Annotated in this window: 54 protein-coding genes, 1 tRNA gene and 1 pseudogene (1 of these 56 cut by a window edge); 27 read left to right on the forward strand and 29 right to left on the reverse strand. The window is 69.1% G+C overall.

What is annotated here, in order from left to right; translation table 11 throughout:
• Window positions 1-258: 258 nt before the first annotated feature.
• Window positions 259-1,755, reverse strand: a complete 1,497-nt coding sequence (locus MKK67_RS02570; protein ID WP_243962085.1) for a CoA-acylating methylmalonate-semialdehyde dehydrogenase — start codon at window positions 1,753-1,755, stop codon at window positions 259-261.
• 119 nt (window positions 1,756-1,874) lie between these two features.
• Between MKK67_RS02570 and MKK67_RS02575 the strand changes: the two genes are divergently transcribed.
• Window positions 1,875-2,786: a LysR family transcriptional regulator gene (locus MKK67_RS02575; protein ID WP_243962086.1), complete on the forward strand. Its 912-nt coding sequence runs from the start codon at window positions 1,875-1,877 to the stop codon at window positions 2,784-2,786.
• Between the two features lie 87 nt (window positions 2,787-2,873).
• A complete protein-coding gene (locus MKK67_RS02580; protein ID WP_243962087.1) occupies window positions 2,874-4,037 on the forward strand; it encodes an iron-containing alcohol dehydrogenase in 1,164 nt (387 codons plus the stop codon).
• A 143-nt stretch (window positions 4,038-4,180) separates the two neighbouring features.
• On the opposite strand, the gene MKK67_RS02585 is transcribed toward MKK67_RS02580, so the two are convergent.
• Window positions 4,181-5,395 (reverse strand): ABC transporter substrate-binding protein, encoded by a 1,215-nt coding sequence (locus MKK67_RS02585; RefSeq protein ID WP_409568180.1) that lies wholly within the window; start codon window positions 5,393-5,395, stop codon window positions 4,181-4,183.
• Between the two features lie 296 nt (window positions 5,396-5,691).
• Here MKK67_RS02585 and cpaB point away from each other — a divergent pair, with 296 nt between their 5' ends.
• The 7 genes from cpaB (at window position 5,692) to MKK67_RS02620 (ending at window position 13,623) form a co-directional block, all read left to right on the forward strand.
• Window positions 5,692-6,504, forward strand: a complete 813-nt coding sequence (cpaB, locus tag MKK67_RS02590) for a Flp pilus assembly protein CpaB (RefSeq protein WP_243962089.1) — start codon at window positions 5,692-5,694, stop codon at window positions 6,502-6,504.
• A 5-nt stretch (window positions 6,505-6,509) separates the two neighbouring features.
• Window positions 6,510-8,054, forward strand: coding sequence for a type II and III secretion system protein family protein (locus tag MKK67_RS02595; protein WP_243962138.1), 1,545 nt, complete (start codon window positions 6,510-6,512; stop codon window positions 8,052-8,054).
• A 23-nt stretch (window positions 8,055-8,077) separates the two neighbouring features.
• A complete protein-coding gene (locus MKK67_RS02600) occupies window positions 8,078-8,821 on the forward strand; it encodes a CpaD family pilus assembly protein (RefSeq protein WP_243962090.1) in 744 nt (247 codons plus the stop codon).
• A gap of 68 nt (window positions 8,822-8,889) precedes the next feature.
• The gene (locus MKK67_RS02605; protein ID WP_243962091.1) at window positions 8,890-10,134 is read left to right on the forward strand and encodes a CpaE family protein; all 1,245 of its coding nucleotides are present in this window, start codon (window positions 8,890-8,892) and stop codon (window positions 10,132-10,134) included.
• A gap of 54 nt (window positions 10,135-10,188) precedes the next feature.
• Window positions 10,189-11,637 (forward strand): CpaF family protein, encoded by a 1,449-nt coding sequence (locus tag MKK67_RS02610; RefSeq protein WP_243962092.1) that lies wholly within the window; start codon window positions 10,189-10,191, stop codon window positions 11,635-11,637.
• 2 nt (window positions 11,638-11,639) lie between these two features.
• A complete protein-coding gene (locus MKK67_RS02615; RefSeq protein WP_243962093.1) occupies window positions 11,640-12,617 on the forward strand; it encodes a type II secretion system F family protein in 978 nt (325 codons plus the stop codon).
• A 25-nt stretch (window positions 12,618-12,642) separates the two neighbouring features.
• Window positions 12,643-13,623 (forward strand): type II secretion system F family protein, encoded by a 981-nt coding sequence (locus MKK67_RS02620; RefSeq protein ID WP_243962094.1) that lies wholly within the window; start codon window positions 12,643-12,645, stop codon window positions 13,621-13,623.
• Window positions 13,624-13,626: 3 nt separating this feature from the next.
• Here MKK67_RS02620 and MKK67_RS02625 read toward each other — a convergent pair whose 3' ends face one another.
• Window positions 13,627-13,860 carry a GcrA family cell cycle regulator gene (locus MKK67_RS02625; RefSeq protein ID WP_147856381.1) on the reverse strand — a complete coding sequence of 78 codons (234 nt, stop codon included), beginning with the start codon at window positions 13,858-13,860 and terminating at the stop codon, window positions 13,627-13,629.
• A gap of 405 nt (window positions 13,861-14,265) precedes the next feature.
• Between MKK67_RS02625 and sseA the strand changes: the two genes are divergently transcribed.
• Entirely contained in the window at window positions 14,266-15,111 is an 846-nt protein-coding gene (gene sseA, locus MKK67_RS02630) for a 3-mercaptopyruvate sulfurtransferase (protein WP_243962095.1), read from the forward strand.
• A 114-nt stretch (window positions 15,112-15,225) separates the two neighbouring features.
• Here sseA and MKK67_RS02635 read toward each other — a convergent pair whose 3' ends face one another.
• From MKK67_RS02635 to MKK67_RS02650, 4 genes are read right to left on the reverse strand one after another with little or no spacing between them, the layout of a single operon-like run.
• Window positions 15,226-16,050, reverse strand: a complete 825-nt coding sequence (locus MKK67_RS02635; RefSeq protein WP_243962096.1) for an FTR1 family protein — start codon at window positions 16,048-16,050, stop codon at window positions 15,226-15,228.
• Window positions 16,051-16,079: 29 nt separating this feature from the next.
• The gene (locus MKK67_RS02640; protein ID WP_243962097.1) at window positions 16,080-17,495 is read right to left on the reverse strand and encodes a 4Fe-4S binding protein; all 1,416 of its coding nucleotides are present in this window, start codon (window positions 17,493-17,495) and stop codon (window positions 16,080-16,082) included.
• A gap of 13 nt (window positions 17,496-17,508) precedes the next feature.
• Window positions 17,509-17,856 carry a cupredoxin domain-containing protein gene (locus MKK67_RS02645; protein ID WP_243962098.1) on the reverse strand — a complete coding sequence of 116 codons (348 nt, stop codon included), beginning with the start codon at window positions 17,854-17,856 and terminating at the stop codon, window positions 17,509-17,511.
• A gap of 15 nt (window positions 17,857-17,871) precedes the next feature.
• On the reverse strand, window positions 17,872-18,435 hold the full coding sequence (locus MKK67_RS02650) for an iron transporter (RefSeq protein WP_243962099.1): 564 nt from the start codon (window positions 18,433-18,435) through the stop codon (window positions 17,872-17,874).
• Window positions 18,436-18,847: 412 nt separating this feature from the next.
• Here MKK67_RS02650 and MKK67_RS02655 point away from each other — a divergent pair, with 412 nt between their 5' ends.
• Window positions 18,848-20,914, forward strand: a complete 2,067-nt coding sequence (locus MKK67_RS02655) for a carbohydrate porin (RefSeq protein ID WP_243962100.1) — start codon at window positions 18,848-18,850, stop codon at window positions 20,912-20,914.
• Window positions 20,915-20,955: 41 nt separating this feature from the next.
• Here MKK67_RS02655 and MKK67_RS02660 read toward each other — a convergent pair whose 3' ends face one another.
• Genes MKK67_RS02660 through lipB form a run of 3 tightly spaced genes read right to left on the reverse strand, consistent with a single transcriptional unit; the run spans window position 20,956 to window position 22,547 of the window.
• Window positions 20,956-21,294, reverse strand: a complete 339-nt coding sequence (locus tag MKK67_RS02660; protein ID WP_243962101.1) for a DUF6883 domain-containing protein — start codon at window positions 21,292-21,294, stop codon at window positions 20,956-20,958.
• Entirely contained in the window at window positions 21,291-21,761 is a 471-nt protein-coding gene (locus tag MKK67_RS02665) for a DUF4926 domain-containing protein (protein ID WP_243962102.1), read from the reverse strand. Before MKK67_RS02665 ends, MKK67_RS02660 begins: the two co-directional genes overlap by 4 nt.
• A 54-nt stretch (window positions 21,762-21,815) precedes the next feature.
• Window positions 21,816-22,547, reverse strand: a complete 732-nt coding sequence (lipB, locus tag MKK67_RS02670) for a lipoyl(octanoyl) transferase LipB (RefSeq protein WP_243962103.1) — start codon at window positions 22,545-22,547, stop codon at window positions 21,816-21,818.
• 103 nt (window positions 22,548-22,650) lie between these two features.
• Here lipB and MKK67_RS02675 point away from each other — a divergent pair, with 103 nt between their 5' ends.
• Together MKK67_RS02675 and MKK67_RS02680 are read left to right on the forward strand one after the other, a co-directional pair.
• Window positions 22,651-22,956, forward strand: coding sequence for a FliM/FliN family flagellar motor switch protein (locus MKK67_RS02675; protein ID WP_243962104.1), 306 nt, complete (start codon window positions 22,651-22,653; stop codon window positions 22,954-22,956).
• 122 nt (window positions 22,957-23,078) lie between these two features.
• Window positions 23,079-23,163 (forward strand) — tRNA-Leu (locus MKK67_RS02680).
• Window positions 23,164-23,283: 120 nt separating this feature from the next.
• Here the strand turns inward: MKK67_RS02680 and MKK67_RS02685 are convergent.
• Window positions 23,284-23,502 carry a DUF6429 family protein gene (locus tag MKK67_RS02685; RefSeq protein WP_243962105.1) on the reverse strand — a complete coding sequence of 73 codons (219 nt, stop codon included), beginning with the start codon at window positions 23,500-23,502 and terminating at the stop codon, window positions 23,284-23,286.
• Between the two features lie 255 nt (window positions 23,503-23,757).
• Here MKK67_RS02685 and MKK67_RS02690 point away from each other — a divergent pair.
• Window positions 23,758-25,704, forward strand: a pseudogene (locus MKK67_RS02690) (OPT family oligopeptide transporter).
• 64 nt (window positions 25,705-25,768) lie between these two features.
• On the opposite strand, the gene MKK67_RS02695 reads toward MKK67_RS02690, so the two are convergent.
• Together MKK67_RS02695 and MKK67_RS02700 are read right to left on the reverse strand one after the other, a co-directional pair.
• Window positions 25,769-26,155: a PIN domain-containing protein gene (locus tag MKK67_RS02695; protein ID WP_243962106.1), complete on the reverse strand. Its 387-nt coding sequence runs from the start codon at window positions 26,153-26,155 to the stop codon at window positions 25,769-25,771.
• Window positions 26,152-26,412: an AbrB/MazE/SpoVT family DNA-binding domain-containing protein gene (locus tag MKK67_RS02700; protein WP_243962107.1), complete on the reverse strand. Its 261-nt coding sequence runs from the start codon at window positions 26,410-26,412 to the stop codon at window positions 26,152-26,154. The genes MKK67_RS02695 and MKK67_RS02700 overlap by 4 nt, the downstream gene beginning before the upstream one ends.
• A 378-nt stretch (window positions 26,413-26,790) precedes the next feature.
• Between MKK67_RS02700 and MKK67_RS02705 the strand changes: the two genes are divergently transcribed.
• From MKK67_RS02705 to MKK67_RS02725, 5 genes are all read left to right on the forward strand, one after another.
• Window positions 26,791-28,341 (forward strand): DEAD/DEAH box helicase, encoded by a 1,551-nt coding sequence (locus tag MKK67_RS02705; protein WP_243962108.1) that lies wholly within the window; start codon window positions 26,791-26,793, stop codon window positions 28,339-28,341.
• A 236-nt stretch (window positions 28,342-28,577) separates the two neighbouring features.
• Window positions 28,578-28,763 (forward strand): YegP family protein, encoded by a 186-nt coding sequence (locus MKK67_RS02710; RefSeq protein WP_243962109.1) that lies wholly within the window; start codon window positions 28,578-28,580, stop codon window positions 28,761-28,763.
• A gap of 241 nt (window positions 28,764-29,004) precedes the next feature.
• The gene (locus tag MKK67_RS02715) at window positions 29,005-29,274 is read left to right on the forward strand and encodes a hypothetical protein (protein WP_092036095.1); all 270 of its coding nucleotides are present in this window, start codon (window positions 29,005-29,007) and stop codon (window positions 29,272-29,274) included.
• A gap of 149 nt (window positions 29,275-29,423) precedes the next feature.
• Window positions 29,424-29,561 (forward strand): hypothetical protein, encoded by a 138-nt coding sequence (locus tag MKK67_RS02720; protein WP_243962110.1) that lies wholly within the window; start codon window positions 29,424-29,426, stop codon window positions 29,559-29,561.
• A 28-nt stretch (window positions 29,562-29,589) separates the two neighbouring features.
• On the forward strand, window positions 29,590-30,042 hold the full coding sequence (locus tag MKK67_RS02725) for an acyl-CoA thioesterase (RefSeq protein ID WP_243962139.1): 453 nt from the start codon (window positions 29,590-29,592) through the stop codon (window positions 30,040-30,042).
• A 6-nt stretch (window positions 30,043-30,048) separates the two neighbouring features.
• On the opposite strand, the gene MKK67_RS02730 is transcribed toward MKK67_RS02725, so the two are convergent.
• Window positions 30,049-30,585, reverse strand: coding sequence for a superoxide dismutase family protein (locus tag MKK67_RS02730; protein WP_243962111.1), 537 nt, complete (start codon window positions 30,583-30,585; stop codon window positions 30,049-30,051).
• A gap of 110 nt (window positions 30,586-30,695) precedes the next feature.
• On the opposite strand from MKK67_RS02730, the gene MKK67_RS02735 reads away from it, so the two are divergent.
• The 5 genes from MKK67_RS02735 to MKK67_RS02755 all read left to right on the forward strand — a co-directional run bounded on the left by MKK67_RS02735 (window position 30,696) and on the right by MKK67_RS02755 (window position 36,002).
• Complete coding sequence (locus MKK67_RS02735) at window positions 30,696-31,478, forward strand: TlyA family RNA methyltransferase (RefSeq protein ID WP_243962112.1); 783 nt, start codon at window positions 30,696-30,698, stop codon at window positions 31,476-31,478.
• Entirely contained in the window at window positions 31,475-32,713 is a 1,239-nt protein-coding gene (locus MKK67_RS02740; RefSeq protein ID WP_243962113.1) for a class I SAM-dependent RNA methyltransferase, read from the forward strand. The genes MKK67_RS02735 and MKK67_RS02740 overlap by 4 nt, the downstream gene beginning before the upstream one ends.
• A 66-nt stretch (window positions 32,714-32,779) precedes the next feature.
• On the forward strand, window positions 32,780-33,052 hold the full coding sequence (locus tag MKK67_RS02745) for a hypothetical protein (RefSeq protein ID WP_243962114.1): 273 nt from the start codon (window positions 32,780-32,782) through the stop codon (window positions 33,050-33,052).
• A 164-nt stretch (window positions 33,053-33,216) separates the two neighbouring features.
• A complete protein-coding gene (locus tag MKK67_RS02750; protein WP_243962115.1) occupies window positions 33,217-34,221 on the forward strand; it encodes a magnesium transporter CorA family protein in 1,005 nt (334 codons plus the stop codon).
• Between the two features lie 95 nt (window positions 34,222-34,316).
• On the forward strand, window positions 34,317-36,002 hold the full coding sequence (locus MKK67_RS02755) for a methyl-accepting chemotaxis protein (RefSeq protein ID WP_243962116.1): 1,686 nt from the start codon (window positions 34,317-34,319) through the stop codon (window positions 36,000-36,002).
• 277 nt (window positions 36,003-36,279) lie between these two features.
• Here MKK67_RS02755 and MKK67_RS02760 read toward each other — a convergent pair whose 3' ends face one another.
• From MKK67_RS02760 to MKK67_RS02785, 6 genes are all read right to left on the reverse strand, one after another.
• Window positions 36,280-37,968, reverse strand: coding sequence for a B12-binding domain-containing radical SAM protein (locus MKK67_RS02760; protein WP_243962117.1), 1,689 nt, complete (start codon window positions 37,966-37,968; stop codon window positions 36,280-36,282).
• Between the two features lie 135 nt (window positions 37,969-38,103).
• Entirely contained in the window at window positions 38,104-38,910 is an 807-nt protein-coding gene (locus MKK67_RS02765) for an SDR family NAD(P)-dependent oxidoreductase (RefSeq protein ID WP_243962140.1), read from the reverse strand.
• A gap of 35 nt (window positions 38,911-38,945) precedes the next feature.
• A complete protein-coding gene (locus tag MKK67_RS02770) occupies window positions 38,946-39,710 on the reverse strand; it encodes an enoyl-CoA hydratase-related protein (RefSeq protein ID WP_243962118.1) in 765 nt (254 codons plus the stop codon).
• A gap of 29 nt (window positions 39,711-39,739) precedes the next feature.
• Complete coding sequence (locus MKK67_RS02775; RefSeq protein WP_243962119.1) at window positions 39,740-40,090, reverse strand: hypothetical protein; 351 nt, start codon at window positions 40,088-40,090, stop codon at window positions 39,740-39,742.
• On the reverse strand, window positions 40,087-40,611 hold the full coding sequence (locus tag MKK67_RS02780) for a hypothetical protein (protein ID WP_243962120.1): 525 nt from the start codon (window positions 40,609-40,611) through the stop codon (window positions 40,087-40,089). The genes MKK67_RS02775 and MKK67_RS02780 overlap by 4 nt, the downstream gene beginning before the upstream one ends.
• 44 nt (window positions 40,612-40,655) lie before the next feature.
• Window positions 40,656-42,395, reverse strand: coding sequence for an acyl-CoA dehydrogenase (locus tag MKK67_RS02785; RefSeq protein WP_243962121.1), 1,740 nt, complete (start codon window positions 42,393-42,395; stop codon window positions 40,656-40,658).
• Window positions 42,396-42,532: 137 nt separating this feature from the next.
• Here MKK67_RS02785 and MKK67_RS02790 point away from each other — a divergent pair, with 137 nt between their 5' ends.
• A complete protein-coding gene (locus MKK67_RS02790) occupies window positions 42,533-43,531 on the forward strand; it encodes an L-threonylcarbamoyladenylate synthase (RefSeq protein ID WP_243962122.1) in 999 nt (332 codons plus the stop codon).
• Between the two features lie 141 nt (window positions 43,532-43,672).
• On the opposite strand, the gene wrbA is transcribed toward MKK67_RS02790, so the two are convergent.
• The gene (gene wrbA, locus MKK67_RS02795) at window positions 43,673-44,269 is read right to left on the reverse strand and encodes an NAD(P)H:quinone oxidoreductase (protein WP_243962123.1); all 597 of its coding nucleotides are present in this window, start codon (window positions 44,267-44,269) and stop codon (window positions 43,673-43,675) included.
• A gap of 142 nt (window positions 44,270-44,411) precedes the next feature.
• On the opposite strand from wrbA, the gene MKK67_RS02800 reads away from it, so the two are divergent.
• Window positions 44,412-45,281 carry a LysR family transcriptional regulator gene (locus tag MKK67_RS02800; RefSeq protein ID WP_243962124.1) on the forward strand — a complete coding sequence of 290 codons (870 nt, stop codon included), beginning with the start codon at window positions 44,412-44,414 and terminating at the stop codon, window positions 45,279-45,281.
• Between the two features lie 5 nt (window positions 45,282-45,286).
• On the opposite strand, the gene greA is transcribed toward MKK67_RS02800, so the two are convergent.
• The 6 genes from greA to MKK67_RS02830 form a co-directional block, all read right to left on the reverse strand.
• Window positions 45,287-45,763 carry a transcription elongation factor GreA gene (greA, locus tag MKK67_RS02805; protein ID WP_243962125.1) on the reverse strand — a complete coding sequence of 159 codons (477 nt, stop codon included), beginning with the start codon at window positions 45,761-45,763 and terminating at the stop codon, window positions 45,287-45,289.
• A gap of 46 nt (window positions 45,764-45,809) precedes the next feature.
• A complete protein-coding gene (locus tag MKK67_RS02810; protein ID WP_243962126.1) occupies window positions 45,810-46,796 on the reverse strand; it encodes an MDR family oxidoreductase in 987 nt (328 codons plus the stop codon).
• Window positions 46,797-46,859: 63 nt separating this feature from the next.
• Window positions 46,860-47,450 carry a hypothetical protein gene (locus tag MKK67_RS02815; RefSeq protein ID WP_243962127.1) on the reverse strand — a complete coding sequence of 197 codons (591 nt, stop codon included), beginning with the start codon at window positions 47,448-47,450 and terminating at the stop codon, window positions 46,860-46,862.
• A gap of 425 nt (window positions 47,451-47,875) precedes the next feature.
• Window positions 47,876-48,976 carry a cell wall hydrolase gene (locus MKK67_RS02820; protein WP_243962141.1) on the reverse strand — a complete coding sequence of 367 codons (1,101 nt, stop codon included), beginning with the start codon at window positions 48,974-48,976 and terminating at the stop codon, window positions 47,876-47,878.
• A 227-nt stretch (window positions 48,977-49,203) separates the two neighbouring features.
• Entirely contained in the window at window positions 49,204-49,914 is a 711-nt protein-coding gene (locus MKK67_RS02825) for an MOSC domain-containing protein (protein ID WP_243962128.1), read from the reverse strand.
• A complete protein-coding gene (locus MKK67_RS02830) occupies window positions 49,911-50,609 on the reverse strand; it encodes a glutamine amidotransferase (protein WP_243962129.1) in 699 nt (232 codons plus the stop codon). The genes MKK67_RS02825 and MKK67_RS02830 overlap by 4 nt, the downstream gene beginning before the upstream one ends.
• Window positions 50,610-50,728: 119 nt before the next feature.
• On the opposite strand from MKK67_RS02830, the gene MKK67_RS02835 reads away from it, so the two are divergent.
• Window positions 50,729-51,262 carry a helix-turn-helix domain-containing protein gene (locus tag MKK67_RS02835; protein WP_243962130.1) on the forward strand — a complete coding sequence of 178 codons (534 nt, stop codon included), beginning with the start codon at window positions 50,729-50,731 and terminating at the stop codon, window positions 51,260-51,262.
• A 234-nt stretch (window positions 51,263-51,496) separates the two neighbouring features.
• On the opposite strand, the gene rpoC is transcribed toward MKK67_RS02835, so the two are convergent.
• Both rpoC and rpoB read right to left on the reverse strand, forming a co-directional pair.
• Window positions 51,497-55,705 (reverse strand): DNA-directed RNA polymerase subunit beta', encoded by a 4,209-nt coding sequence (rpoC, locus tag MKK67_RS02840; protein WP_243962131.1) that lies wholly within the window; start codon window positions 55,703-55,705, stop codon window positions 51,497-51,499.
• 173 nt (window positions 55,706-55,878) lie between these two features.
• On the reverse strand, window positions 55,879-56,053 hold the 3' end of the coding sequence (gene rpoB / locus MKK67_RS02845) for a DNA-directed RNA polymerase subunit beta (protein ID WP_243962132.1). The gene runs 3,950 nt beyond the window's last position; only the last 175 of its 4,125 coding nucleotides appear in the window; the start codon falls outside the window, past its right edge — the gene reads right to left on this strand; it ends in the stop codon at window positions 55,879-55,881.

Genomic DNA, 56,053 nt, shown 5'->3' on the forward strand with positions numbered 1-56,053 from the left:
AGCGCCATCTCGCGGATCGCAGTCCGGTCCTCATCGAGCCCGAAACTCATGGGCATCACTCCAATAGGTCAGAACGGACGCTTCCCTCCCCCCTCTGCGGGGGAGGGTGGCCCCTGCGTCAGCAGGGGTCGGGAGAGGGGAGCGACGTTTCCGGAAAGGTCGCGACGGGCGCGAGATCCTGCACCGTCGCGCTACCCCTCTCCCGCCGCGCCTCCGCGCGGCACCCTACCCCGCAGAGGGGGGAGGGTTGAAATGCCCCTACCGCATCGTCGGAATGGAGAACTCCGCCCCGCTCTTGATGCCGCTCGGCCAGCGCTGCGTGACCGTCTTGGTCTTGGTGTAGAAGCGGATCGAGTCCGGCCCGTGCTGGTTCAGGTCGCCGAAGCCGGAGCGCTTCCAGCCGCCGAAGGTGTGGTAGGCGATCGGGACCGGGATCGGCACGTTGACGCCGACCATGCCGACATTCACCCGGGCGGTGAAGTCGCGCGCCGCGTCGCCGTCCTGGGTGAAGATCGCCACCCCGTTGCCGTACTGGTGGGTCGAGGGCAGCACCAGAGCCTCCTCGTAGTTCTGGGCCCGCACCACCGAGAGGACGGGGCCAAAAATCTCTTCCTTGTAGATGGTCATGTCGGGGGTCACGCGGTCGAACAGCGAGCCGCCCATGTAGAAGCCGTTTTCGTAGCCCTGGAGCTTGAAGCCGCGGCCGTCGACGGCGAGATGCGCGCCCTCGGCGACGCCCTGGTCGATGTAGCCCGCGACCTTCCGGACTGCCTCGGCGGTGACCATCGGGCCGTAATCGGCCGAACCGTCATGGGACGGGCCGATCTTGAGCGACTCGACCCGCGGGATCAGCTTTTCCATCAGCCGGTCGGCGGTGGCCTCGCCCACCGGCACCGCCACCGAGATCGCCATGCAGCGCTCGCCGGCCGAGCCGTAGCCGGCGCCGATCAGCGCATCGACCGCCTGGCCCATATCGGCGTCGGGCATGATGATCATGTGGTTCTTGGCGCCACCGAAGCACTGGGCGCGCTTGCCCGTCTGGGCGGAGCGCACGTAGATGTACTCGGCGATCTGCGAGGAGCCGACGAAGCCCACCGCCTTGATGTCCTCGTCGTCGAGGATCGCGTCGACCGCTTCCTTGTCGCCGTTGACGACGTTCAGGATGCCCGGCGGCAGGCCGGCCTCCAGGAAGATCTCGGCGATGCGCAGCGGCACGCTCGGGTCACGCTCGGACGGCTTCAGGATGAAAGCGTTGCCGCAGGCGATGGCCGGAGCACATTTCCACAGCGGGATCATGGCCGGGAAGTTGAACGGCGTGATGCCGGCGACGACTCCCAGCGGCTGGCGCAGGGAATAGACGTCGATGCCGGGGCCGGCGCCCTCGGTGTACTCGCCCTTGAGTAGGTGCGGGATGCCGCAGGCGAACTCGACCACCTCGACACCGCGCTGGATGTCGCCCTTGGCGTCCGGCACGGTCTTACCGTGCTCGGAGGCCAGCAACTCGGCCAAGCTGTCCATCTCGCCGCGGATGAGCTCGAGGAAGCGCATCATCACCCGGGCGCGCTTCTGCGGATTGGTGGCAGCCCAGGCCGGCTGGGCCACCGCGGCGTTCTCGATGGCGGCGCGCATCTCGGCCTTGCTGGCGAGCGCGACCTGAGCCTGGACCTCGCCGGTCGAGGGGTGGAACACGTCGGCGAATCGCCCGCTCTCGCCGCCGACAATGCGGCCGCCGATAAAGTGCCCGATCGTGCGCATGAGCGCCTCCCTGTTGTCGTTTTTCGATTTGGTTTGGTGCAGCCTAACAGGATCGCTTGAACGATAAAGCCGGATGCGCTTACAGCGGCCGTGCATCGATGCACAGCGGGTTTGCGGTCATGAGCCGGACGGGGCGCAACTGGGACGATCTGCGCTTCTTCCTGGCGGTGGCCCGCACCGGCACCCTGAGCGCCGCCGCGGGGCGCACCGGCACCGAGCACACCACGGTCGGGCGGCGGATCCGCGCCTTGGAAGACGGGCTCGGCGCCCGGCTGTTCCACCGGAGCAACCTCGGCTACGCGCTCACCGAGGACGGCGCCCACCTGCTGAGTGTGGCCGAGGCCATGGAGAGCGCCTTCCTGTCGGCCAAGACCGCCACCGAGGCGGGGGCCCAGTCCGTGTCCGGCACGGTGCGGATCGGCGCCCCGGACGGGTTCGGCAGCGTGTTCCTGGCCTCGCGGATGCACCGGTTGACCGAGCGCCATCCCGGACTGGAGGTCGAGATCATGGCGACCGCCCGGATCTTCAGCCTGTCGAAGCGCGAGGCCGACATCGTCATCGGCCTGTCGACCCCGCAGCAGGCCCGGGTGGTGGCGCGCCGGCTCACCGATTACCGGCTGTTCGTCTACGGGGCCGAATCCTACCTCGCCGCGGCGCCCCCGATCGCCGCCGTCTCGGATCTCACGGCGCATCCCTTCGTCGGCTATATCGAGGACATGCTGTTCGCGCGCGAGCTGAACTATCTCGGCGCCCTGGAGCCCGCCGTGACCGCGCGGCTGCGCTCGACCAACCTGCTGGCCCAGGTCCACGCGACGCTGAACGGCGCCGGCCTGTGCATCCTGCCCGCCTTCATCGCGGCGGCCCATCCCGGGCTGGCGCCGGTCCTGCCCGGGGCGGTGTCGCTGACGCGCTCGTTCCACATGCACATCCATGAGGACCACCGGAAGGCCGCCCATATCCGGGCGGTGGCGGGCTTCATCGCCGGGGAGGTCGAGGCGGCCGGCGCGCTGTTCGCCGGGCCGTCCGTGTAAGCGGCGGCGGTTTCGCGGCGGGGCCCCAAGTCTTAAGATCGCGCGTTCCGGCAGGCCCGAACTGGCCCTGAACCAAGGATCAAGACAATGGTCGCCTCGATCGCCCTGCCCCGGCTGATGCGCATCGGCGCCGGCGCCTCGCGGCTGCTGCCGGAGGTTCTGGGCCAGCTCGGCCTGTCGCGCCCCTTCGTGGTCACCGACCCGTATCTGGTCAGCAGCGGCCGCACCGACACGCTGCTCGAACGCCTGACCAGCGCCGGCGCCCGTGCGACGATCTTTTCCGAGACCGTGCCGGACCCGACCGTGGCCTCCGTGGAGGCGGCGCTCGCCGCGCTCCAGGCCGGCGATTTCGACTGCGTGGTCGGCTTCGGCGGCGGCAGCCCCATGGACACCGCCAAGGCGGTCGCCGTGCTGGCCCGCCACGGCGGCCACATGCGCGACTACAAGGCGCCCCGCCAGCAGGACGAGCCGGGCCTGCCGATCGTGGCGATCCCCACCACCGCGGGCACCGGCTCGGAGGCGACCCGGTTCACCATCGTCACCGACGAGGCCTCGGACGAGAAGATGCTCTGCATCGGGCTGGCCTACCTCCCGGTGGCGGCCTTGGTCGATTACGAATTGACCCTGACCAAGCCGAAGCGCCTCACCGCCGATACCGGCATCGATGCGCTCACCCACGCCATCGAGGCCTATGTCTCGCGCAAATCCAACCTGTTCTCGGACGGGCTCGCCCTCCAGGCGATGCACCTGATCGCCCCGAACCTGCGCCGGGTCTGGACCGATCCCAGCGACCGGGCGGCGCGCGAGGCGATGATGCTGGGTGCGACCCAGGCCGGCATCGCGTTCTCGAATTCATCGGTGGCGCTGGTCCATGGCATGAGCCGGCCGATCGGCGCGCATTTCCACGTGGCCCACGGGCTCTCGAACGCGATGCTGCTGCCCGCGGTCACCGCCTTCTCGGCCCCGGCAGCTATCGGCCGCTACGCCGCCTGCGCCCGAGCCATGGGCATCCCCGGCGTCGACGGCGACGACCGGGCCGCCGTGACGGCCCTGGTGGCGGAGCTCGAAGCCCTCAACGACGACCTCGATGTGCCCGGCCCTCGGGAATACGGGATCGACCCGGCCCGCTGGGAGGCCCTGATCCCGACCATGGCCGCCCAGGCGCTGGCCTCCGGCTCCCCCGCCAACAACCCGATCGAGCCGAGTGCGGAGGAGATTCAGGCGCTGTATCGGCGGGTCTGGGCGGCGTGAGATCCCGGGCGACCGGGCGATAACCGGTGGCACACCGTCTTTGCGAGCGGAGCGAAGCAATCCAGCAGCGCGACGACCATTCATGTCGCGCTACCCTAGGTCGCTTCGCTGCGCTCGCGATGACGGAGTGACCTCGACCGGACCTACTTCGCCGTCAGCGGGCAGCCGCTCTCCGCCGGCGTGGCATAAGCTTCCTTGCCCGGGATGGTCGCGAGCTGCCGGTAGAGGTCCCACGGGCCCTTCGACTCGGCCGGCTTCTTGACCTCGAACAGGTACATGTCGTGCACCATGCGGCCGTTCGGCTGGACGATGCCGCCATGGGCGAAGACGTCGTCCACCGGCAGCGCCTTGAGCTTGGCGTTGACCGCCTCGGTCTCGTCGGTGCCCGCCGCCTTCACGGCCTTCAGGTAGGACAGGACCGCCGAGTAGGTGCCGGCCTGGATCATGTTCGGCATCCGGCCGGTGCGCTTCTTATAGCGCTCTCCGAAGGCCCGGGTCTCGTCGTTGGCGTCCCAGTACCAGCCCTCGGTCAGCGTCAGGCCCTGCGCGACCTTGAGGCCGAGCCCCTCAACCTCCGAGAGGGTGAACAGCAGGGCCGCGAGCTTCTGGCCGCCCTCGACGATGCCGTACTCGGCAGCCTGCTTGATCGCGTTGGAGGTATCCAGCCCGGCATTGGCGAGCCCGATCACCTTGGCCTTCGAGCCCTGCGCCTGCAGCAGGAACGAGGAGAAGTCCTGGTTCGAGAGCGGGTGGCGGACGCTGCCCAGCACCTTGCCGTTGTTGGCCAGGACGACCCGGCTGGTGTCGGCCTCGAGCGCCGAGCCGAAGGCATAGTCGGCGGTGAGGAAGAACCAGGTGTCGCCGCCGGCCCGGGTCAGCGCGCCGCCGGTGCCGACCGCCAGCGCCCGCGTGTCGTAGGCCCAATGATAGCCGTAGGGCGTGCAGGCCTTGCCGGTGAGGTCGCTGGAGGCCGCCCCGGTGGTGATCGTGATCTTCTTCTTCTCGCGGGACAGGCCCTGGACGGCCAGAGCCACCGACGAGGTGGTCAATTCCATGATCGCGTCGACGCCGTCGCGGTCGTACCATTGCCGGGCGATGCCCGAGGCGATGTCAGGCTTGTTCTGATGGTCGGCCGCGAGGATCTCGATCGGCACGCCGTCGACCTTGCCGCCGAAATCCTCCACCGCCATCCGGGCGGCCTCCACGGAGCCCTGGCCGCCGAACTGGGCGTAGAGGCCGGATTGGTCGTTGAGCACGCCGATGCGCACGGCGTTGCCGGAGAAGGCACCGGCCGCGGGCCCCTGGGCTGCTGCCGGGCCGGAGCCCAGAACCGCGCCCGCCAGGGCGGTGGCCAGCACTGTGCCGCCAAATGTCCTGATCATGTCACTCCCCGGCATGTTTTGCCCGGATGATCCGAGCACCCGATTCTGACGCGGGTTCGAGATCAGACTATTGCACCGGCGCAAACCGCGCCACGGCCGCGATTGAACAGGGATTGAGAGATCGCGCGGGTTGTGACGCCCCCGGCGACCGCCCCGTTTCCGGACCGTATCCAGCCGCCGAGGTTATAATACCTTAACCATAATTACACGAATGGCCGCGCAGGGTCCGGTGATGAACGGCAATTCGGCCGTTCCCGGTGCGTGGCGATGCGATGAATTCAGCCCGTCTCGTCGTCCTCGGCATCGCCCTCGCAGCGGGCAGTGGAGCGGCGTTCCTGATGAGCGGCGGCGACCCGCCTCCGCCGCCGCCGGCCCCGAAGGCCGAGCTGCCGCCGCCTCCGATGACCGAGGTGCTGGTGGCCGCCGCCGACATGCCGATGGGCCAGGTCCTGCGCGCCGCGGACCTGCGCTGGCAGCCCTGGCCGGACGGCGCCATGACGGCCGGCTACATCAGCCGCAAGGACAACGCGAAGGCGCTGGACGAGACGGTCGGCGCCTCCGTGCGCTCGGGCTTCCTCGCGGGCGAACCGATCCGGGCGCAGAAGCTGGTCCGGCCCGAGAGCGGGTTCATGGCCGCGATCCTGCCCGCCGGGATGCGCGCGGTCGCCATCGTCACCGACAGCCGCGGCACCAACTCCGCCGGCGGCTTCATCCTGCCCAACGACCGCATCGACGTGATCCGCACCTTCCGTGACGATGCCAACTCGCGCGCCAACAGCAGCGAGGTCCAGCTCTCCCAGACGATCCTGACCGATATCCGCGTCCTGGCGATCGGTCAGCTGATCCAGGAGAAGAACGGCACCAACGTCGTCACCGGCGAGACCGCCACGCTCGCCGTCACCCCCGCGCAGGCGGAGACCCTGACCCTCGCCCAGAAGGTCGGTTCCCTGTCGCTGTCGCTGCGCAGCCTCGCGGATGCGGGCCGGCCGGTCGAGGCCCAGCCGATCGATGCCGCGATGGCGCAGACGCCCGAACCCGGATTGACCGTCGTGCGCTTCGGCGTGGCGCGGCAGCAGACGCCGTGATCCCCATGATTGCCCTGCCGATTCCCCTCCGTCCGGCGCGCGTCCTCGCGCTGCTCGCCCTGGTGGCCGCGGGACCCGCCTGCGCGCAGGAGCGCCCGATCCTCGGCCCCGCTCCGGTGCTGACGGTGGGCTCCGCAGAGGCCGCCTCGTCCCGCCGGGTCGAATTGACCGCGGGCCGCTCGGTGATCGTCGACCTGCCGCGGGACGCCAAGGAGGTGTTCGTCGCCAACCCGGCCGTGGCCAACGCCGTCGTCCGCTCGACCCGAAAAGTGTTCGTGATCGGCATGGCCGACGGCGCGACCTCGATCTTCATCATGGATGCCGAGGGCCGCCAGATCGCCGCCCTCGACGTGACCGTGGCCCGGGACCTCAACCTCGGGACGCTGCGCGAACTGCTCGGCCAGAGCATCCCGGGTGGCCGCTTCGACGTGCGCTCGTCGGGCGCCTCGGTGCTGCTCTCGGGCTCGGTGAATTCCTCGTCGGACGCCCAGCAGGCGATCGACATCGCCAACGCCTTCGTCGGCCTGGGGGGCGGCGCGACCGCCACGAGCGCGCCGAGCGGCGGCGTCTCGGCCGGCGCGCGGGGCGCGGTGATCAACAACCTCACGATCCGCAACAAGGACCAGGTGATGCTCCGCGTCACCGTGGTCGAAGTGTCCCGCAACGTGCTGAAGCAGTTCGGGATCAACATGACCGGCAATTGGTCGGCGCTGAACCCGGTGAGCACGGTTACAGACGCGGCGACCGGCCTCGTGACCTCGCCGGCTCTCAACAACACCCTGCCCTTCCCGATCACCGGCGGCAGCACACCCTCGGGCAACCAGCTCCAGGCCTCCATCAAGGGAGCCGGCTTCTCGCTGCAGGCGACGCTGAAGGCTTTCGAACAGGCGGGCGTCTCGCGCATCCTGGCCGAGCCGACGCTGACCGCGATCTCCGGGGAGGCCGCGAAGTTTCTGGCCGGCGGCGAATTCCCGGTGCCGTCCTCGGCCTCCTGCGTGGTCGGCGGTGTCTGCACGCCCGGCATCACCTTCAAGCCCTACGGCGTCTCGCTCTCCTTCACGCCCGTTGTTCTGGCCGACAACCGGATCTCGATCCGCGTGGCCACGGACGTGACCGAGATCGATCCGCAGCAGAGCTTCAACTACACGGTCGGCAACAACACGGTAGCCGTGCCCGGCACCCGGGTCCGCCGCTCCGAGACCACCGTCGAGCTGCCCTCCGGCGGCGTGATGATGACCGCCGGCCTGATCCAGCAGGTGAACAAGCAGGCGATCTCCGGCCTGCCCGGCTTGATCAACCTGCCGATCCTCGGCGCGCTGTTCCGGTCCCGGGACTACCAGCGCATGGAGACCGAGCTGATGATCATGTGCACCCCCTACATCGCCCGGGCGATGGAGCCCAAGCAGGTGACCCGGCCCGACGACAACTTCGTCGACGCCACCGACGGACAGGCGGTGCTGCTCGGTCAGGTCAACCGCCTCTACGGCAAGGTCGGCGCCGCCCCGCTCGGGCGCAGCTATCGCGGCCGCGTCGGCTTCATCGTCGAGTAGCGCCCGCTTCCAGGATCGGATCCATGACCCGACTTCACCCGCCCGCCCCGTTGCGCCGCCCGTCCCGGCTCGCGGCCGCCTGCGCCCTGGGCCTGCTGGCCGCGGGCTGCAAGAGCGAGCCCGCCACCACCGGGGGGATCGACCTGTCGGATTACCGCGCGCGGCACCCGATCGTGCTGGCTGACGGCACCCGCAGCCTCGACGTGTTCGCCACCGGGCCGGGCCACCTCGACCCGCGTCAGGCCGGCGACATCGACGCGTTCATGCTGGAATACCGCCGCTACGGCCGCGGCGGCATCCTGGTGGAAGTGCCCCAGGGCCTGCCGCCGGCCCAGGCCGATTCCGTCGCACGCACGGCCTCGGCCTTGCTCCGGCGCGGCACCGAGGACGGCGTCGGCGCCCGCGAGATCTTCCAGTCGCCCTATCCGGTCGCGGCACCGGGCTTGGCCGCGCCGATCCGGCTGAGCTTCCAGCGCATGCAGGCCAAGGTCGCCGACCAGTGCGGGCTGTGGCCCCAGGACCTCGGCACCTCGAACTTCGCTGCCGATTACGGCAACCGGCCGAGCTGGAATCTCGGCTGCGCCACCCAGGCGACTCTGGCCGCCCAGGTGGCCGACCCGATCGACTTGGTGCGCGGCCGACCCGAGGGCCGGATCGACACGGTCAAGCGCGTCCGGGACATCGGCCAGTTGAGGGATGGCAAGGATCCGTCAACCACATGGCGGCAAGATGGGACGAACGCCGTCAAGTCCCAGGTCAGCAACTAGGACCGGCGGTGCAACCTCCCACGCCGTCACCGAAGCCGCGCCTCGACCACGAACCCGAAAGTGCCGTCATGGCGGACCCGTCCGAGACATCCGAGCGCACGATCGCCCCGGTGCCCCGGATCACGATCCAGGCGTTCTGCGAGACCGGCGAGACCGCCGCGATGATCGAGGGCGCTTCCCTCGACCGGCGCATGCAGAAGGCGCAGATCAAGGTCCGGATGGGCGGCGGCGCCGCGGCGATCGAGGCCTACCGCCACGCGCCGACGCCGAACGTCATCGTCATCGAGACGCAGGGCGTCCGCTCGAAGCCGGTCGAATGCCTGGATGCCCTGGCCGAGGTCTGCGACGAGGGCACCCGCGTCCTGGTGATCGGCCACGTCAATGACGTGACCCTCTACCGCCAGCTGATCCAGCGCGGCGTGTCCGACTACCTGATGGCGCCGGTCGAGCCGCTGACCTTGATCGCGGCGATCTCCGACCTGTTCACGGCGCCCGGCGTCAAGCCGGTGGGCCGCACCGTGGCGGTCTACGGGGTCAAGGGCGGCATCGGCGCCTCGACGGTGGCGCACAACTTCGCCTGGTCGATCGCCCGCAACCAGGGCGTCCAGACGGTGATCGCCGATCTCGACATCGCCTTCGGCACCGCCTCGCTCAACTTCAACCAGGACCCGCCGCAGGGCATCGCCGAAGCGGTGTTCGCCCCAGAGCGCCTGGATTCGGCCCTGGTCGAGCGGCTGCTGTCGAAGTGCAGCGACAATCTCAGCCTGCTCTCGGCGCCGGCGAGCCTCGACCGGACCATCGACCTGTCGGAGCCGGCCTTCGATGCCCTGATCGAGTACCTGCGGGCGAGCGTGCCCTGCGTGGTCCTCGACATCCCGCACCAGTGGAGCGCGTGGTCGAAGCGCGTGCTGACGGCGGCCGACGAGATCCTGATCGTCGCCGGTCCCGACCTCGCCTGCCTGCGCAACGCCAAGAACCTGCTCGGGGCGCTCAAGCACGGCCGCCCGAACGACCAGCCGCCCCGGATCCTGCTCAACGGCGTCGGCATGGCCAAGCGGCCGGAGATCGGGGCAGCCGAGTTCGCCAAGGCGCTCGACGCGCCGATCGCCGCCACGATCCCGTTCGAGCCGACCCTGTTCGGCACCGCCGCCAACAACGGCCAGATGATCGCCGAGATCCAGGCCGGCTCGAAGGTGGCGGAGCTGTTCAACGACCTCGCCGCGGTCACCCTCGGGCGGCCGGAGACGCGGCGCAGCCGGTCGAGCCTGCTGGAGCCGCTGCTCGCCAAGCTCGCCGGCCGCAAGGCCTCGTGATGCGCAACACCTTCGCCGGGACGATGCCTGATGCAGGCGCCTTGGATCTGACCCATGTTCGGTAGGCGACAATCCGGAGCCGCCCCGACGGCGCCCGTGCCGGTCCCGCAGATGCGGGCCGCGGTTCCGGCCGCGCCGGTGCTGCGCGACGCCGCCCCGGCGCCCAAGCCGGCGCCACCGCCGCCGGCCGCCCCGGTGGCGGTCGAGAACCTGCGCTCCGAGGATTACTACCGGACCAAGAGCCTGATCTTCGGCGCCCTGATCGAGGCGATCGACCTCACGCAGCTCTCGCGCCTCGACGCCGAGACCGCCCGGGAGGAGATCCGCGACATCGTCACGGAGATCATCGGGCTCAAGAACATCGTCCTGTCGATCGCCGAGCAGGAGGAGCTGCTCGACGACATCTGCAACGACGTACTCGGCTACGGCCCGCTGGAGCCGCTGCTCGCTCGCGACGACATCGCCGACATCATGGTCAACGGCGCCAACCGGACCTTCATCGAGGTCAGCGGCAAGATCCAGCTGACCAATGTCCGGTTCCGCGACAACCAGCAGCTGATGAACATCTGCCAGCGCATCGTCAGCCAGGTCGGGCGGCGCGTGGACGACGCCTCGCCGATCTGCGACGCGCGCCTGCCGGACGGCTCCCGCGTCAACGTGATCGCGCCGCCGCTGTCCATCGACGGGCCGGCGCTGACGATCCGTAAGTTCAAGAAGGACAAGCTCACCCTCGAGCAGCTCGTGCGCTTCGGGGCGATCTCCCCGGAGGGCGCCGAGGTCCTGAAGATCATCGGCCAGTCGCGCTGCAACGTCGTCATCTCGGGCGGCACGGGCTCGGGCAAGACCACGCTGCTCAACTGCCTGACCGCCTTCATCGAGCACGACGAGCGGGTCATCACCTGCGAGGACGCGGCCGAGCTGCAGCTCCAGCAGCCGCACGTCGTCCGCCTGGAGACGCGCCCCCCGAACATGGAGGGCCAGGGTCAGGTCACCATGCGCGACCTGGTCAAGAACTGCCTGCGCATGCGGCCCGAGCGGATCATCGTCGGCGAGGTCCGCGGACCCGAGGCGTTCGACCTGCTCCAGGCGATGAACACCGGCCATGACGGCTCGATGGGCACGCTCCACGCCAACAGCCCGCGCGAATGCCTGTCGCGTATCGAGTCGATGATCTCGATGGGCGGCTTCACGCTGCCGTCCAAGACCCTGCGCGAGATGATCTGCGGATCCATCGACGTGGTGATCCAGGCCATGCGCCTGCGCGACGGCTCCCGGCGCATCACCCACATCACCGAGGTGCTGGGGATGGAGGGCGACGTCATCACCACGCAGGACGTGTTCCTCTACGACATTGTCGGCGAGGATCCGAACGGCAAGCTGATCGGGCGCCACCGGTCGACCGGCATCGGCCGGCCGAAATTCTGGGAGCGCGCCCGCTATTACGGGCTGGATCGCCGGCTCGGCGAGGCGCTCGACGCCGCCGAAGTCGTCGACGGGACGTAACCATGGCGGATTCGTCCCAGCTGCCGATCGCCGCCGGCCTGATCGGCATCGCCGTGGCGGCCGTGGCCTATGTCGCGGTGCTGCCGCTGCTCGGCGGGCAGCGGCGAGCGAGCAAGCGCCTGAAATCGATCGGCGTCTCGGCTTCCGGGGCGGCGGTGCGCGGCGTTGCGGTCAACCGGCGCGAGCAGGTCGCCAAGACGCTGAGCGAGATCGAGGCGAAGGCGAAGAACGCCAACAAGGCCACGCTGGAGCTGAAGCTCGCCCGCGCCGGCTTGAGCTGGACGAAGCGGACCTACTACACGGTCTCGGCCGGCTGCGGCACCGTCCTCGCCCTGCTGCTGTTCATGATCACCGACAGTCCGGTGGCCGCGGCAGGCGCCGCCTTCGCGGGCGGCTTCGGCATGCCCGCCTTGATGCTGCGGCGCCTGCGTCTCCGGCGCATCGCCAAGTTCAACAAGGAATTGCCCAACGCCGTCGACGTGGTGGTGCGCGGCATCCGCACCGGCATCCCGGTGGGCGACTGCTTCCGCATGGTCTCGCGCGAGGCCGAGGAGCCGGTGCGCAGCGAGTTCCGGACGGTGATCGAGACCCAGGCGATGGGCCTCTCGCTCGGCGAGGCGGTCTCGCGCCTGTTCGAGCGGGTGCCGACCGCCGAGGTAAACTTCTTCGCGATCGTGATCAACATCCAGCAGCAATCGGGCGGCAACCTGTCAGAGGCGCTGAACAACCTCTCGGTGGTGTTGCGCGACCGGGCCAAGATGCGCGGCAAGGTCCAGGCGATGAGCATGGAGGCCAAGGCCTCAGCCTCGATCATCGCGTGCCTGCCCTTCGGCGTGGCCGGTATCACCACGCTGACCAGCCCGGACTACATCTCGCTGCTCTGGACGACGGATATCGGCACGATCGCGCTGGTGGGGGCGGCGATCTGGATGTCGATCGGCGTCTTCACGATCAAGAAGATGATCGCCTTCGACTTCTGAGCCTGATCGGATTCGGACCCGTGCCATGATCGACGCCATCGCGGAGAAGCTGTTCGATCCCCGGTTCATGGGCACGCTGCTGACCGCCATCGCGGCGGCCGCGACCGCCTTCGCGGTGGCGCAGCCCTTCTTCGAGACGGACAAACTCGGCAAGCGGATGAAGCTCGTCAGCGACGAGCGCGAACAGATCCGGCGGCGGGAGCGCCAGACGGACCGGACCCGGCCGAACGACCGGGCGGCGCTGCGCGTGGCGCCCAAGGCCTACATGAAATCGATCGTGGACCGGTACCAGCTGAACCGCTGGCTCGGAACCGACACGGCCAAGCGCAAGCTGATGATGGCGGGCTATCGCGGCCAAGGCGCGGAGACCACGTTCCTGTTCTTCCGCCTGGTCGTCCCGGTGTCCTCCGTGATCGCGGCGGTCTTCTACCTGTTCGTGCTGGAGGCGATCGATGCCTCCTACCTGGTGCGGATCGGGATGGTGATCGGCGCGGCCTATGGGGGCATCAAGGCGCCCGAGCTGTTCCTGGTCAATGGCGCCAAGAAGCGGCAGGCCGAGATCCGCAGGGCCTGGCCGGACGCCCTCGACCTGACGCTGATCTGCGTCGAATCCGGCATGGCGATCGAGCACGCGTTCCGGAAGGTCAGCACCGAGATCGCGACTTCCTCGGTGGTGCTGGCCGAGGAACTCGCCCTGATGACGGCGGAGATGTCGTTCCTGCCCGACCGGCGGCAGGCCTACGAGAACCTGTCGCTGCGGACCGGGCTGGAGCCGGTGAAGTCGGTGGCGACCGCACTGATCCAGGCCGAGCGCTACGGCACACCGGTGGGTCAGGCGCTCCGGGTTCTGAGCCAGGAGAGCCGCGACCAGCGCATGAACGAGGCGGAAAAGAAGGCGGCCAGCCTGCCGCCCAAGCTGACCGTGCCGATGATCCTGTTCTTCCTGCCGGTGCTGTTCGTCGTCATCATCACGCCGGCGGTCATCCAGATCATGCGGACGCAGTGAGGCTCAGCGGATGCGGCCGGGACGAGTCGGCTCGAACACGATGCGGCGGTGGAACGCGCACCAGCTCTTGCCGTCGGAGACCGGCGCGCCGCAGCAGACCGCACGGTCGTTCGGCTCGCCGATGATGTACTTGCACACGAAGGCGCCGGACTGCGCGAAGGGCACACGCAGATCCGCCGAAGGCTCCTGGACGCCCTCGGCATCGCCGATCTGAGACATGCGGACGAGTTGATTCATGGGGTGATCGGCTCAATAAGCAGGCTGCACGGTCGGCGCGGGCGCCTCGGCAGAGGGGGAGGATTGAACGCTCCTCCTTCAGGCGGCGGCCCCGTCTCGCGTGTCCGGGACTTGCGTCTCGCGGAGCGGCATCGGGGGCGACCCGCCCGAGCCGGCCTCGACGGCTGGCGCGGTGAGCGTCATCGTATCGTCGTAACTGGGGTTACAACGATTGAAAACAAGACCAGCGTGCATTCGCTGCATCGGACCACGGTGCCGGGTGCGTAGCTCGCCGCAAGGCCGCGCTGCGGCTGCGGCTTTTTCCGGGTCCTGACGAAACGGCCCGACCGCGAAGTCTCAGGGTCGCAACCGGCCGCGGCCTGTGGTTTGGTGGGCGCTCGCGCGAACAGAGCCGGATAGCGGATTATGGCCCACCCGCCCCTCGTGACCCCCGAATGGCTGCATGACCGCCTCGAGGCCCCCGACATCGTGGTGCTCGACGCCTCGTGGTACCTGCCGGCCGCCGGCCGCGACGCCGCGGCCGAATTCCAGGCCGCCCATATCCCCGGGGCTTTGCGCTTCGATCTCGACGCCATGAGCGACACCGAGTCGAGCCTTCCGCACATGCTGCCGCGCTCCGACGTGTTCGCCTCGCGGATGCGGGCGCTGGGCATCGGCGACGGCACGCAGATCGTCGTCTATGACGGCCAGGGCCTGTTCTCGGCCCCGCGGGTCTGGTGGATGCTCAAGACCTTCGGGGTCCGGGACGCGCTGGTGCTGGATGGCGGCCTGCCCGCCTGGATCGCGGCGGGCTATCCCACCGAGGACGGCGACCCGGCTCCCCGCGAGCGGCGCCACTTCACCGCCCGGCTCGATCACGGCGCCGTGGCGGACGCCAACGACGTCGCCCGGGCCCTGGAGACCGGCTCGGCTCAGGTGGTCGACGCCCGCTCGGCCACCCGCTTCCGCGGCGAGGAGCCGGAGCCGCGGCCGGGCGTGCGGCCGGGGCACATGCCGGGGGCGCACAACCTGCACTACGCGTCCCTCCAGCGCGACGGCCGCCTGAAGAGCCCGGAGGAGTTGGAGAAGGTGTTCGCGGAGGCCGGTATCGATCCCGACCGGCCGGTCGTGACCACCTGCGGCTCCGGCGTCACCGCGGCGATCATCGCCCTGGCGCTGGAGACCATGGGCCAGCCGGCCCGCAGCCTCTACGACGGCTCTTGGTCCGAATGGGGCGCCGATACGGCGCGCCCGGTCGCGACGGGCGCCTAATCGCGGTTTCAGAAGGTCGAGACCTTTTGCGGGTCGAGGGCAGAGCCCTGGTCCATCATCAGGGCTCTGCCCTGACGACCCGCCAAAGGGCTGAGCCCTTTGGAAACCTCTGATTCAGGCGGTGCGCACCGTCCGGCGCTTGTCGGCGGAACTCCACTGCATCAGCCCGACCATCACGGCGATGGTGCCGACATAGACCAGCCCCTGCAGGGCGGTGGGCCGGTCGGTGTAGCCGACGAGGGCGTGCAGCACCCGACCCGGCCAGGAATTCTCCGCAATCACCGCGGAGCTGTTCCACAGGGTCTGGCCGAGGACGTCCACCACACCGGCATTGGCCAGGAACTGCGCGGCCTGCGAGGCGAGCCCAGCGGCAAGGAAGATGATCAGCACGCTGGTGATCGAGAACACGTAGCGGCTCGGGATCGCGGCGAGGCCGAAATAGGTCACCGCCGAGAGGAGGATGCCCGCCCCGATGCCCGCGAACGCGCCGAACTGGATGTCCGCGCCCGAGGTGCCGGAGGCGACGAGCCCGTAGAGGAACAGCACCAGCTCGGCCCCCTCGCGCAGGATCGCGGCGCCGACCACGATCGAGAGCGCGGCGGCCTCGCGCTCGCCCGAGCGCACCGCCTCGCCGGCCGCGCGCAATTCACCGGCGAGCTCCTTGCCGTGCTTGCTCATCCAGGTGTTGTGCCAGATCAGCAGCAGCACCGCGACGATCAGCACCGCGGCGTTCAGGATGTCCTGGCCGCTGCCCTCGAAGGCGTCGGAGATTTTTTCGGCGAACAGCGCCACAAGGCCGGCCCCGACGAGACCGCCGGCCACGCCGAGCAGCACCCAGCGCATGCGGCCCGGGATGCCGCGTGTGGCCGCGAGCACGATCGAGATGATCAGGCCCGCCTCGATGACTTCGCGGAAGGCGATGATGAAGGCGCCGATCATGGCGTTTCCTCAGTTGAACGCGGACCGCGCTACCAGACCCAGAACAGGAGCACCCAGTTGGCGACCGAAAGGGTCACCGCGGAGGCGATGCAGGCGGTCGCCCCGGCCCGCCGGAGACCACCCGCCGCGAGGCCGGCGACGCGCCAGGCGAGCCACACGCTCCACAGGCCGGAGCCGATCAGCATGGCCGCGCGGAGCTCCGACACGTACGGGATGACGATGCCGTCGCCGCGCAGGAACGTGACGGTCAACGCCGAGAGACCCAGGAAGACGCCGCAGCCCGCCACCGGGATCAGCGTCTGCGTCAGGTGGTGGAAGCGCTCGCGCGACCAGCCGCCGAGCGCCAGGGTCGCGAGCGCGACGATCCCCGACAGGGCGAGCCCGAGGATCACGGTCGCGGCGCCGATGTAGGCCAGCAGCAACCCGCCGTCGAGCAGGGTCATCACGTCGCTGCGGTCGGGATAATTCGTCAGGATGAACCAGGGCGCCGACATCTCCAGCGGCCAGGTGGTCCCGCGCTCGATCAGCCAGGTGGCGATCCCTTGCTTCGCCTCGACGAACCAGGGGCTCGACGACCACTGGAACGCGCCCACCGCCAGGGCCAGCATGCCGAACAGGATCAGCACGGTCTGTTCCAGGCTCGGCTCCTCGCCGGAGACGTGGACGATCTCGTGGTTGGGCGAGCGCAGGGCGAGGCGCACCGCACCGCGATGGCCGCTGCAGCGCCCGCACATGTGGCAGGAACCGGCCCCGCGCATCGCCTTGACCGGCACCAGGGGCGCGCAGTTGAAATACTCGGTGCCCTGCACGGGCTTGGGCGAGGCGGCCCAGGCGGCGCGGTCGACCTGAAAACTGATCGGCGCGAGCTTCGAGAGCACCGCGAACACGCCGTTGACCGGGCAGAGATAGCGGCACCAGACCCGCTTGTTGCGCCCGTAGAGCAGGCCGACGATGATCGCCGCGACGGTCGAGCCGCCGAGCACGGCGAGCACCGGCTTCGGGTAGCCGTAGACGCTGGTCATCTGGCCGTAGACGGTGGTGCCGGCGAACGCCAGGAACGGCCAGCCCTGCCAGGTGATCCAGCGCGGCACGGCGTAGCCGCGGCTCCAGCGGCTGGCGAACTCGCTGAGCGCGCCCTCGGGACAGAGCACCCCGCACCAGGCACGCCCGACCAGCACCATGCTCAGGAGCACGAACGGCCACCAGATGCCCCAGAACGCGAATTGCGCGGCGAGCGTCAGGTTGGTCCAGATATGGGCGGTGTTGTCGGGCAGCGGCAGCAGCGCCGGCACGATCACCAGCACGCCGTAGACCCCGACGATCACCCACTGGACGGCGCGGATCAGCCAGCCGTGCAGCCGCAGCCAGTCGCCGAAGCGGGCGAGCCGCTCGTCGATCAGGTCCCGGCGCGAAGGTGCGTCGGCGAGGAGGGCTGGGGCCGCCACCGTCAGGATGCGCTCATTTGGCCACCAGGGTAGCCTTCGCCTCGGGATGGAAATCGTCGAACACTTGGTATGTGCCGGGATCGAGGGTCCGGAACACGATCGCCGAGGTCGAGCCCGCGGCCAGCGCCTTCTCGCGCTTGAGTTCCGTGCTCTCGAACTCGACCGGCGACTGGCCGGTATTCGAGATTTCCAGCTTGAAGCGCGTGTTGGCCGGCACCTCGATGGTCGCCGGCAGGATCACGCCGTCGCGCATCTCGACCTTGATGACCGGCATGTCGTCCGCGCGCGCGGCCGCCGCCCCCCAGGAGGCGGCGAGGAGCGCGGCGGTGACGAGACGGAAAGGGCGCGACGAGCGTGGCACGAAAATCCCTGCGGTTCAGTAGGCGCCCTTCTTGCCGACTCCGGCGAAGGTGAAGTCCTGGGTCACGTCGAAGGGCTCGAACCAGGGGCCGACCCCCGTCTCCTTGTCGACGTGGCGGCCGAAATGGCTGTCCTTGCCGGGGGGCGCCACCGTGACCTTCAGGCGGTAGCGGCCGGGACCGAACAGCTTGACGTTGTCGCCGTAATGCGGACCGTCATTGGCGACCATCGGCATCAGCGCACCCGAGACCTTCTGGTCCGTGGGCTTGTCGCCGTCGAGCTTCACCGCCTCGAAGCGGATCTCGAGGGCCGGCACCCAATCCCCCTCGGCAAAGCCGTTCCGGTTGTCCTTGGCGGCCCGGATATCCGTCTCGAGATGCAGGTCCGACTGCGCGGCGTCGCGCATCATGCCGGGCGGGTCCATCTCGATCGGCTGGAGGTACACGGCGGCGACTTCGAGGCCGTTCTTGGTCACGTGCGGACCGATCGGCACCTCCTTGGCCGAGACGGTCCCCGCCGTCGCGAGGAGGGCACACGCAGCCAGGCCGCGGAGAATCGGGGTAAAAGTCGAAGCGCGCATGGTTCGGCACATAACGCCCCTGCCAGAAGTTTCAAAGAGGCAAACCGCCGCAAATCAAATCATAATAATTCTAATCTACTACCATTACAGGGCCCGCGAATGGTAGTTCTTGGCCTTTACCTGAGCGTGTGGCGGGTTCTGGTGCAAGCGCAGAAGTTATTCCGCTCGCTGTGGCCGCACGTATCTTGACCGCCGAAAGGATGTGGGGATCGTCATGCCGTTGCCATGCGCGGCCCCCAACGATGCCGTGCGGGACGGAAAAACGGTGCGGTCTGTGTTCGAGACGGTCCGAGACGGCTTGCGCGCCCGCAAAGCGCATCATAGCAAGTGCTATATCTTGTCTGCGAGTCCCATGCCGTCCCGTTCCGTGCCCCTCTTCCGTGTCGCCGCCGCCATCCTGGCAGGGCCCCTGATGGCGTCCCTTCCCGCATCGGCAGCCGATCCGGCCGCGCGTCGTCCTGCCGGGGACGTCCCCGCCTACACCGACTGGTCGGGCGGCTACATCGGTCTCCAGGGCAGCGCGGGCGGATCCTACGGAGCCTATAATTTCGGGCCGACGACGATCGGCGGCCGCACGGTCCCGGCGTTCAAGAGCGGCGATTCCACGGGCCGCAGCGACCAGGGCCGCAACGCCACCACGGCGGTCGGGGGCGTGTTCGGCGGCTGGAACTGGCAGACCGGCCCCTGGGTCTACGGGGTCGAGGGCAGCTTCGACGTGGCGAACCTGAAGCGGCCGGTGCCCTCGACCATAACCGGCTTCGGCTACGAGGATGCCGACCAGACCTTCAACATCGTGCGCGCCAAGACCGACCTGTACGGCACCCTTCGAGCCCGGATCGGCTACAGCTTCGACCGCTACCTGGTCTACGGGAGCTTCGGGCTCGCAGGCGCCAACGCGCACTTCCTGGCAGACTATCCGGATTTCGACGCGGGCGGCCAGAATACGGCGCGGCGCGAACTCGGCTATCTCGGATTCACCCTGGGCGCGGGCATCCAGTACGCCATCAGCGACTCGCTCGCGCTCGGGATCGATTACCGCTACATCGATCTCGGCGGCAGCCGGCGCTTCTCCCTGGGCAGCGTGCCGGGCGACGAGGGCGGCCCGGTCACGTCCCGGGCGAGCTTCACCTCGAACCAGCTGTTCGCGCGGCTGATGTGGTTCCCGGGCGGCCTGAAGGTGCCGGCCGGTCCCGACGAGACCGCCCCGCACGATCCCGACAACGGCGACACCGGGCGGTTCTCGCTGCACGGCCAGACCACGCTGATCGCCCAGGGCGTGCCGGGCTTTCGCTCACCCTACGAGGGAGCCCAGAGCCTGATCCCGCACCAGGCCCGCCAGACCACCACGGCGACGATCTTCCTCGGGCTCAAGCTCACCGACAGCACCGAGCTGTATTACAATCCCGAGTTCAGCCAGGGCTTCGGCCTGTCGCGGACCTTGGGCGTCGCGGGCTTCGTCAACGGCGAGGCGCAGAAGGCCGGCGCGCCGTTCCCGAAGCTGCGCTCGAACCGCTACTACGTGAAGCAGACGATCGGGCTCGGCGGCGAGACCGTGGAGGTGCCGGACGGCCCGAACCAGGTCGCGACGCGGTACGACGCGGAGCGGATCACCCTGATCGCCGGGAAGTTCGCGCTGGGCGACTTCTTCGACGGCAACGTCTACGCGCACGATCCGCGGGTCGATTTCTTCAACTGGTCGCTCTGGGGTGCCTCGGCCTGGGACTTCCCGGCCAACCTCCCGGGCTTCACCCAGGGTGTCTACGCCGAGTACAACCGGCCGGACTTCGCGATCCGCGCCGCCTACACGCAGGTGCCCAAGGAGCCGTCGAGCGACGTGCTCGACCCGCGGGTGTTCCGCCGCGCCGGGCTGAACGCCGAGTTCGAGGAGCGCCACGTGCTCCCGTGGCTGGAGCAGCCCGGCAAGGTCCGCATCGGGCTGTTCTCGAATGTCGGGGTCTCGGCCAACAACCGGGAGGTCGTCACCCTCACGCAGCTCGGCCTGTTCGACAACGGCAGCGATGCCGCCCTCGCCACCCGCAAGCCGCGCCGCAAGACCGGTGGCTACATCAACCTCGAGCAGGCGCTGACGCCCGAGCTCGGCCTGTTCGCCCGGGCCAGCCTGAACGACGGGCGCACGGAGAACATCTCCTTCACCGACATCGACCAGAGCTTCTCCGGCGGCCTGTCGCTGAAGGGCAAGGCCTGGGACCGGCCGGACGACACGATCGGCATCGGCACGGCGATGAACCGGCTCTCGCCCTCGCACCGCGCCGCCTTCGCGGCGGGCTTCTACGGCCTGCTGATCGGCGACGGGCGGCTCAACTACGGCAGCGAGCGGGCGCTGGAGACCTACTACGCCCTGAACCTCACGAAGTTCGTGACCCTGACCTTCGACTACCAGTTCGTGGACAACCCCGGCTACAACCGCGATCGTGGGCCGGCGCACTTCTTCGCGTCGCGGCTGCACGCGGATTTCTGACCAAGCTTAGCGGTCCACCGGTGGAATTCCGAGTTGCCGCGTCAGCGGCCATCATCGGGATAGGCTGTGACGAGGCGGGCACCGGTCTCGCCCGGCGGAACGATCCACACCGTCAGGATGCAGGGATCACGGCCATCCGGCGTCCGGACACGGCAGCGGACGGTGTATTTGACACCCCAGCGGTTGTGCTCGGTATCCGCGACGGGATTGTGGTCCGGATGGGCGACGAAGGCCGCCGTAATGACGTCCGGGCGGTCGAGCGAGAAGCCGAAGGCCTGAAAGAACGCCGCCTTGGAACCACCCACGGGATGATCCGGCCGAAGCAGGTAGTCGGTGAGCTTGGCCGGCGGGACGATGCGAGGCGGAATGGTGGCGGTCACGCCTCCGGAATCCGGGACAAGCTCGGCGCCGGAACCGTGGCCACGGCGTGGAAGGGCTCGATGAACTCCACTTCGTAGGCTTCGCCGTCGCCGTGGACGAACACGACGGCGCCGCGGGCGCCTTCCGGCAGGCTGCGTCCGTCCTTCAGGGCCAAGTCGTCGGATAGTGTGACCATGCTGTGTTCCGGGATGGCCGCGGACACGTCGGAGCCGAGCATCCGCCGCAGATTTCCGACGAAGACCTCGGAGAACACGCCCTCATCGATAGCCTTGCGCAGAAGCCGCAGAAGGTCGTCCTCCGGCAGATCCAGGGGCCGTGCCTGAAAGCGGCCGTCCTTCCACCAGGAGAAGCGGATCTCATCGGCGCCGGTGGCCCTGATCCTCAGACGCTCGATGCGCGCACCGCCTTCGTCGGCGCTGGCGATCTCATCCGCGTATCTCGTCGAGCGCATTGGCCGCCCCTCCATCACCGTACGATATACGATAGCCACGCCGGACGCGTCGTCCGGGACGCGGCGCGCTTACGACTCCGCCTCGATCACCGTCGCCCCAAAAATCTCTTCGAACGCCGCCCGCAGCTGCATATCGACCTCCACCAGGCTCACCGGCAGGCCGAGATCGACCAAGCTCGTCACCCCGTGCTCGCGCACGCCGCAGGGCACGATGCCGGCGAAATGCGACAGGTCCGGCTCGACGTTCAGGCTGATCCCGTGGAAGCTGACCCAGCGGCGCACCCGGATGCCGATGGCCGCGATCTTGTCCTCCACCCCGGGCCCCTTCTCCGGGCGGCGAACCCAGACGCCGACCCGGTCCTCCCGGCGCTCGGCCCGGACGTTGAAGGCCGCCAGCGTCTCGATCAGCCAGCCTTCCAGGCTCGCCACGTAGGCGCGCAGGTCCCGGCTGCGCCGGTCGAGGTCGAGCATCACGTAGGCGACCCGCTGGCCCGGGCCGTGGTAGGTGTACTGGCCGCCCCGCCCCGTGGCGTGGACTGGGAATCGATCGGGCGCCACGAGGTCCTCGGGCTTGGCCGAGGTGCCGGCGGTGTAGAGCGGCGGGTGCTCGAGCAGCCAGACGCATTCGGCCGCCGTGCCCCGCGCGATCTGCTCCACCCGCGCCTCCATCCAGGCGACTGCGTCCGCGTAGCCTACGGGCGCGTCGCTCACGCGCCAGGACACCGGCCCCGCGACCGGATCCGAGCCGGGCCGCTTCGGAAAGGCGTGCGGCGAGACCGTGAGGCGGGCTGCGTTTACCAAGGGTTCACTATCCTGCGTCGATGGTCGAAGCCTTCAACATCCGCGGCCGGCGGTGGCAAGTTTTTGATGCTCCGGGTCGGCTGCGAGACGGGATGGGCAGGCGGTGGCGGTCTTCGAGACCCTGAAGGTCGATCTGACGGTGGTGCTCGGCCGAGCCCGGATGCCGCTGCACATGCTGCTGCGCATGGGCCGCGGCGCCGTGATCGAGCTGGAAGCCAGCGACAGCGACATGGTCGAGATCCTGGCCAACGACCACCCGATCGCCCGCGGCCAGATCGTCGTGACCGGCGACCGGATCTCGGTCGAGGTCACGGAGCTGATCCGCAAGGCGGCAGCGATCATCGAGCCCGGCACCACCATCGGCGACAGCGCGACGCCGTTCCTGGATGATAGCTACGCTTCTGTTTGAGCGGAGCGCTTGTCGGCGGCGGATCGATCTGTTATCCGCTGCGCCGCCCGAGATGACGGCGACCCGAGGGATTCCCCGGAGGTCGCAGCGTTCGGGCGAACGGGCGTATCTTCGCGTCCGATGCGGCCATGGCGGAATTGGTAGACGCGCTAGCTTGAGGTGCTAGTCCCGCGAGGGGTGGAGGTTCGAGTCCTCTTGGCCGCACCACACGTTTGTTGTGGTGCTTTCCCTCTGAAAGCTGATCGGTCGGCACCAGGCCGAGATCACGGCTTCGGGTCCTGCTTTTCTCCTGACACACGTGTTTGCAGCGCCGCTGAACCGCGGCGCTCAAGCCTTGCGCGTGAACAGCGCCTCGGATTGGCGCAAGCCTTCCTCGGTCAGCACCACGGATTTGGCCCGGCCGACCGGATCGTCGATCAGCCCCTTCGCGTGCAGGCGGCCGAGGGTCGCCCAGTCGAACCCTTTCCAGGCCCGACATTCGTTGTGGAGCGTCAGCCACAGAAGGGCGAGCACCGCCTCGTCAATGCGCTCTTCGTCGATCTGCATGCCCTGAGATTAGCACACCGTGCCCGCGCAGCCCAAGGTCCGGCTGGATAGCGACGGCATGAGATATCCACGTTTTTAGAAACGGCACCTTCAGCACAGTATAGATTTTTAATCTGTCAGCATATCTCAATAAAATTGGCTTAATTCCCTCTAAATTTATGTATACCGGTCCGAAAAATCCGCTTCTTCGGCTGGTTGTCTTCCGCAGTCGACGACCGATAAACTCGAAGGATTCGATCTCGGAGCCCGATTCGCATGACCAGCGGTGCCAATCCAGCCGAACTGACTTGGCGCGGCATCCTGCTCGGCGGCGTGCTGACCCTGCTGTTCACCGCCGCCAATGTCTATCTCGGCCTCAAGGTCGGGCTCACCTTCGCGACATCGATCCCGGCGGCGGTCATCTCCATGGCTGTGCTGCGCCACCTCCCCGGCGCCACGGTGCTGGAGAACAACATCGTCCAGACCGTCGCCTCGGCGGCGGGCACGCTCTCGTGCATCATCTTCGTGCTGCCGGGGCTGGTCATGATCGGCTGGTGACACGGCTTTCCCTGGCTCACCACCGCGGGGATCACCGTGACCGGCGGGATCCTGGGCGTGATGTTCTCGGTGCCCCTGCGCCGCGCCCTCGTGGTTGATTCGGACCTGCCCTATCCCGAGGGACGCGCCGCCGCCGAGGTGCTGGCGCTCGGCACCCAGGGCGCCACCGGCGCGGCGGACAGCGCGCTGGGCCTGCGCATCCTGGTCTGGAACAGCCTGGCCTCGGCCGGCTTCGCGGCCCTGGCGCAGACCCGGCTGGTGCTCGACAGCGCAGCGATCTGGTTCCGGGTCGGTGCCGGCGCCACCGGGATCGGCGGCAACCTGTCTTTCGCGCTGCTCGGCGTCGGCCATCTCGTCGGCCTGTCGGTGGGGGCCGCGATGGCGCTCGGACTGGTGATCGGCTGGGCCGTGCTGGTCCCGGTCCTGACCGCGCAGCATCCGATGCCGGACGTGTCCGTCGAGGCCTGGGTCGGCGCGGCGTTCCGCCAGGAGGTCCGGTTCTTCGGCGCCGGCGTGATGGGTGTCGCGGCGATCTGGACCCTGATCCGGATCGCCGGCCCGGTGCTGGGCGGCATCCGCTCGGCCCTGGCCGCCGGCCGGGCGCGTCAGGCCGGCGCGACGCTGGCCCTCGAAGAGCGCGACCTGCCGATCGCGGTCGTCGGCCTCGTCTCGCTGAGCCTGCTCCTGCCGATGGGCTGGCTTCTGTGGGACGTCCTCGCCGGCACCAGCCTGGAGCGTCACGGCGCGCTGCTGGTCGCGGGCAGCCTGCTGTTCGTCCTCGTGATCGGGCTCGTGGCGGCGGCGGTGACCGGCTACATGGCCGGGCTGATCGGCTCGTCCAACTCGCCTCTGTCGGGGATCGGCATCCTGGCCGCGCTGGCGAGTTCGGTGATGCTGCTGGGGCTGCTCGGCCGCGGGGCGGACGCGGAGAGCAGCGGCGCGCTCGTCGCCTACGTGCTGACCGTCACCGGCATCGTGTTCAGCATCTGCGCCATCGCGAACGACAACCTGCAGGACCTCAAAACCGGCCAGCTCGTGGGCGCGACCCCGTGGAAACAGCAGGCGGCCCTCGTGGTCGGCGTGGTGTTCGGCTCGGTGATCATACCGCCGGTGCTGAACGTGCTCGCGACGAGCTTCGGCTTCGTCGGGGCGCCAGGGGCCGGGCCGAATGCGCTGGCGGCGCCGCAGGCCGGCCTGATCTCGACCCTGGCGAAGGGCGTGCTGTCCGGCGAAGGCAACTGGCGGATGCTGGGCTGGGGCGCGGTTACGGGCGTAGGGCTGATCGCCCTGGACGAAACCCTCGGCCGGCTGAAGCGCCTGCGCCTCCCGCCGCTGGCGGCCGCCTTCGGGATCTACCTGTCCATGAAGCTGATCCTGCCCCTGGTGGCGGGCGCGGTGATCGGCACAGTCTACGAGCGCTGGGCGCGCCGCCAGGCCGATCCGGAACGGGCGGTCCGGCTCGGCACCCTCACGGCTACGGGCCTGATCGTCGGCGAGAGCCTCTGGGGCGTCGCCTTCGCGATCATCGTCTACGTGTCGGGCGACGATGGCGCCCTGGCGCTGGTGGGCGACGGTTTTGGCGGCCCGGCGCTGATCGGCGGCCTGGTGCTGTTCGCGGGTCTGACAGCAGGCCTCTACCGCCAGACGCGGCGGCTGGCGGCCTGACGCGGGCCGAGTCTCGGTATTCCTTCGAGACCGTGCGGCCCACTTTCGTATCACGAGCGTGGCGTTAGCGGACCAGTTCGACAGTCAAGCCGGATACGCTGATCTTGGCCCACGCCCTATCGGTCGTGAGCACCGGCAAACGAAGCTTCATCGCAAGTGCCATGCAGGTTCGATCGCCGATCCCGCTCCCGAACTGCCGCGTCGCGTCCGTTAGAAACGCAGCCGCGAAGGCGGCCTCGCGATCATGCGCGTGTATGTCGAGCCGCAGGTTCTGCACCAATGTCTCGATAACTGGCAGATCCAATCCTCGCAGAAGAAGAGCTTTGACCAGTTCTTGAAGGTTCACCGCGGACATAGCTGCCTGACCGACGTAACGTGCGACCAAATCGGCTCCGGGCTCACCACGCAAAAGCGCTATGACGGCCGAGGTGTCGAAGACGACGGCACTCACGCAACCGAATCCTGGCCTTCCTCCTCGGCGCGGCGCTCCTTCAGGAAGGCAGAGGAATCGGCATCATAGCGGGCGTTCTCGCGGTAAAGAGCCTGAAGCTTCGACACCGTGTGGCCGACCGGTGAGAGGCGTACCTCGTCGCCATCGACCGTGACGACGAGCCGGGTCTCGCCCGTGACGCCCAGAGCCTCGCGCACGGATTGCGGCAGAACCATTCGGCCGTCGGCAGCCACCTTCGCGTCGGTCACGAACCGCATCGCCAGATCCTCAGCCTTCACGGAGCAATTTACCACACCACTTTGCGCCCGTCGTCAGGGCCTCGGGAATGACAAGTCGCCGAGACGTGCGCCCATGCGATCGGTGCCATGTCCTGCCGGGCACAGCTTTGCATTGACTTCGCAGCCGCACACCGGCATATCGGCAGTGCAGCGTCAGCGGCCGTCATGGCCCGCTTGAGGGGGCTGCGTGACGGATCGGGCGCCTCCTGGCGTGATCCGGCCCCCCTCTTCATAACGTGCATGCACCCGGGCTGCCCCATCACGCGGGCTGCCCCCTGCCAACGGACCGACCTGAATTCTGCGCTGCTCGCACATGACGCGAAGCGCCCGGCCGGCCCTGCTGCATCGGATATCTCTTTGACCCAATTCACCGATTTCGGCCTTGCCCAGCCCGTGCTCCGGGCACTCGGCGAGGCTGGCTACGTCACGCCGACCCCGATCCAGGCCCAGGCGATCCCGCCGGCCATGGAGGGCCGCGACCTCTGCGGCATCGCCCAGACCGGCACCGGCAAGACCGCGGCCTTCGCGCTGCCGATCCTGCACCGCCTCTCGCTCTCGGATCGCCGGGCCCCGCGCCGCGGCTGCCGAGTGCTGGTGCTCTCGCCCACCCGCGAGCTCGCCAACCAGATCGCCGAATCCTTCGCGGATTACGGCCGTTACCTGTCCTACACCACCACGGTGGTGTTCGGCGGCGTTACCATCAGCCGCCAGGAGCGGGCGCTGGCGCCCGGCGTCGACGTCCTGGTCGCCACCCCGGGCCGGCTGATCGACCTGATCGAGCGCCGCTCGCTGACCCTCGAGGGCGTCGAGATCCTGGTCCTCGACGAGGCCGACCAGATGCTCGACCTCGGCTTCATCCACGCTCTCAAGCGCATCGTGAAGATGCTGCCGGCCCAGCGTCAGAGCCTGTTCTTCTCGGCGACGATGCCGAAGAACATCGCCGGCCTCGCGAGCCAGTATCTGAAGGATCCGGTCCAGGTCGCCGTCACCCCGGTGGCGACCACGGCCGAGCGCGTCGAGCAGAAGGTCATCTTCGCCCATACCGGCGCGAAGCAGGCCCTGCTCGCCCACATCCTGCGCGATCCGGCCATCGACCGGGTTCTGGTCTTCACCCGCACCAAGCACGGGGCGGACCGGGTGGTGCGCGGCCTCGACAAGGCCGGCATCGCCGGCGCCGCGATCCACGGCAACAAGAGCCAGCCGCAGCGCGAGCGGGCGCTCCAGGCCTTCCGCGACGGCGATTGCCGGGTGCTGGTGGCCACGGACATCGCCGCCCGCGGCATCGATGTCGACGGCGTCAGCCACGTGATCAATTTCGACCTGCCGAACGTGCCGGAGAGCTACGTCCACCGCATCGGCCGCACCGCGCGCGCCGGGGCGACCGGTCTTGCGATCTCGTTCTGCAACGACGAGGAGCGGGCCTACCTGCGCGACATCGAGCGGCTGACCCGCCAGAGCGTGCCGGTGGCGGGCTTCCCCGAGGGCTTCACGCCCCCGTCGCGACAGGAAGCGGCCGACATCGCCCGCGAGGAAGAGCGCCGGCCTGAGCGCCAGCAGCAGCGTCCGGCCGGTGGTCGTCCGGGCCAGCGGTCCCGGCCGCAGCAGGGCCGTCCCCAGCAGGGTCGCCCGGAAGGCGGTCGCGGCTTCGGCGGCGGCCAGGGCCAGGGTGCCCCCCGCCAGGGCCGTCCGCAGGACGGTCGGGGCGAGGGTCGCGGCCCCGCTCCGCAGGGACGCGACGCGCGTTCGGACCGGCCCGCCCGTCCGCAGGGCGAGCGTCCGGCCCAGCAGCAGGCGCGCCCGGCCCGCGACAGCCGGCCCCAACGGGCCGATGCCCGCCCGCGCAGCGCCGGCGGCGGCAACGGCGAAGGCCGCACCATCGGCTGGCTGGAGCGGTCGCCCCGGTCCTGAAAACCGGGTTCCCAAAGGGCTCGGCCCTTTGGCGGGGTTCGGGGGCGAAGTCCCTGAAGCATCGGGCGAAGCCCGACAGCAGGGTTCCACCCTGCACCCGCAAAAGGTCACGGACCTTTTGAAACCAGGATTTTCCTAGAACCGATCAACGCCGCCCCGGGAGGAGACTTCCGGGGCGGCTTCTTTTTTGCCTGGAGCATCCCATCTCACCGACAGGTCGGACGGGAGCGTGCCCCATGCGGTTCGAAGTCTATCGGGATGCCAAGGGCGAGTGGCGCTGGCGCCTGCGGGCGCGGAACGGAGAGGTGATCGCCGATTCCGGCGAGGGCTATAGCCGCCGCGAGGATTGCGAGCATGGCATCGCGCTGGTCCGACAGAGCGCCGAGGCCCGCATCGAGGATATGACCACCAAGATCGCCTGAGCGCAGGGCCGCAGCCACGCGACCGAATGCCGAACGCGTTGATGCGGCGTGCTCGTTTGCGAGGCGCTGTCACCGGTCCCGGTGGCGACGGTCAAAAATAAACCCTGTCCGATTCTCCGTAGCGGTTACGCTGCAACGCTTCTCGTCGCCCGTGCGTTGCAGCGGTTCGGACCGCCGGGGGGATTGTCGTTCCTCGCGCGGTTCGTCGTCGAAGACGCAATCACGCGAAGGGAGTCGAGACGTGCTGAGGAAATTCCTGCTCGCGGCCCTGCTGGTGCTGGGCTTCGCGGCTGCAGCGCCGCAGGGCGCGTCGGCTGCGCCGGTCGGCCCGGGCATCGCCCTGCCGGCCGACGCCGCGCCGGCCGTGGCCCAGAAGGCCCAGTACTACTACCGCCGTCGGTTCTACGGCCCGCGGCCGTTCTACCGCCGTCCCTACTACCGCCGCCGGTTCTATTACGGCCCGCGCCCGTTCTACCGTCGTCCGTATTACCGTCGCCGGTTCTACTACTAAGCGGATCGAGACCCTGAACGGCCCGGCGGCTCACACGAGCCGCCGGGCTTTTTCGTGCCGCGATTCGGGATGCACGCCCGGGCCTCATGCCGTATAGTGCAGGAAAGGGATGGACCGGCGACAGATCGGCCCGCCCGGGAGGAAACCCGATGAACGATATCGCGCAGCGCGCCGAGCCCGCGGCGGCGACGCCGGATCTCTGGCAATCGATCCCGTTCGAATGCATCCTGGGCGCGGCCGCGATTCTGCTTGCGGCCGGGCTGAAGCTCGCCGGCATCCTTCTCTGACGGCGGGCGGGACAGGCGGATGGACGGCATGCAGCACGTCGGACGCGTAGCGGGCGAGAGCGTGGCGACGCCGGCCCCCGAGACGGACCTGCCGCGCGGGGATCTGACGGTCCGGACCATCGCGATGCCGGCCGACACCAACGCCAACGGTGACATCTTCGGCGGCTGGGTTCTGACGCAGATGGATCAGGCCGGCGGCATCGCGGGGGTCGACCGGGCGCAGGGCCGGGTCGTCACGGTAGCGCTCGACGCGATGACCTTCATCCGCCCGGTCCGGGTCGGGGACGTGCTGTGCGTCTACACCCGGGTCTCGCATGTCGGCCGGACCTCGATGAAGATCGAGGTCGAGGCCTGGGCCCGCCGGTTCTGCACCCAAGTCCGCGAGCGGGTGACGCAGGCCACCCTCACCTTCGTGGCGATCGACGAGGCCGGGCGTCCACGCCCGATCCCGCCCCTGGTGCCCTCCCCCAACCCGGGCTGATGAGTCCTACTTGATCACCGCGCAGGCGACCCGGTCGCCGGCGCCGCCGATCGGCTGGGTGGTGTGGTCGTCCTCGTTGGCGTGGATGATCAGCGCCGAGCCGTCACCGTCCTTGAGGCCGCCTTCGCCGGTGAGCGGTGTCTCGCTGGTTACCTCGGCATTCGCCGAGCCGTCCTGGACCACGTAAAGGTTCGGCAGGTCGCCCTCGTCGGGCCCGTCCGGATTGAGCAGGCCATGCTTGCTCTGGTCGTGGTTCACATGGGCCTTGGAATTCAGGAATTTCGGATCCGAGCAATCGCCCACGGCGTGGAAATGCATGCCGTGCCAGCCGGGCGGGAGGCCGCCGGGCTGGATGGCGACACGCAGCACCAGGCTGTTGGCGCCGTCGCGGATCGCGATCGTGCCGATCGTGTCGCCCTTGGCGTTCTTCACGGGCGCCTGGAACGTCTCGGCGGGCTTGGCGGCTGCCGGCGGCTCCTGGGCCAGGGCGCCGCTCGCCGCGAAGGGGCCCAGCAGCGCGAGCAGCGGCAGGATGCGTGTCATACGGTGGCTCTCCTCTCAAGCCCGGTCTAGGTAGGATGCGTGCCGCCCGTTCGACAGGGCCGGACCCCGAAACCTTCGCCGTATCCCTGGCGCCAGCCCGTAAAGCCTTGATGACCGGAGACCGGCCCATACCGGATCGCACGGCGCCCGCGCGCCCCGATCCCTCGCCGAAACGGGCCGACCTGTTCCTGGTGGAGCACGGCCATTTCGAGAGCCGGGCGCGGGCGCAGGCCGCGATCCGGGCCGGGCTGGTGCGGGTCGACGGCCGGCCCCTGGCGCGGGCCTCGGAGACGATCCACCCGGGCGCGCAGGTCGAGGCCGCGCCCGAACACCCTTATGCCTCGCGGGGGGGCCTCAAGCTCGCGGCGGCGCTCGACGCGTTCCGGCTGGACCCGGCGGGCCTCGCCTGCCTCGATGTCGGCGCCTCGACCGGCGGCTTCACCGACGTGCTGCTCGCCCGGGGCGCGGCCCATGTCCACGCGGTCGATGTCGGCCGGGGGCAGCTTCATCCGCGGCTCGCCGCGGATCCGCGGGTCACCAGCCTGGAGGGCACCGACATCCGCACGCTCGACCCGATGCGCCTCGTCCCGCGGCCCGCACTGGCCAGCGTCGATGTCAGCTTCATCGGGCTGCGGCTGGTGCTGCCGGCCCTGCCGGCGCTGCTCGCACCCGGCGCCGCGATCGTGGCGCTGATCAAGCCGCAATTCGAGGCCGGGCGCGAGCGCGTCGGACGCGGCGGCCTGGTCCGCGACCCGGCCGTCCACGCGGAGGTCTGCGCGACCGTGCGCGGCGTGCTGGAGGGGCTCGGCGCGACGATCCTGGGCCTGATCGATTCGCCCGTGCCGGGTGGCGACGGCAATTCCGAATTTTTGATCGGCGCAACCTTACCATGAGCGAAACGGTCACGATCCAGGACCTCGGCGCCCGCGGCGACGGCATCGCCGAGGACGGCCTCCTCGTCCCCTACACGCTGCCCGGGGAGCGGGTGACGATCCGCCGGGAGGGAAAGCGCGCGGAGCTGCTCGGCATCGAGCAGGCCTCGCCCGACCGGGTCGAGCCGTTCTGCCCCTATTACATGCGCTGCGGCGGCTGCCGGACGCAGCACCTCGCGCCGGCCGCGGAGCTGTCCTGGAAGCGCGGCCTCGTCGCCCAGGCCCTGTCGCAGGCTCGGCTCGATATCGAGCCCGAAGCCGCCATCGACGCGCACGGCGCCGGGCGCCGTCGCATCACCCTGCATGTCCGGGAGATCGACGGACAAGGCGAGGCCGGGCTGATGGCGGCGCGCAGCCACGCGCTGGTGCCGATCGACCTTTGTCCGATCACCGTGCCGGCTTTGCACCCGGCCCCCGCGGTGGCGCGCCGTCTCGCAGCACCGCTCGGCCACGGCCGCAAGCCCCTCGACGTGGCCGTGACCGCCACCGACCAGGGCCTCGACATCGACCTGCGCGGGCATGGGCCGGTGAGCGGCGGTGTCGCCTCCGCGCTGGTGCGGATCGCGGGCGAACTCGGCCTCGCCCGTCTGTCGCTCCACGGCGAGCGCCTGATGGAGGCCGAGCCCGTCTCGGTGACATCCAGCGAGAGCCGCCTCTACCCGGCTCCCGGCGGCTTCCTGCAGGCGACCGCGGCCGGGCAAGCGGTCCTCACCGACCTCACCGTCGCGGCCCTGGGACGCCGCCCGCGGCGCGTCGCCGACCTGTTCTCGGGCTGCGGTCCCCTCGCCCTGGCGATGGCCCGGAATGCTGCGGTCCATGCCGTCGAGGCGGATACGGCCGCGCTCAGCGGGCTCGACCGCTCGGCCCGGGCCGCCACGGGCCTGCGCCAGATCACCACCGAGCGCCGGGACCTGTTCCGCCGGCCGCTGCTGCCCACGGAGCTCGACGGGTTCGACGCGGTGGTGTTCGATCCGCCCCGGGCCGGCGCCGAGGCGCAGGCGCGCCAGCTCGCCGCCGCGCGGGTGCCGCTGGCGATCGGCGTGGCCTGCGATACCGGCACCTTCGCCCGGGACGCGGCGACGCTGACGGCGGGCGGCTACCGGCTCGAATCGGTGACGCCGGTCGACCAGTTCCGGCACTCGGACCATGTCGAGATGGTCGGCGTCTTCCGGCGCGAGGCCCCGCGCCGTCGCTGAGGCTTGCACCGTGGAGGCTTGCAACTTGCTGGGGAATCTGACCTTCTTCAGATGACTGGAGGTGTCATGACCACAGCATCGACCCGCTTGCTCGCCCTCGCCGTGCTGAGCGTCGCCCTGCCCGCGTCCCTGGCGGCGCAGCCCCGCGCGCCCGATCAGACCGGCACCGGCGGTGGCCCGACCTCGACGATCACGGCGCCGAACACCAACAGCCTCGGCGTGACCAAGCCGCCGGGCACGTCGCTGGGCCCCGGCGAGGTGCCCTCGCGCCAGGAGCAGCGGCGCGAACGTGAACTGACCGACAAGATCGACAACAGCGTCTGCGAAGGCTGCAACTGAACGCCGAAGCGGGCTGGGCGGAACCGTCGAAGCGGGCCGCGATGTCACGGAAGCGTCAGAAAACAACGCCACACCCACGGCGCAGCTTGCGCTTGGAGCCGCCGTGCCGGATGCGGACCGGACCTAGCGCCGACTTGTGACCGCTTCGCACCCGAGACCGCTTCGTGATTTTCATCCACCAGCCCGCAACCGGCGCCGGATCCTCGCTGCTTGAGCGCCGAATCGTCGACCTTCAGGACACGATCCCCGAGGACACCGTCTGGCTCGACCTGATCCGCCCGAGTCGCGAGGAGGAACTGAAGGTCGAGGCCTTCGCCGGCATCGAGGTTCCGACCCGCGAGGAGATGAAGGACATTGAGCCTTCGGAGCTGCTCTATGTCGAGGAGGGCGCCCGCTACATGACCGGGCGCGTGCTCTCGAAGGTCAGCGATGCCGAGGAACCGGGGCTCGCCGGCATCACCTTCATCCTGCGCGGCAGCCGCCTCGTCACCGTGCGCTACGAGGAGCCGCAGGCCTTCCGGATGTACACGCAGCGCGCCGGCCGCACGATGGGCAACGGCAACACCTCCGCGCTCTCCGGCGAGACCATCCTGGCCGGGCTGATCGAGGCGGTGATCGACCGGGCGGCGGACGTGCTCCAGCTCCAGGGCGAGCGCATCGACCGCCTGTCGGGCAAGATTTTTGAAGTGCAGGCCGACCCGTCGGCGCGCAACACCGCCCTTCAGGACACGTTGCGGGCGCTTGGACGACTCGGCGACCTGATCTCGAAGCAGCGCGAGAGCCTGGTCTCGATGGAGCGGATTCTGTTGTCGCTGTCGGCGACCTATCGGACCAACAAGGCGCCCCGCGACCTGCGAGAGGATGTCCGCTCGACCCTGCGCGATCTTCAATCACTGGAGGAACACGCGACCTTCCTCTCCACGAAAATTCAATTTCTGCTCGACGCGACACTCGGCTTGGTCAACCTGGAACAGAACAACATCATCAAGCTGTTCTCGGTGATGGCCGTCGTCTTCATGCCGCCGACGCTGATTGCGTCGATCTACGGCATGAATTTTAAGTCCATGCCGGAACTAGAACTCTCGTTTGGCTACCCGATGGCCGTAGTCATGATGGTCGTCGCCGCGGTCCTTCCCTACGTTTTCTTCCGCTGGAAGAAGTGGCTGTAGTCACGAATAGCTGTCGACGCGCAGCAGACCGTTAAGAAATATCATAGAGATCATCAAGGTTGAAGCGCCGCCCGGCCGCGACGACGGAAGCCCCGATGCGATTCTCCCTGAAGATGGTCCTGTGCGGCGCCATCGGCCTGCTCGCCCTCGCCGCCGCCGGCCAGGGCGTCGTCAGTGTCGTCCGGCTGTCCGAGATCGAGCAGGACGCCAAGGAGGTCTCGCAGGTCTGGCTGCCGGCCCAGAACCAAGCCGAGGCCATCGGCATGGCGGTGCGCGACGTGCGGCTGAAGCTCTACAAGCTGGTCGTGGGCTCGCCGGATTTCGCGACCCTCGACAAGAACCAGACGGCGCTGACCGACGGCCTCGGGGCACTCTCCGAACTGCGCCAGGCCTATCAGGACCGCCTGACGACGCCCCGGGAGCGCGAGACCTACGAGCGCTTCACCGCCGCCTGGAACGCCTATCAGAACGTCCAGCTCCAAGTGGTCGAGCTGATGATCGCCGGCGACACGAACGGCGCCCTCAAGCTGGTGCTCGATCCGGAGACCGGCGCCCAGAGCGAGGCGGCGGTCGCCAGCCTCACCGAGGCGATCGACCTGGCGCGGTCGCAGACCGACGCGAACATCGTCGCCACCGCCGACACCGCGGCCTCGGCCAAGCTCACCGCCCTGGTCGCCACCGCGGTGGGGCTGGCGGTCGCCGTCGCGGCGATGTTGTTCGCCCTGTTCGGCATCGCCCGCCCGATCCAGCGCATGACCGGCGCCATGGGGCGCCTGGCCGAGGGCGACGCGACCGTGGCGATCCCCGGCACCGGACGCCGGGACGAGATCGGCGCCATGGCGGCGGCCGTGCAGGTGTTCAAGGACAACCTCATCCGCACCCGCGCGCTGGAGGAGGAGACCGCGCTCGCCCGGGCGGGCGCCGAGGCGCAGAGGCGGCGCGCCGTCGAGGAGATGGCCGACGGCTTTGAGGCCGCGATCGGCGGTGTGCTCGCGGCGGTGACGGAGGCGGCCCTCGACCTCCGGGCCAATGCCGAGACGATGACCAACACGGCGACCCGCACGGCCGAGCGCTCGGCCGCGGTGGCGAGCGCCGCGCAGGAGGCGGCCGCCCATGTCGGCACCGTGGCGGTGGCAGCCGAGGAACTCGGCGCCTCGGTCCAGGAGATCGGCCGGCAGGTCGACGGCTCCGCCGACCTCGCCCGGGGCGCGGTGGCCCAGGCCGGGCAGACCGCGGGGCTGGTCCAGGAGCTGAGCGAGGCCGCGGGCCGGATCGGCGACGTGGTGCGGCTGATCTCCGACATCGCCGGCCAGACCAACCTGCTCGCCCTGAACGCCACGATCGAGGCCGCCCGGGCCGGCGAAGCCGGGCGCGGCTTCGCCGTGGTGGCCTCCGAGGTGAAGGCGCTCGCCGCGCAGACCGCCAAGGCCACCGACGAGATCACCGGCCAGGTCGGCCGCATCCAGGGCGCGACCGGCCAGACCGTGGGCGCCATCGACGGCATCACTGGCCGGATCCGCGAGATCGACGGGGTCGCGACCTCGATCGCGGCCGCCGTCGAGCAGCAGGGCGCCGCGACCCAGGAAATCGCCCGCAACATCGCCGACGCGGCGGCCGGGACCGGCTCGGTCACCGGCACGATCGACGCGGTTGCCCGGGCCGCCGACGAGACCGGCACCGCCGCCACACGGATGCTCGCCTCGGCAGCGAGCCTCTCGACGCAATCCGAAGCCTTGCGCCGGGAGATCGGCGACTTCCTCCAGACGGTGCGCGCGGCTTAAGGCTTGATCGGCGCCCGTCCAACCCACCCCCCCCTCATCCTGAGGTGGCGACGCGCAGCGGCGCCCTCGAAGGAGCCCTCCAGGGATCGCGCGGCCCGCTGGAGGGCTCCTTCGAGGCTCGCTTCGCTCACACCTCAGGGTGAGGGGATTGGGTGGGATGATCGTCGATCAGGGCCGGACCATTGGTTGTGTCCGCTCAGCCGACCGCCCTGCCAAGGCAGCGTCGTGTCCCAGGGGCGCTGATATCCAAGACGCTGCGCTGAACCCGGCGGGCCGCTCAGGCCACCGCGGCGAGGTGCTTGACCTCGGCGCGGGCGACCACCTTGCCGACCGGCGCGGCCTTGCCGCCGTTGTCTTTCTCAGGGGCCAGGATCGGCGGCGACACCCAGCGGCCGGCCTCGAGCTCGGCGATCCGGCCGTTGATCTCGCGGATCACGTAGCGCGAGAACGGGTAGACGTGCAGGTAGATCACCATGTTGGTGACCACCGCCTCCAGGGCCGCCGGGTTGTGGCGGGCGGTCTGCAGGAACACGCTCCAGAAATGCTTGGCCAGCTCCGGCCGCCGCACGGTCATCCGCCAGCAGATCCGAAGCAGCGACACCAGATCGCGGGTGACGTGGCGCCAGTCGAGCTTGTGGGCGGCGAATTTGGGCCGCTTCACCCGACGGGAGATCTCACGGACACGCTCGAAGAAGTTCGGCGGGTCATAGATCTCCTGCAGCACGTCCCGGTAATCGGCGAGCACGTCCTGCTGCGGGCGCAGGGTCACGAAGTTGAGCCCTTGCGTGCAATGGTCGCCCTGCTCGGCGGTGGTGTAGGCGAAATTCTCGAACAGGCGGCCCTCCTTGCGCAGGCGGCGCGAGAGCTGCGTGTTCGGCATCGCGTAGAGCAGGCCGACCATTGAAATCGGGATACCAGTCTGGCTGATGCACAGGGACATCGCCTTGCTGATGCTGTCCTTCTCGGTGTCGAAGCCGACGATGAAGCCCGCGGTGACGAACATGCCGTGCTCGTAGAGCTTGTGCACGCTGTCGGCGATCGAGCGCTTGGTGTTCTGCTTCTTCTGGGTCTGGATCAGCGTCGCCTCGTCGGGCGTCTCGATCCCGGTGAACAGGGCGAAGAAGTTCGCGTCCCGCATCATCCCGAGCAATTCGTCGTCGTCCGCGAGGTTCAGCGACGCCTCGGTGGAGAACTTGAACGGGTAGCCGTGCGCCTCCTGCCACTTGATGAGATGCGGCAGGAACAGCTTGATCGCCTTCTTGTTGCCGATCAGGTTGTCGTCGACGAAGTCGACATGGCCGCGATGGCCGAGGCTGTAGAGCCGGTCGAGTTCGGCCAGCATCTGCGGCGTGGTCTTGGTCCGCGGTGAGCGACCGTACAGTTCGATGATGTCGCAAAACTCGCAGGTGAATGGGCAACCACGCGAGAACTGGACGCCGATATACAGGTAGTGGCTGAAGGTCAGGAGGTCGAAGCGCGGGATCGGGCTGGTCGTGACGTCCGCCTTGAATTTTTCCGCCGTGAACCGGCCGCGGCGCGCCCCGGATTCCCAGGCCTCGACGAAGGTGGCGAGGATGCCCTCGGCCTCGCCCAGCACGAGGAAGTCGGCCTTGTCGTAGATCTCCGGGGTTGAGGTCGGCGCCGGGCCGCCGACGCAGACCGGGACGCCCAGCGCCAGGCATTTGTCGATGACGACGAGGCAATCCGGCTCCTGGGGCAGCATGCCGCCGGTCATCACCAGGTCGGCCGCCAGGATCTGCGCGTCGTTGAGGTCCTCGCAATTGCGGTTGACCAGGGTCACCTGCCAGGCCGGCGGCAGCATCGCGGCGAGGGTGATCAGGCCGAGGGGCGGCGCGGGGGCGCGGGCGCCCTGCAACTCCATGGCCTCCTTGAAGTTCCACATCGAGTTTTCGTAGAACTTCGGAAACACCATCAGCACGCGCGGGGCCGTATTCGCATCCGACATGCTTGCAATCCTCGTCGCACCGAAGTGAGCCGGCTCAAAAATGGCAGAGCCGAACGCACGATTACGGTCCAGCCTGCAGGAGAATTAAGGCCGTTTTTCGCTCCTCCGACGCGCGGAATCGGTTTCGGCGCGTGGTCACGGCCCGACGCGGAAGCGCTCCGGCTGGGTGCCGTCGGCATCGGTGAAGCCGTAGATGCGAGCGAGATCGCCCGCATGCAGCACCGCGCCGGCCCGGGCGGCGACGTTTGGATCGGCCGCCAGCGCCGCGAGCGCCCGGCCCGCGTAGAGCGGCCCCTCGGTGGCGCGCTCCTCCTGCCCGAGATCCCGCGCCCGCTCGGTGGCGACGAAGCCCGGCGACAGGCCGAGCGCGGTCACGCCGTAGGGCGCGAGGTCCTGCCCGAAGGCCAGCGCCAGCCGGTTGGTGGCCGCCTTGGCGGAATCGTAGAACACGTCGCCGAGGTAATCCTCGGTCCCGAACGAGACTAGCGCGATCAGGCCGGCCCGCGCCGCCACCATGGACGGGGCGACCGCGCGGGCGAGCAGCAGCGCCGGCAGCGGCCCGGCCTGGAGGAAGCCGAGATAGGGCTCGGCCGAGCGGCGCCAGAACGGCGTTCCCCAGCCGGCCCCGTCCGGGTAGCGCTCGCCGTCGTAGCCCTCGTTGCCGCCCCAGACGCTGCAGGCCGCGACATCGATCCGCCCGAACCGGCGCAGCACCCAATGAACCAGCGAGTCCGTCGCCCGCTCCGAGCGGTGGTCGCACAGGTAATGGTGGCCGCGTCCGCCGGCCGCATCGACCAGGCGGGCGGTGTCCTCGATCGATTCCGGCCGCATCTCGGTGCGCGGGCCGGTCTCGCTGGAGCGGGCGGTGACGATCACCGTCGCCCCGGCCTCGCCGAGCGCCCGGGCCAGGCCCCGCCCGACGCCCCGGGAGGCCCCGGCCACCAGGCAGATCTTCTGGGACAGGTCGGGGGGCGTGCTCACGCCGACGAGGCGGGCTTGGCGCGCGACAGGAAGGCCGCCAAGCGCTCCTGGGATTCGGGCGAGCGCAGCTGCGCGTCGAACGCCCGCGCCTCCGCCTCCAGGGCGGCCTCGACCTGTGCCTGGTCGCCGCGGATCAGGGCGCGGGACGCCGCCAGTGCCCCTTGGGGCAGGGCGGCGAGCTTGGCGGCCTGGGCGATGGCCTGGTCCAGCAGCATGTCGGCCGGCAGCACGGCGTTGACGAGGCCGAGCGCCAAAGCCTCGTCGGCGTTGAGCGGCTGAGAGAGCAGCAGCAGCTCCGTCGCCTTGAGCCGCCCGACCCGCAGGGGCAGCAGGTAGCTCGACGCCGCCTCCGGCACGAGGCCGAGCTCCACGAACGGCATGCGCAGCCGCGCCGCCGGGCTGGCATAGACGAGATCGCAATGCAGGCTCAGCGTCGCTCCGATGCCGACCGCGATCCCGTCGATCGCCGCCACCATCGGGGTGCGGGTGCGGGCGAGCTGGCGGATGAAGGCCAGGGCCGGCGAGGCGCTGAAGCCGCCCGCGGCGCCCCCCATGAAGTCGGCGAGGTCGTTGCCGGCGCTGAACATCCCGGGCTGACCGGCGAACACCACGGCGCCGATTTTTTGGGACGCATCGGCCCCCGCGAGGGCCTCGCGCATCGCGTCGTACATCGCCCCGGTGAGCGCGTTCTTCTTCTCCGGGCGGTTCAGGGTGATCAGGCGGACGCCATTTTCCAGGTCATCGATGTTTATATTCTGCATGACGCACCCCCGACGCTATTCTAAGATTATTATTCTATTTCGACCAATATATTGTCGATGGCCGCATCAGCATTAAAAGCAGATCTTCGAGCGGCGACATAAAGCTCCTTCATTACCGAAGACCATGGCCCTGACGGATGCGGGGTGAACCGATCGAGCTGAGCATTTGTAACATTGTCGACCACTCGACCAAAATGGTCTATGATAGCGATTTGAAACTCGTTAAGTTTTCCATTGTCAATAGGAATTACTTGAACACTATTGTTTGGGAACGACACCTGAAACGTGTCTGGTCGAACACCTTCTTGCCAGGACAATTCGCCAGCCTGCGTTCGGTCCAGCAACCTTTCGACGAGACGCTTCTGCCTCTCGTAATTCATAGCCGATCTCCCGTTTGTGCACTCTTGATTTCCACGAGAACAGTCAGCAGCCGGTCGATATCCTGAGACACGATCTGATTGAAGTGTGCGGATTGCAGGCTTGATGGATCATTCAGCCCCGCTTCAACGTCCCGCTCAATGATCGATATGTTCGCTAGCGCCGATTGTATCACGCTCTGCTGGTCCGCGCTGAGATCGACATTCGCCGCCCTGAGGGTCACCAGCACCTTCCTGATCGCCGCGTATCGATCCAGCAGGAGCAGCCACTGCTCCTGCCGGTGGCCGCGCTTGATGTCCTCCAGCATTGCGATGACGCCGCTAAAATCGACAACGGTTTCGAAGAACCGGATGCTCTCCCGGGTGGACCTTGCGGCTTGCTCCGCCCGTTCAGCTGCAGTCTTCGACTTGTAGACTCCGACCAACGTGGCCGCGAACCCGAATAGGGATATGGCGAGGCCGATAACTCCCGTCAGGTCTCCGATCTGGTTATCCCTCAACCAGGCGAGGAAGGTCGGCCACATCGCGCTCAGCCGTCAAGAGAAGCGGTCATCCTGCACGATGCCGGTCAAACCGCCAGCGCCTGCGCGGCATCGTCCGTGAAGGCGCCGCCCTCCACCACCACCTGCTCCAAGCCACCCACAGCCGGCAGGAGGTTCTCGGCGTAGAACCGCGCCAACGCGATCCGGCCGGCATGGGCCGGGTCGGTCTCGCCGGCCTTCAGGGCCGCTGCGGCCGCGAGCGCAGAGCGCGCCAGGCAGGCGCCGCCGAGCGCGAGACCGAACAGGCGCAGATACGGGGCCGCGCCGGCCAGGGCCGCGTTCGGGCGGTTCGAGGTCAGCGCCGCGAGCTGATGGCTGGTCGCCCGGTCGAGGCTGCCGATCCCGTCGCGCAGCCGCGCCGCCATATGGCCGAAGGCGGGGTCGGACGCCTTGAGCAGGCCCTCCGCGGCCCGGCGCATCCAGGCGATCTGCGACCGGGCGGTGGCGCCGCCGTTCAGCGGCAGCTTGCGGGCGGTGAGGTCGATGGCCTGGATGCCGTTGGTGCCCTCGTAGATGCCGAGGATGCGGGCATCGCGCATCAGCTGGGCGGCACCGGTCTCCTCGACGAAGCCCATGCCGCCATGGACCTGCACGCCGAGCGAGGTCACCTCGTTGGCGAGATCCGTGGAGAACGCCTTGGCCACCGGGGTCAACAGGGAGGCGCGGTCGAGGGCGGCCTGCCCTTCCGGACCCCGGGAGGCGTCGAGGGCGGCGGCCGTGAGGTAGCAGATGCCGCGCGCCGCCGCCGTGTAGGCCTTCATGGTCAGCAGCATGCGCTGCACGTCCGGATGCGCGACGATCGGGCTCGTCGACTCCGCAGCGCCTACCGCCCGGCCCTGCCGGCGCTCCTGCGCGTAGGTGAGCGCCCGCTGGGTCGCGGCCTCGGCGACGCCGACGCCCTGGAGGCCGACATTGAGCCGGGCCGCGTTCATCATCGTGAACATGCAGGCCAGCCCCTTGTTCTCCTGCCCGATCAGCCAGCCGATTGCGCCACCGTGATCGCCGAAAGCCATCGAGCAGGTCGGCGAGGCATGGATGCCGAGCTTGTGCTCGATGCCCGAGCAGCGCAGGTCGTTGGCCGACCCATCCGGCAGCACCTTCGGGACGAGGAACAGCGAGATGCCGCGGGTGCCGGCCGGCGCATCGGGCAGGCGCGCGAGCACGAGGTGGACGATGTTGTCCGCCAGATCATGCTCGCCATAGGTGATGTAAATCTTGGACCCGGTGATCCGGTAGCTGCCTTCGCCGGCGCGCTCGGCGCGCGTGCGCAGCAGGGCGAGGTCCGAGCCCGCCTGCGGCTCGGTCAGGTTCATGGTCGCGGGCCATTCGCCGGTGACCAGCTTCTCGAGATAGCGCGCCTTCAGCTCGTCGGAGCCGTGGGCCGCGAGCGCCTCGATGCCGCCCTGCGTCAGCAGCGGGCAGAGGCCGAAGGCGAGGTTGGCGCCGTTCCACATCTCGGTGCAGGCGGCCTCGACCAGCTTCGGCAGGCCCTGGCCGCCATGGTCGGCCTCGGCCGAGAGGCCGTTCCAGCCGCCCTCCGTGAAGGTGCGGTAGGCCTCGCGCCAGCCGGGGGGCGTGGTGACGCGCCCGTCCGCGAACGGGGTGCCGTGCCGGTCGCCGATCCGGTTCAAGGGCGCGATCACCCCGCCGGCGATTCGCCCGGCCTCGGTCAGGATCGCCTCGGCGTCCTCCGGGTCGACCCCGTCGAGCCCGGCCACGTGCCGGAGGGTGAACAGCATCTCGGGAACGGGGGCGCGGTAGCTCATCGGGTCGTCGCTCCTCTCGGCCCGCCCGCTTGATGGACCGGGGCGGGTTTGACCGCGCCCGGGCACCGGGGCTACGGCGGCCCCAGGATAGGCGCGCGACGGGCGCGCCGCCATCACTTCGCAAGACGGCTTCCCGCATGAATGATCCCGGGTCAACGGTCCCGGCCGCGACCCGGCGGCTCGACCCCGACGCGGACGGCCTCGCGCAGGCCGCGGCGCTGCTGCGGGCGGGCGCGCTCGTGGCCTTCCCCACGGAGACGGTCTACGGGCTCGGGGCCGACGCCACCGACGCCGCCGCGGTGGCGCGGATCTTCGCCGCCAAGGAGCGGCCGCGCTTCAACCCGCTGATCGCCCACCTGGCCGACAGGGACGCGGCCCTGGCCGAGGGCCGCTTCGACGACTCCGCGCAGCGCCTCGCCGAAGCGTTCTGGCCGGGCCCCCTGACCCTGGTCGTGCCGGCGCATGCCGGTACCCGCGTCTGCGACCTCGCCCGAGCCGGATTGTCGAGCGTCGCCCTGCGGGTGCCCGGGCACCCGGTCGCCCGCGCCCTTCTGGAGGCCGTTGGCCGGCCGGTGGCGGCGCCCTCGGCCAACCGCTCGGGCCGCGTCAGCCCGACCCGGGCTGATCACGTCCTCGACGATCTCGCCGGGCGGATCGCCGCCCTGCTCGATGGTGGCGACACGCCGGTGGGAGTCGAATCGACGGTGGTCGCCTGCCTTGGCGGCGTGCCGAGGCTGCTGCGGCCGGGGGGCATCACCCGGGCGGCGCTCCGCGAGGTTCTGGGTTTCGAGCCGGCGAATCTCGAGGCGGCGGATGCCGACCGACCGGCCGGTCCCGGGATGCTGGCGTCGCATTATGCACCGCGGGCCCGGGTGCGCCTCGACGTGGACTCGGTCGAGCCCGGCGAGGCTTTGCTGCTGTTCGGCGCCGGACGGCCCGAGGGCCATGAACGGGCACGCGCCGTTCTCAACCTGAGCCCGGCCGCCGACCCGGCCGAGGCGGCCGCCCGGCTGTTCGGGGCTTTGCGCGATCTCGACGCCTCAGGGGCTGAGACCATCGCGGTGACACCAATCCCAACCGAGGGCCTGGGCGAGGCGATCCGGGATCGTTTGGCCCGGGCCGCCGCGCCGCGCTGACGGCAGAAGTATTTTTATCGACCGTGTGGAACAGACCGGACTGTCGCCCGTTCATTGTTCACGAAGGCCTTCTCAGCCCCCAAATGGCCTTTTTCCTTCAAGGCTCGGAGCAATCCGAGCCTTTTTTCTTGTCTTGTCGATTCAGGCCAGCTTGGCCGCGATCCCGGCGACGTGGCGGCCCTGGAACCGGGCGCCGTCCAGCTCGACCCCGCTCGGCTGGCGCGAACCATCGTTATCCGCGATGGTGCTGGCGCCGTAGGGCGTGTTGCCCTTCACCGCCTCGACGCCGGCCTGACCCGGGAACGAATAGGGCAGGCCGACCACCACCATGCCGTGGTGGAACAGCACCGTGTGGAAGCTCGTCAGCGTCGTCTCCTGACCGCCATGCTGGGAGGCCGTGGAGGTGAAGACCGAGCCGACCTTGCCGACCAGCGCGCCCTTCATCCACAGGCCGCCTGTCTGGTCGATGAACTGCTTCATCTGCGCGGCCATGTTGCCGTAGCGGGTGGGCGTGCCGAAGATGATCGCGTCGTACTGGGGCAGCTCGTCGACGGTGGCGATCGGCGCGGCCTGATCGAGCTTGAAGTGGCTCTGCCGGGCGACCTCCTCGGGCACCAGCTCCGGCACGCGCTTGACCACCGCCTCGGCCCCGGCCTCCCGGGCGCCCTCGGCGACGGCGTAGGCCATCTGCTCCACATGTCCGTAGGTCGAGTAGTACAGCACCAGAACCTTGGCCATCGTGCGATCTCCCGTGTCGGGTTGCGGAATGCCGCCGGACTCGTCCGACGGCACGATGACGTCTCCATCGCGCATTTCGCGGTTTGCAAAAACGCCCTCTCGCGCAAGAATAGGCTTGCAGCCATGCAAGAAAGCCGGCGTTTTGCTCGACTGGGACGAGTTCCGCTTCGTGAAGACGGTGGCCGAACGGGGCGGCCTGACCGCGGCCGCGGCGCAGCTCGGGATCAACCATTCCACGGCATTCCGGCGTCTCGAGGCGATCGAGGCGCAGCTCGAAATGCGCCTGTTCGAGCGCCTGCGCACCGGCTACGTACCGACCCCGGCCGGCCTCGCGATGATCGAGGCCGCCGCCCGGATCGAGACCGACGTGACCGGATTCGCCCGGACGGTTGCCGGCCAAGGGCAAACACTCGCGGGCGAATTGCGCGTGACTGCCCCGGTGAATGTCGCGACCGGGCTTCTCATGCCGATCCTGGCGACGTTCTGCACGCGCTATCCGCAGATCCGCCTCGACCTGATCCTGGCCGAGCAGGCCCTGAACCTGTCACGCCGGGATGCCGACGTGGCGATCCGCGCGAGCCGAAATCCGAGCGAGACGCTGGTCGGGCGACGCCTGACCGGCCTCGCCTGGGCGGTCTATGGGCGGGCCGACCGGGCCTATGGCGATCTCGCGACCGAGGATTGGGTCGTCCCAGGTTCGGCCGTGGCGGCCGCCCTGTTCGCGCCCTTCATCGAAGCGCGGGCTCCGGCCGAGCGGATCAAGCTCCGGATCAACACGGTGACGGGGCTGACCGCCGCAGTGGCGGCGGGGATCGGGATCGGCCCGCTGCCGTGCTTCGAGGGCGATGCCGATCCGGCCCTGCGCCGGCTCTCCGGCCCACACCCGGACATCGGCGCCGACCTCTGGATGCTCACCCATCCCGACCTGCGCCATGCCGGACGAGTCCGGGCCTTTATGGACCATCTCGCCGAAGCGATTCTGCCCCTACGGCCGCGCTTTGAAGGCCGGTAGACGGTTCAGGCCCGGATCTCGACGATCTCGACCTCGTGGCCGTTGACTTCGACCACGTCGCCGACGGTCTTGCCGGTGATCGCCTGGGCCAGCGGCGCCACGTAGGAGATCGAGCCTTTGTGCGGGTCCGCCTCGTCCTCGCCGACGATGCGGAAGGTCTGCCGGGTCTCCTTGCCGGATTCGTCCTCGCGCAGGATCGTGACGGTGGCACCGAAATGCACCGTCTGGCCGTCGATCGGCTCGACCAGCTGCGCGGTGTTCTTGCGGGCGAGCCAGTAGCGCAGGTCCCGTCCGATCCGGGAATCCTCCGCCTTGTCGGCGTGGTCCAGGGTGGTCAGTTCCCGTTCCAGGCGCGCGACCTCTCCCTCGATCTGCGCCAGCCCCTCGGGGGTAACGAAGTTCGTATGGGGCGAGATGGGCCGGTCGGGCAGGTTCTCGAAGGCTTCTCCGCCTTCGGGCTCTTTGACGAATGCGACACTCATAAGGGAAGCAATGCGGCCGGAATGGCAACGGTTCCAGCCCGATGCCTCAGCTGACCTCCACCACGGTCCGGCCACGGATCCGGCCGGCCAAAATCTCCGCGCCGAGCCGGCCGACTTCCTCCAGGCGGACCCGGCTGGTCATGCTGGCGAGCTTGTCGAGATCGAGCTCCCGGGCGAGGCGCGCCCAGGCCTCGCGGCGCTTCTTTTGCGGGGTGGTGACGCTGTTGATCCCGAGCAGGGAAACGCCGCGCAGGATGAACGGCGCCACGGAGGTCGGCAGGTCCATGCCCTGGGCCAGACCGCAGGCGGCGACCGCCCCGTCGGCCCGGGTCTGGGCCAGCACGTTGGCCAGGGTGGTCGAGCCGACGGCATCGACGCCCGCCGCCCAGCGCTCCTTGCCGAGCGGCTTGCCGGGCTTGGACAGCTCCGCCCGGTCCAGGATTTCGGCGGCGCCGAGGCTCTTGAGGTAATCGGACTCGCCGTCGCGACCCGTGGAGGCGATCACATGCCAGCCCGCCCGGGCCAGCAAGGCCACCGCAACCGAGCCGACGCCGCCCGAGGCGCCGGTGACGATCGCGGGTCCGTGATCCGGGATCAGCCCGTGGGCGTCGAGGGCGATCCGGCACAGCATCGCGGTGTAGCCCGCGGTGCCGATCGCCATGGCCTGTTCGGGCGTGAGACCCTGGGGCAGCGGCACCAGCCAGTCGCCCTTGACCCGGGCGCGCTCGGCATAGGCGCCGAGATGCGTCTCGCCGACGCCCCAGCCGGTAAGCACCACGGCATCGCCCGGCTTGTATTCGGGGTGGTCCGAACTCTCGACGATCCCGGAGAAATCGATGCCGGGGATCATCGGGAAGCGGCGCACCACCGGCGACGTGCCGGTGAGCGCGAGCCCGTCCTTGTAGTTCAGGGTCGAGTGCGTCACCCGGACGGTGACGTCGCCGTCCATCAGGTCGGCTTCGTCGAAATCCCGGAAGGCCAGGCTCTGCCCGGCCTCGCCCTTGTCGACTACCCAGGCCTTGAACGTCCCCATCGCCGCCTCCCATGTCTTTGTGGAGAGGTGTCGCCGGGACGTCCGGAATCAAGCGGGCCGGGATCAGTAGCCGTCGTAGAGGCTACCCGTCGAGAAGCCGAGGCCGACACCGACATCCGCCGAGCTGGCGCCGGTGATGCCCACGGCATCCGGGATCGAGCCGACGAGCGGGCCGCCATAGGACGCGGCGCGATAACCGCCCCCGTAGCCGCCGCCGACAGGCACCCAGCCGGCCCGGGCCGGGGCCACTTGGACGCGCCGGGAGACGGTGGCGTATTCCGGCGGGATCGTCTCGGGGATCGACTGGGCGGCCCGCACCAGTACGGTCCGAGTCCGCACGGCGAAGCGCGGCGGCGTCGTGACCCAGCAACCGATCAGCTCGCCGCCGGGACCGCGGCTCGTCTGCCAGAAGCGGCCGCCGGGCGAGACCATCACGCGCTCGGACACCGTGTCGTAGACCGGCGGCGTGGTGCGGTAGACCGTGCGCGGCGGACGCACCAGCACGTTCTCCTGCACGGTGTCGTAGACCGGCGGCGTCGTGACGTGGCGGTAGCATTCGGAGCCGTAGCAGCCGCCGGCCTGCGCGGGGGCGGCGAACAGCAGGCCGCCGAAGACGGCGGCGAGAAGGGTTGAGCGTGCGACCGGCGCGGTCATGGAAGTCCTCTGGTACGCGGTACGGGCGAGATGCTGCGCAAAGGCGGCGCTCGTCTCGACGCACTACAGTCCAGAGTCGTTGCCCGGTTCGCAAGCAGAGTTCAAAAGGAAGGTAAAATTAACCCTCGGTTTGGACTGCTTAGCGCTCCACTACCTAGGTAAGATTCTATCGAAAAGCGTTACCCTTCCTTAGCGCCGTTTTTGAAGGCGGCACTTCGGTGCCCGACAGGGGCTCGGAGGGTCCTGATCGGCGCCCCTCCAACCCACCCCCTCATCCTGAGGTGCCCGGGGATCAAAGATCGCTGGGCCTCGAAGGAGCCCTCCAGAGGTCACCGCGATCCCTGGAGGGCTCCTTCGAGGCCTCCGCTGCGCTTCGGCACCTCAGGATGAGGGCGAGAATGGGAAAGATCGGTCTAACAGGCCGCTCAGGTCTGCCCGGGCTTGAGCTGGTAAAAAATGTGCCGCCCGATGACGTCCATCTTGCGCAGGCGGCGCGCCCAGCCCGGCCGCACGTAGTCGGCGTGGTAGTGGGTCGCGGCGCCGACCTCGGCCAGATAGGTCCGGCCCTCGATCACCGAGCGGGCGATCCGGGTCGCCGATTCCCAGGCGCCGGCATCGGTGATGCGCAGGGATTTGCCTTCGCAGGCGAAGGAGAACTGGCAGCCCATGTAATGGTGGCGGTTCTGGTAGACGACGCCGCAGACGCTGCTCGGATAGAGGCCGCTCTTCACGCGGTTGAGCACCACCTGGGCCACGGCGGCCCGGCCGGCCTCGGATTCGCTGCGGGCCTCGAAATACACGGCTTCCGACAGGCAGCGCTGCTCCTTGTCGAGGGAGTCCGGATCGATCAGGTCGGCGTAGCGCCGGCGGGCATCCTCCGGGACCGATTGCAGAATCTCCGGGCGATCGGGACGGATCGCGAAATCGGGCAGCGCCAGGCTCGCGGCCGCCACCTCGATCGGGATCGCGTCGGCCGGCGCGGGCGTGGTCGAGGACAGGGCCACGGCCCGGGGCACGGGCGGGGTCGAGCCGTCGTAGCGGCGCTCGGTTTCGCCATCCTCGGTCAGGTCGGCGCTGCCCTCGCCCGTGGAGGCGGCGCTGCCGGAGCCGGTGGTCAGGCCGAGATCGGGCACCGGCACGAAGCCGGCCTCCGGCTCGGCCTCGGGATCCCAGACCGCCGAGCCCGCGCTCAGCGCGCCGCTGACGCTGCCGGTGACGTCGCCGAACACCAGGGCGGCCCCGGTCTCGCGCAACGATGCCGCGCGGCGCGCGTAGCTTGCGGCCGGCGGCTGGGACGGATCGCCCTTGGCCTGGCGCTGGACCACCGGGAAGACGTGCGCGCCGGTCTTGAGCACCGCCTGGAGCGGCTCGTCGGCGCTGCGCCGCAGGGCGGATCCGATCAGCGCGGTGCCGGGCGGCAGGGCCGGGACCGTGAAGGCGTCGATCGCCCCGAGTCGGCTCGAGCCGATGGCGTTCTCGGTCCCGGCATCGGCCGTGAACGAGACCAGAAGGCCGAGCCCCGCCAGCCAGGGCGTGAAGGCGGCCGAGAGCCAGCGCAGGCTCGATTCCCGTCGTCCTCGTCTCGCACGCACGGCTACAGACCCGTTCCGATCAGCCCCATCCGCGATCCTGGGCGCCGATCACGGCGGTTCCGGTGCGGTCCGGGATTTATCGGCCGGTATGGTTGAGGTCGAGTTAAGCGCGGCGGCCGGCGCTCGTCCGAAAGGGGACGGAGCGGTCGCCCACACCGGTCTCAGCCGCCGGGGGACTCGAGCCGCGCCATCCAATCCTCGACCACGCCACGATCGAGACGCCGCCGGGCCAGCGCCCGCCAGGACGGCGACAGCGCGTCGAGTTCCGCGATGCCTGCGAGGGCGGCGCGATCCAGCCGGTCCACATAGAAAGTGCGCAGGAGCCGCGCGAGCGGCCAGGCCGGATGCGGCCGGTCGATCAGGCGGAGACGGTCGCCCGCCGCGATGACGCCCGGCTCCACGACGCGGTAGTACCAGCCGGTCCGCCCGCTGGTCTGGACCCTGCGGGCCATATCGGCGGCTCCGAAGCGGTGATTGAGCTTCCAGCAGGGCTGCCGGGCCTGGCTGACCTGGAGCAGGACCGACCCGGCGCGCCACAGATCGCCGACGCAGATGTCCGTCTCGGTCAGGCCGGCGGTCGACAGGTTCTCGCCGAAGGCTCCGGGCCGCGCGAGGAGCGCCGGCTCGGCGTCTGGCAAGTCCTGCCGCCACCCGGCGTAATGATCGAACGCGTAGTGGTGCACGGCCTTCTCGGGGCCGCCGTGATGGCGCCGGTCCGCCTGCTCGTCGCCCTCCAGCCCGTTGGGGCCGACCGCGACTGGGCCGTCGAGGGGCGCTTTGGCGATAGCGCTAAGAGAGCCCGTCGTGCCCAGCGGCGCGCTCGGCCCGGCCAGCACCGCGTCGATGGCGACATCCGTCGCGCCGCCGGTCACGCGAGTCCGCCCAGCCATTCGCCGAGGCAGCGCCGTCCCGCCTCGGCGGCGCCTGGACCGAGCCGGCGCGCATCGTCGCGCAGGGCCGGCACCGACACGCCCGGCGTCGCCGCGATCTCGACCGCGTGGCCGATCAGCCAACGCTCGAAACCCTGTCCGTCCGCCTCCGGGTGGAACTGGAAGCCCAGCCCATGCCGGCCGAGCGCGAAGGCCTGATGGGGGCACAGCCGTGTCGCGGCCAGGCGATCGACGCCGGGCGGGAGATCGAACGCGTCGCCGTGCCAGTGCAGCACCGGCACGTGTTCGAGATACCGCAACGGGCCGGCACGGCCGCGATCGGTCAGCTCCACCGGGGCCCAGCCGATCTCCTTGCCCGGACCGGGAGCGACCCGGGCTCCGAGGGCGGCGGCCATGAGCTGGGCGCCGAGACAGATCCCGAGGGTCGGCGCGCCGGCCGCGAGCCGAGCGCGCAGGGCTTCGCGTTCGGCTCGCAGGAACGGATAGAGGTCGTCCTGGTCGGCACCGATCGGGCCTCCGAGCACGACGAGCAGGTCGGCCCCCTGGGCGTCCTCCGGCGTCAGCTCGTCGAGCCCCGCCTCCCGATACTGGATGGTGTAGCCCGCCGTCGCGATCGGCGCGGCGAAGGCGTTGAGATCCTCGAAAGCCACATGGCGGATAACGCGAGCGATAGGCATGGGCCGGATCCGGTTCGAAGCCGACCGGCTCGGGGCGCTTCAAGCTCCCCGCTTCGGACAACCTGTTGTCCGAAGGCATAAAGGTTGCCCGCCCGCTGGGCAAGCGGCATGGTTCCGCCATGTCGATCCTCGCTGGCCGTATCCGGGCCTTCCGCCACCGCCGCGGCCTGACCCTCGAAGCGCTGGCCGCCGCCGCCGGCATCCATAAAGGACATCTGTCCCGCATCGAGCGGGGCGAGAAGGCGCCCTCCGTCGGGACCCTGGAGGCGATCGCCCGCGCGCTGGGCGCCCAGATGGCCGAGCTGTTCGGCGAATCGGCCGGGGCCGCCGACCTGGTGGTGGTGCGGCGGGAGGACCGCGCCGTGGTCCAGGACCCGAGCTACGGGGTGCAGGCCCTCGTGCCCGGTGCCGCCGGCCGGGCCGGGGCGCTGTACATCGTCGAGCCAGGCGACGCGTTTCTCACCCAGGATCGGCCGAGCCATGGCGGCCAGGAGATCGCCTACGTGCTGGAGGGCGAGGTCGAGCTGGCGGTGGCGGACCGCCTCATCGCGCTGAGAGCAGGCGATTGCGCCACCTACGATGCCGGCCTGCCGCATCGGCTGCGCCGGCTCGCCGGGCGCAAGGCCGCCGTGCTGGTCTTCGTGGCCGGCTGAGATTCCATCCAAAAAGAAACCGGGTTTCCAAAGGGCTTGCAGCCCTTTGGCGGGGTTCGGGGACGGAGTTCCCGAGAACAGCAGGGCTCTGCCCTGCACCCGCAAAAGGTCGCCGACCTTTTGAAACCAGAACGTTTGGAGTGTCACCGCACGCGACCCGACATGACCGCCCGCCGGCAAAAGAAAAGGGCGGCCCGGAGGCCGCCCTTTCCAGCATTCACGCTCCCGATCCGATCACTCGGCGGCGGGCGGCAAGCCTTCCATCGGATCCACGGCGCTGCCGGCCTGCTTCTGCTGCAGGATCATCGCGTCGCGACGGCGCGCCACGGCGCGGATGTCGGCCACCATCGAACCGGTACCCGCCGGGATGAGCGAGCCGACGATGACGTTCTCCTTGAGGCCTTCCAGATGGTCGACCTTGCCGTTGACCGCGGCCTCGGTGAGCACCCGGGTCGTCTCCTGGAACGAGGCCGCCGAGATGAACGACTTCGTCTGCAGGGACGCCTTGGTGATGCCGAGCAGGACCGGCACGCCCTGGATCGGCTTCTTGCCCTCGGCAAGCAGCTTCTCGTTGAACTCGGTCAGCTCCGTACGGTCGATCTGGTCACCCGCGAGGATGTCCGAATCACCACCGTCGGTGACTTCGACCTTCTGCAGCATCTGCCGGACGATCACCTCGATGTGCTTGTCGTTGATCGACACTCCCTGCAGCCGGTAGACCTCCTGGATCTCGTTGACGAGGTAGGCCGCGAGTTCCTCCACGCCCTTGATCGCCAGGATGTCGTGCGGCGCCGGGTTTCCGTCGACGATGTAGTCGCCGAGTTCTACCACGTCGCCGTCCTGCAGGTGGATGTGCTTGCCCTTCGGGATCAAGTACTCCACCGCCTCGGAGCCGTCATGCGGCGTCAGCGTGAGCCGACGCTTGTTCTTGTAGTCGCGGCCGAACGCGATGGTGCCCGACTTCTCGGCGATGATCGCCGCGTCCTTCGGGCGCCGTGCCTCGAACAGCTCCGCCACCCGCGGCAGACCGCCGGTGATGTCGCGGGTCTTGGCCGAGTCGGTCGAGACGCGGGCCAGGATGTCGCCGGCATTGACCTTGGCGCCGGGATCGAAGCCGATGATGGCATCGACCGGCAGGAAGTAGCGGGCGTCCGAGCCGCGCGGCAGCTTGAGCGCCTTGCCTTCCTTGTCGACCACGACCATCGCGGGCTTCAGGTCCGAGGTGCGGGCAGAACCGCGCCAATCGACGACGACGCGCTTGGCGATGCCGGTCGACTCGTCGGTGGTCTCGGTCATCGACTGGCCGTCGACCAGGTCCTCGTAGGCCACGATACCGTCGACCTCGGTGAGGATCGGACGGGTGTAGGGGTCCCACTCGGCGATCCGCTGGCCGCGCTTGATCTTGTCGCCCTCGTCGACCCGGAGCTTGGCGCCGTATTGCAGGCGGTGGACCGCCCGCTCGACCCCGTCGGAGCCGACGATGACCACGGCCACGTTCCGGCCGGTGGCGATCAGGTCCCCGTCCGAGTTCTTGGCGATGGCCCGGTTGCGGACCTTGATCGTGCCCTCGAAGCTCGACTCGATGAACGACGAGTCGGCGATCTGGGCGGCACCACCGATGTGGAAGGTGCGCATCGTGAGCTGGGTGCCCGGCTCGCCGATCGACTGCGCCGCGATGACGCCGACCGCCTCGCCCATGTTGACGGGCGTGCCGCGGGCGAGATCGCGCCCGTAGCAGGTGGCGCAGACGCCGCTCCGGGTGGCGCAGACCAGCACGGAGCGGATCTTCACCTCCTGGATCCCGGCCGCCTGGATGGCGGGCAGGTGCTTCTCCTCGATGGTCTCGCCGGTCTTCACGATCACCGTGCCGTCGGCCGAGACCAGATCCTCGGCGGTGGCACGGCCGAGGATGCGGGTGGCCAGCGTCGCCACGACCTGGCCGGCATCCACGATGGCGCGCATCTTGATGCCGTTGGTCGTGCCGCAATCCACCTCGCGGATCACGGCGTCCTGGGCCACGTCGACGAGGCGGCGGGTCAGGTAGCCGGAGTTGGCGGTCTTCAGGGCGGTGTCGGCGAGGCCCTTACGGGCGCCGTGCGTGGAGTTGAAGTACTCCAGCACGTCCAGACCTTCCTTGAAGTTCGAGATGATCGGCGTCTCGATGATCTCGCCCGAAGGCTTGGCCATCAGGCCGCGCATGGCGGCGAGCTGCTTCATCTGGGCGGGCGAACCACGGGCGCCCGAGTGGCTCATCATGTAGATCGAGTTGACCTGCTTGTCGGCGCCGTTCTCGTCCTTCTGGACGCTCGAGATGCGGTTCATCATCTCGGCGGCCAGCTTGTCCGAGCACTTGGCCCAGGCGTCGACGACCTTGTTGTACTTCTCGCCCTGGGTGATCAGGCCGTCGTTGTACTGCTGCTCGTAGTCCTTCACGAGCGTGCGCGTGGTGTCGACGATCGACCACTTGTTGTCCGGCACGACCATGTCGTCCTTGCCGAACGAGATGCCGGCCTTGAACGCGTGGTTGAAGCCGAGCGCCATGATCCGATCACAGAAGATCACCGACTCCTTCTGACCGCAGTGGCGGTAGACGGTGTCGATCATCGCCGAGATCTCCTTCTTGGTCATCAGCTTGTTGACGACGTCGAAGGGAACCTTGGCGTGCTTCGGCAGCGCGCCGGACAGGATCACCCGGCCGGGGGTGGTGTCGTAGGTCTTGGTCAGCGGCTCGCCATCCGGGCCGATGCCGTTCCAGCGCCACCGGATCTTGGTGTGCAGCGACACGGTCTTGGCCGCGAGCGCGTGCTCCAGTTCGCCCATGTCGCCGAAGACGCCCTGCATCGGGTTCTTCGGGTTGTCGGGATTGAACGCGCCCTTGGAGCCGTCGGCCACGATGGACAGGTAGTAGAGGCCGAGCACGATATCCTGCGACGGCACGATGATCGGCTGACCATTGGCCGGGTGCAGGATGTTGTTGGTCGACATCATCAGGACGCGCGCTTCCAGCTGCGCCTCGAGCGACAGCGGGACGTGCACGGCCATCTGGTCGCCGTCGAAGTCGGCGTTGAACGCGGCGCAGACCAGCGGGTGCAGCTGGATCGCCTTACCCTCGATCAGCTTCGGCTCGAAGGCCTGGATGCCGAGGCGGTGGAGCGTCGGCGCGCGGTTCAGCATCACCGGGTGCTCGCGGATCACCTCATCGAGGATGTCCCAGACCTCCGGCTTTTCTTTTTCAACGAGCTTCTTCGCCTGCTTCACTGTCGCGGAGAAGCCCTTGGCGTCCAGCCGCGCGTAGATGAACGGCTTGAACAACTCCAGCGCCATCTTCTTCGGCAGGCCGCACTGGTGCAGCTTCAGCTCGGGGCCGACCACGATGACCGAACGGCCGGAATAGTCGACGCGCTTGCCGAGCAGGTTCTGGCGGAACCGGCCCTGCTTGCCCTTGAGCATGTCGGCGAGCGACTTCAGCGGACGCTTGTTGGCACCCGTGATGACGCGGCCGCGGCGGCCGTTGTCAAACAGCGCGTCGACGGCCTCCTGCAACATCCGCTTCTCGTTGCGGATGATGATGTCGGGCGCGCGCAGCTCGATCAGCCGCTTCAGGCGGTTGTTGCGGTTGATGACGCGGCGGTAGAGGTCGTTCAGGTCGGAGGTCGCGAAGCGGCCGCCATCCAGCGGGACCAGCGGGCGCAGGTCCGGCGGGATCACCGGGACGACGGTGAGGATCATCCACTCCGGCTTGTTGCCGGACATCTGGAACGCCTCGATGATCTTGAGGCGCTTCAGGAGCTTCTTCGGCTTCAGCTCGGATGTGGTGACCGCGATCTCCTCGCGCAGATCGTTGGCGATCTTGTCGAGGTCGAGTTCCTGCAGGATGCGCCGGATGGCCTCGGCGCCGATCATGGCGGTGAACGAGTCCTCGCCGTACTCCTCCTGGGCGCGCAGGTACTCCTCCTCCGAGAGGAGCTGGCGCTCCTTCAGGGGGGTGAGGCCCGGCTCGATGACGCAGTAGGACTCGAAGTACAGGATGCGCTCGAGGTCCTTGAGCGCCATGTCGAGCAGCAGGCCGATGCGCGAGGGCAGCGACTTCAGGAACCAGATATGCGCGACCGGGGCGGCCAGCTCGATATGGCCCATGCGGTCGCGCCGGACGCGCGCGAGGGTGACCTCGACGCCGCACTTCTCACAGATGACGCCCTTGTACTTCATGCGCTTGTACTTGCCGCACAAGCACTCGTAATCCTTGATCGGCCCGAAGATGCGCGCGCAGAACAGGCCGTCGCGCTCGGGCTTGAAGGTCCGGTAGTTGATGGTCTCCGGCTTCTTGATCTCGCCGTACGACCAGGAGAGGATCTTCTCCGGAGACGAGATCGAAATCTTGATCTGATCGAAGCTGACCGGCGTGGCCTGCTGGTTGAAAAGGTTCATGACCTCTTGGTTCATGATCCGCTCCTTGTTGACGCCGGTGGCCCCGCGCCGGGCCCCCGTGTCCTGAAAAAGATCCGGCGCCGCGCCCTGCTCAGGCGCCGCTGGCCGTCGTCACCCCGGAGGCCCCGCCCCTCCCCGCTCGACCGTGGCGGCTCGATGCCGCCACGGGAGGTGTTGTCGCGACCCCGCTACTCGGCGGCGTCGGCCGGCGGCTCCAGCTGATCGTTCGCGGCCTTCTTGGAGGACGTCAGCTCGACGTTGAGGCCGAGCGAGCGCATCTCCTTGACGAGCACGTTGAACGATTCGGGGATGCCGGCCTCGAAGGTGTCGTCCCCGCGGACGATCGCCTCGTAGACCTTGGTG

This window comes from Methylobacterium sp. J-072 (assembly GCF_022829425.1).
In the GTDB taxonomy this organism is placed as follows: domain Bacteria; phylum Pseudomonadota; class Alphaproteobacteria; order Rhizobiales; family Beijerinckiaceae; genus Methylobacterium.

Bases quoted from the DNA above. Each gene is read 5' to 3' on its own strand.
- MKK67_RS02780 (WP_243962120.1), bottom strand. From the start codon at position 40,611: ATGTGGCCGACCTTCCTCGCCTGGTTGAGGGATAACCAGATCGGAGAC.
- MKK67_RS02720 (WP_243962110.1), top strand. From the start codon at position 29,424: ATGAACGATATCGCGCAGCGCGCCGAGCCCGCGGCGGCGACGCCGGAT.
- MKK67_RS02605 (WP_243962091.1), top strand. From the start codon at position 8,890: ATGGCGGACCCGTCCGAGACATCCGAGCGCACGATCGCCCCGGTGCCC.
- MKK67_RS02730 (WP_243962111.1), bottom strand. From the start codon at position 30,585: ATGACACGCATCCTGCCGCTGCTCGCGCTGCTGGGCCCCTTCGCGGCG.
- MKK67_RS02775 (WP_243962119.1), bottom strand. From the start codon at position 40,090: ATGAATTACGAGAGGCAGAAGCGTCTCGTCGAAAGGTTGCTGGACCGA.
- MKK67_RS02725 (WP_243962139.1), top strand. From the start codon at position 29,590: ATGCAGCACGTCGGACGCGTAGCGGGCGAGAGCGTGGCGACGCCGGCC.
- MKK67_RS02650 (WP_243962099.1), bottom strand. From the start codon at position 18,435: ATGCGCGCTTCGACTTTTACCCCGATTCTCCGCGGCCTGGCTGCGTGT.
- MKK67_RS02620 (WP_243962094.1), top strand. From the start codon at position 12,643: ATGATCGACGCCATCGCGGAGAAGCTGTTCGATCCCCGGTTCATGGGC.
- MKK67_RS02635 (WP_243962096.1), bottom strand. From the start codon at position 16,050: ATGATCGGCGCCTTCATCATCGCCTTCCGCGAAGTCATCGAGGCGGGC.
- MKK67_RS02575 (WP_243962086.1), top strand. From the start codon at position 1,875: ATGAGCCGGACGGGGCGCAACTGGGACGATCTGCGCTTCTTCCTGGCG.
- MKK67_RS02595 (WP_243962138.1), top strand. From the start codon at position 6,510: ATGATTGCCCTGCCGATTCCCCTCCGTCCGGCGCGCGTCCTCGCGCTG.
- MKK67_RS02810 (WP_243962126.1), bottom strand. From the start codon at position 46,796: ATGGGGACGTTCAAGGCCTGGGTAGTCGACAAGGGCGAGGCCGGGCAG.
- MKK67_RS02735 (WP_243962112.1), top strand. From the start codon at position 30,696: ATGACCGGAGACCGGCCCATACCGGATCGCACGGCGCCCGCGCGCCCC.
- MKK67_RS02745 (WP_243962114.1), top strand. From the start codon at position 32,780: ATGACCACAGCATCGACCCGCTTGCTCGCCCTCGCCGTGCTGAGCGTC.
- wrbA (WP_243962123.1), bottom strand. From the start codon at position 44,269: ATGGCCAAGGTTCTGGTGCTGTACTACTCGACCTACGGACATGTGGAG.
- MKK67_RS02655 (WP_243962100.1), top strand. From the start codon at position 18,848: ATGGCGTCCCTTCCCGCATCGGCAGCCGATCCGGCCGCGCGTCGTCCT.
- MKK67_RS02610 (WP_243962092.1), top strand. From the start codon at position 10,189: ATGTTCGGTAGGCGACAATCCGGAGCCGCCCCGACGGCGCCCGTGCCG.
- MKK67_RS02835 (WP_243962130.1), top strand. From the start codon at position 50,729: ATGTCGATCCTCGCTGGCCGTATCCGGGCCTTCCGCCACCGCCGCGGC.
- cpaB (WP_243962089.1), top strand. From the start codon at position 5,692: ATGAATTCAGCCCGTCTCGTCGTCCTCGGCATCGCCCTCGCAGCGGGC.
- MKK67_RS02625 (WP_147856381.1), bottom strand. From the start codon at position 13,860: ATGAATCAACTCGTCCGCATGTCTCAGATCGGCGATGCCGAGGGCGTC.
- MKK67_RS02740 (WP_243962113.1), top strand. From the start codon at position 31,475: ATGAGCGAAACGGTCACGATCCAGGACCTCGGCGCCCGCGGCGACGGC.
- MKK67_RS02685 (WP_243962105.1), bottom strand. From the start codon at position 23,502: ATGCAGATCGACGAAGAGCGCATTGACGAGGCGGTGCTCGCCCTTCTG.
- MKK67_RS02770 (WP_243962118.1), bottom strand. From the start codon at position 39,710: ATGCAGAATATAAACATCGATGACCTGGAAAATGGCGTCCGCCTGATC.
- MKK67_RS02600 (WP_243962090.1), top strand. From the start codon at position 8,078: ATGACCCGACTTCACCCGCCCGCCCCGTTGCGCCGCCCGTCCCGGCTC.
- MKK67_RS02755 (WP_243962116.1), top strand. From the start codon at position 34,317: ATGCGATTCTCCCTGAAGATGGTCCTGTGCGGCGCCATCGGCCTGCTC.
- rpoC (WP_243962131.1), bottom strand. From the start codon at position 55,705: ATGAACCAAGAGGTCATGAACCTTTTCAACCAGCAGGCCACGCCGGTC.
- MKK67_RS02790 (WP_243962122.1), top strand. From the start codon at position 42,533: ATGAATGATCCCGGGTCAACGGTCCCGGCCGCGACCCGGCGGCTCGAC.
- MKK67_RS02815 (WP_243962127.1), bottom strand. From the start codon at position 47,450: ATGACCGCGCCGGTCGCACGCTCAACCCTTCTCGCCGCCGTCTTCGGC.
- MKK67_RS02760 (WP_243962117.1), bottom strand. From the start codon at position 37,968: ATGTCGGATGCGAATACGGCCCCGCGCGTGCTGATGGTGTTTCCGAAG.
- MKK67_RS02615 (WP_243962093.1), top strand. From the start codon at position 11,640: ATGGCGGATTCGTCCCAGCTGCCGATCGCCGCCGGCCTGATCGGCATC.
- greA (WP_243962125.1), bottom strand. From the start codon at position 45,763: ATGAGTGTCGCATTCGTCAAAGAGCCCGAAGGCGGAGAAGCCTTCGAG.
- MKK67_RS02785 (WP_243962121.1), bottom strand. From the start codon at position 42,395: ATGAGCTACCGCGCCCCCGTTCCCGAGATGCTGTTCACCCTCCGGCAC.
- sseA (WP_243962095.1), top strand. From the start codon at position 14,266: ATGGCCCACCCGCCCCTCGTGACCCCCGAATGGCTGCATGACCGCCTC.
- MKK67_RS02830 (WP_243962129.1), bottom strand. From the start codon at position 50,609: ATGCCTATCGCTCGCGTTATCCGCCATGTGGCTTTCGAGGATCTCAAC.
- MKK67_RS02570 (WP_243962085.1), bottom strand. From the start codon at position 1,755: ATGCGCACGATCGGGCACTTTATCGGCGGCCGCATTGTCGGCGGCGAG.
- MKK67_RS02580 (WP_243962087.1), top strand. From the start codon at position 2,874: ATGGTCGCCTCGATCGCCCTGCCCCGGCTGATGCGCATCGGCGCCGGC.
- MKK67_RS02665 (WP_243962102.1), bottom strand. From the start codon at position 21,761: ATGGAGGGGCGGCCAATGCGCTCGACGAGATACGCGGATGAGATCGCC.
- MKK67_RS02700 (WP_243962107.1), bottom strand. From the start codon at position 26,412: ATGCGGTTCGTGACCGACGCGAAGGTGGCTGCCGACGGCCGAATGGTT.
- MKK67_RS02710 (WP_243962109.1), top strand. From the start codon at position 28,578: ATGCGGTTCGAAGTCTATCGGGATGCCAAGGGCGAGTGGCGCTGGCGC.